Below are 57008 nucleotides of genomic sequence, written 5' to 3' on the forward strand. Positions count from 1 at the left end.
CGTTATATTCATCGCCAGCAATTCGGAACGCTTAACTCAGCGCCCTATATTGGTGTTAACTGCGCCGCTATTCCTGACAGCCTGCTGGAGGCGACCTTATTCGGCTATGAAAAAGGGGCATTCACCGGGGCAGTACAATCGATGCCCGGTAAATTTGAGCAGGCAAACGGCGGCACATTATTACTGGATGAAATTGGTGATATGCCTCTCTCATTACAGGCCAAATTATTACGGGTATTGCAGGAACAGGAAGTTGAACGTCTGGGAAGTACCCGCCGTATTAAATTGTCGGTCAGGATTATTGCGGCCACTCATCAGCATTTACCCACCGCCGTGGCTGAAGGACGTTTCAGACAGGACCTGTTCTACCGGCTGGCGGTATTACCTCTGACCATTGCTCCGTTACGTGAGCGACGGGAAGATATCCTGCCCCTCGTCACCTGCTTTTTAAAGAAATATCGCGCTTTTTCAGCCGCTGAAGCCGAGTTGTCACCTCAGGTACGTCAGGCGTTACTGGACTACGACTGGCCCGGAAATGTCCGTGAGCTGGAAAATAAAATTCAATGCGGGTTAATTCTGTGTCAGCAGGGAAAATTAACGCTGGCTGATCTCGGCCTGCCGGCTTCCGCGACCTCCCCGGTGAGGGGATTGCAGCCACAGAATACTCCCTCAATCCGCCAGATGGGTAAACAGGTAGAGCAGCAATATATCCTCGATCTGCTGGAGCAGTGTGAAGGAAATAAAACACTGACCGCCAAAAAACTGGGGATCACCCCGCGGGCATTACGTTATCGTCTGACGTCAATGCGTCAGGCCGGATTAAGTATATAAGTATCAGGAATGACGAGATCATGGTTTTAGATCCTTTCGTATCGTTGTCGACAGCGGTACCGGCCTCAGGCCTTAGTGATGTTGCGCCGGTGATTGCTGCAGACGAGGGGGCGTTCCTTCCGGCAATGTCTCAGGAAAACAGTTTTCAGTCGGTATTGTCGCAATCAGTTTCACAGGTGAACCAACTGCAACTGGATGCCGCGTCCCGACAGCAGGCCTTAAATGCCGGGCAAAGTGATGATCTGGCCGGTGCGATGGTCGCCAGCCAGAAAGCGAATATCAGTTTTTCCGCCCTCCTGCAGGTACGGAACAAGCTGACGAGTGCGCTGGATGATCTGCTAAATACCCCTCTTTAATTCGGAGCCATCGTGCTTAATTCGTTACAAAGCTGGTTTTCCCGGCGTCAGTTTCCCATCGATACCATTAAAAAGCCCTGGGTACTCGCGACCCTGGGCGCAGTGCTCAGTCTACTGATTGTTGCTGTTCTCTGGCGTGGTCAGTCCCACTATGTTCCCTTATATGGCGTTCATCAGAAAGTCCCTGCGGATGCCGTCGCCAGCGCGCTGGCCAGCGAACATATTGATTTCCGTATTAACCCGGATAACGGACAGATTCTGGTGGCCGATGATCTGCTGGCCCGCGCCCGGATGGTACTGGCCGGTAAAAATATTCAGCCTGTGGTCGCCCCGGGGTTCGAACTGATGGATAAGGATGAAATCCTTGGCGCAAGCCAGTATATCCAGAATATCCGTTATCAGCGGGGACTGGAGGGGGAGCTGGCCCGCAGTATCATGTCCATTGAGGGGGTCGAAGAGGCCCGTGTGCATCTGGGGATCCAGGCGGAAAGCGGCTTTGTACTCTCCAGCCAACCTCCTAGCAGCGCCTCGGTGGTGCTCACGCTGTCCGCAGGTGTCCGCTTAACCGCGGCCCAGGTGCGTGCGATCACCCAGCTCGTGGCGGGCAGTGTGCCCGGGTTACTCGCAGCCAATGTCCACGTGGTCGATCAAACCGGTGCCTTGCTGAATGAGGCCGGTGATGATCCGTCGGTGTCGGATGACTTGCTGCAGGCGGTCGCCCGGCCCGTCACCCGAAACCTGACGCAACTGCTCGACTCTGCGGTGGGTCATGATAATTATCGTGTCACCGTGATGCCGGCCCTGGATTTACGTAAATCGGAAGAGACGGATGAGGTATTGCAAGGGGAACCCAGAGTCCTGGAAGAACAGCTCAACAGTGATAACACTGTCCTGCCCACGGCCTCCGGGGTGCCCGGGACGTTAAGCAACCGTCCGCCTGCCGAAAGTAAGCCTGACAGTAATGCGAAAACGGCTCAAAATCACAGCCAGACACAACGTAAATATACGTATGACCGGCAAATCAGACACATTAAATACCCTGACCAGCAACTGGCGCGCTTACAGGTGGCGGTTGCACTGAATGCCGCCGCCGGGAATATTGCGGGCATGTCTGAGGCGCAGCTGGGTCAGTTAAAGAGCCTGTTAGAGAATGCTGCGGGTATTGATAGCGCACGTGGCGATACGTTATCACTGGATAAGCTCAGTTTTGTTGCACCGCCTGCGGTTTCCGTCCCTGTGATTGCCTGGTGGCAGCAACCGGATATTCAGTTCTGGGTCACCCGGGGAGGCATAGGCCTGTTAGCCCTGTTGATGATAGTGCTGGTGATCCGCCCGCGGATGATGGCACGGAAGCAGCAATTACAGACAAATGCTGACAGAACCGGGCCTGCGATGGGCGAGGGCGATGGCAATGCGTCGGCCAGCGGACATCAGTTTGAGAATGAAGCTGAGCTGCCGCCACGCGCCTCGGGCATTGAAGATAAAGTGGCTTATTTACAGCAGCTTGCTGAGAATGAGACCGATCGGATCGCTGAAGTGATTAAACAATGGATAAATAGTAATGACCGATCCCGCGACAACGTCTAACGTCTCTTTGCTGACCCGGCAACGAAACAGTCTCGAGCAGGCGGCCATCCTTTTGCTGAGCATTGGTGAAAATGCGGCGTCAAAAGTGATGCAGAAGCTCTCCCGCGAAGAGGTGATCCTGCTGAGCGAAACCATGGCACGCTTACAGGGTGTTAAAGTTTCGCAGGCACATCAGGCATTTAATCACTTCTTTGATGATTATCGCCAGCAAAGCGGTATCCATGGCGGGTCCCGGATTTACCTGCAAAACATTCTGCAGAAGTCACTGGGGCCGGAAATTGCCATGAGCGTGATGAACCATATTTATGGTGATGCTATCCGTTACCGGATGGCGCGCCTGCAATGGGTGGATACGTCGCAGCTCTCTGCGCTGATCTGCCAGGAACACATTCAGCTGCAGGCCATCTTCCTGGCCTTTCTGCCGCCCGATGTGGCGGCCGGTGTGCTGGCGATGCAACCCGCGCCCCGTCAGGATGAAATCCTGCTAAGGATAGCCCGTCTGGATGACATTAACCGCGATGTGATTGATGAACTGGATAAGCTCATTGAGCGGGGCATTGCCATTATTTCTGAACATGGCTCCCGTATTACCGGGGCAAAACATGCTGCCAATATTATCAACCGCCTGCCTGAGCAGCAGAATCAGTTACTGGAGCAGCTGAAACAGCAGGATGCTTCACTGGTGAAAGCGCTGGAAGATCAGATGTATGAATTCTTCATCCTGAGCCGGCAGAGTGAAGAAACATTACAGCGTCTGTTTGATGAAATTCCGCTGGAAGAGTGGGCCATTGCCCTGAAAGGTGCCGAGCCGGTATTACGTGATGCCATCTTCAGCATTATGCCAAAACGGCAAATCGGCCAGCTGGAACAGACCTCTGCGCGGCTGGGGCCGGTGCCGGTGAGCCGTATCGAGCAGGTTCGTCGTGACATTATGGGGACTCTCCGTCAGCTGGCCGAAGAGGGTGAAATCAGGATCCAGATGTACGCTGAACGTACCGTCGAATAACAGGAGCACCGGATGGATCACTCTTTCCGCCGTTATCGTTTTCCGGCGCTGTGCCCAGAAGAGGTCACTGCCGTCACCCCTGTGACCGAAACAGCCTCTCTGGCCGCCCGGGAAACCGCTTTTGAACAGGCGAAAGCCGACGGCTACCGTCAGGGGCTGGAGGAAGGCAAGGTACAGGGGATTTCTCTGGGGATGGCCGAAGGGAAAGCGCAGGGCCTTGCCGAAGGCAGGGCACAGGGACTGGCAGAAAGTCAGGCCCTTTTTCAGCAGGCCAGTGCTCCGCTGGATGCGGCCGCAGAGCAGCTGACGGCCTGGTATGCCCGCGCCGAAAAGCAACAAAATGAAGCCACGCTCGCGCTGGTCACCCGGATTGCGGGTCTGGTGATCCGCCATGAAATTACCAGTCGTCCGGAACTGTTACTCTCACTGATCGAAGACAAACTGGCTTCTGAGCAACTCAGTGAACAATCCTTCGCGGTACGGGTGGCTGAAGCCGATTTTGACGCCATCGTAAAACTGGCCCCTGAAAAACAAGCGACCTGGAATTTACAGGCGGTTGCGGATCTGGCCCGTGGCGAATGTCTTATCGATACGGCGGAACAGCAGATTGACCTCGGTTGCCAGCAACGTCTGAACACCTGCCTGGCGACGCTGGAAAAAAGCCTGCAAGAGCCGAACTCGTGAAGGGGCTGGAACACGCGTTAGCCTCACTGGCGGCCGTTCCTCTGAGCCTGGATGCCGGCAAACTCTGCCGGGTCACGGGGCCGCTGATGGAAGTCAGTGGCTGCCCGTTAGCCATTGGTCAGCGCTGTGAAGTCGAAACCGCTCATCAGCAGAGAGTGATTGCGGAAGTGGTGGGTTTCAACCGTGAGCTGACCTATCTGATGCCGTTACAGAATCCTTCGGGGTTACGCAGTGGTGCCCGCGTCTTTCCTGCCGGAAATTCCGCCGGTCTGCCGATCGGTGAGGAGTGGTTAGGTCGGGTCTTCAACGGACTGGGCGAACCGGTCGATGAGTCCGGCCCTGCCGGCGGTGGCTTTATATTACCCCGTCAGCTTCCCGCCGTGCCGGCACTGAAGCGTGCCCCGGTCAGCGCCCCGCTGGATGTCGGGGTCCGGGCGATCAATGGTTTCCTGACCCTGGGGCGTGGTCAGCGCGTCGGCCTGATGGCCGGGAGCGGGGTCGGGAAAAGTGTTTTGCTGGGCATGATGGCCCGGGCAACAGAAGCAGAAATCGTGGTGGTCGGCCTGATCGGTGAACGGGGTCGTGAAGTGAATGAATTCCTGACCCATACCCTGGGTGAACAGGGGCGGAAGAAAGCCATTGTCATTGTTGCGCCTGCCGACGAAAGCCCGTTAATGCGTTTGAAAGCGACAGAACTTTGTCACTCAGTGGCGGCTTTTTTCCGTGATCAGGGCCTTCATGTATTGCTGATGATTGACTCTTTAACACGTTACGCCATGGCACAGCGTGAAATCGCCTTATCGCTGGGGGAAGCCCCGGCAACCAAAGGGTATCCGGCATCGGTCTTTTCGTTGATCCCGCGGCTGGTGGAGGCCGCCGGTAACGGTGAAGGGACCGGGAGCCTGACGGCCATTTATACCGTCCTTGCCGAAGGCGATGATCAGCAGGATCCGATCGTCGATGCGGCGCGCGCCGTACTCGACGGACATATTGTGTTATCACGTACGCTGGCAGAAGCCGGACATTTCCCTGCCATTGATATCAGTCAGTCCGTCAGTCGCTGTATGAGCCTGGTGACATCTGGAGAGCACCGCCGTGCCGCCAGGCAACTTAAGCAGCAATATGCCCGCTTCAGAGAGATTAAGCCGATGATGGCTCTGGGGGGCTATGTGGCAGGGGCCGATCCTGAGGTGGATCTGGCGGTAGAGCTATCACCGGCTCTCCATCGGTTTTTACAACAGGAAGAGCAGCAACTGAGTTCATTTTCTGACAGCCGGCAGCAATTACTGACGCTGGCCCACAGGACGGCAGGGGAATGAGCCTGACGGATCCGCTGAAGACGCTGGAACGCCTCCGCCGCCAGCAGTTACAACAGTGCCAGCAGCGGGTCAATGAACAGCAGGCCATGCTCCGGGGCATGCAGTCCAAAATCCATACCCTGCAGTCGTTTCTGCAGTCGCCTATGACACCGGTGACGCAGGGCTTAGCCCTGCGGAATCAGGATAATTATGCCCGGGAACTGCGTCACCTGCTCCGCTGGCAGCAGCAGCAGCACCTTGCGGCAGAGCAGGAGTTAGCCCGGCGTCAAACGGCGTTACTGGAGAGTCATTTGCAGTATAAGCGGCTGGAAAGCTATGGCCATGAACTGGCCCGCAGCGAATTGCAGCAGCAACGCCGGCAGGAGCAAAAGAGTACGGATGCCTTAGCCGCCCTCCGCTTTGCCCGAAAATCCTAAGCGTGCTGGCCCGGCTGATAAAGCCAGGACGGTCCCTCACCGGAAACCGGGAGACTGTTTTGCAGAATATCATGCTGCATTTCAATGAGTTGCTGATTGTGGTGGTTAGTCTGCTGACACTGCTGCAGTTGTTCTGTTATTTCCTGCCAGGCGGATTGCAACGGGTGCCGGGCGGCTTCCGGCAGTTGTGCCAGTAATTGCGTCATGCCCTGCGGGGCTGCCGGTAAACCCAGTTGCTGCAGACCGGCCATGCGCTGCCGGGCATGCTGGTGTAACTGCCGGTAGTGTTGCATCAACTGCTGATTCAGTTGGTCAAGATCCGCTTGTGCATAGGTCAGGATCGCCTGACGCTGGGCCGATAATATCGCGTTGATCGCGTGCAGATGTTGCCTGTCTGCCAGCAGCTCAGTGCACAGCGTGCGCACCAAATCAGCCTTACTCATTCAGACCTCTGGTAAAAACTCAGCATAGACCGGGCCAGTCCTTCGCTGTCTGCAGTGAGTTCACCACGGCTTAAGGCGGCTTTCACTTCAGCGACCTTCGCGCTATCCACCTCCGGCATGGCTGCTAATGCCTGCCGTGCTTCCATCATTGTCTGCCCGGTCGAGGCGGACATGACTTTCGGGGCTGAGGTTTTAATCGCCTTTTCATTGTCTTGTGAAGCAACAACGGGGGTATTAATCCTGTCGTTATGCGTCACAGATGTCAGCTTTATCATAAATAATCTCCGTTTCCTGCTTATAACGACGCGGACCGGCCGTAAATTAAGGGTAAATACGACATTTATTCGGCCGCTCTGACGCTGACCTGTTGTTCATTGATCACCTTGCCGACAATCACTCTGCCGCTGCTGCTGTTTTTCACCTTAATAAGCGCCCCCCTGACACCATTTTGCAGGGCAATCCCCGGGGCGGAAAGTTCCAGATCGGGCTGGCGGATCAGTAATGTGATCGGCTGTTCGCGGCGGATCAGTAAAGGGGCTTTAAGCAGATTGAGCGTCACCGGTTGTCCCGCGGCTAGCGGACGTTTCAGCGCCATCTGCATAATATCTTCCGGGCGTGTCAGGATATCGGGCCGTTGCCCGGGCTGCAGCTGTATCTGCGTGGTTTGTGTATTGTCCGGGCTCAGCACCGTTCCGGCTGGCAGGTTGTCTGAGGGGGTAATGGCCTGCAGGGTAATACTGGCGGTGGCTTCGGCCCTGACCTTCCAGTTGCCTGCCGGGTCGGAACAGCTAATCAGCAGCGGGAAACGGGTGACCGGAGCACTTTCCACCGGCGCACTAAAGCTGAGTCCGGAAAGACAGGGGCGTAACCGGTTCTCTGCGGTAAAAAAAGTGACCTTTGGCCGGACGGTGACCTGCTGCCAGCCTTGCTGCCGGGCATACGCCCGGACGTGCTGTCCGACCCACTGCGTCGCCTGTGTTTCCGGCAGGGTGGCGCTGTAAGCCGTTTGCTGTAACAGCACCGTCAGTGTCGCCATCAACAGACAGGAAAATCCCCGGATGCCCGGGCGGAAGTTTCCTTTCCTCTGCAGCCTCTGCATTCTTTTAACCTTATGAATTTTATGTTGAAAATATTTTTTTACTGACTGGCACGTAAATTGCATTAAGACTGCCAACGTTTCTGAATAACACAGGCGGGATTCTGATGAGTATCTCTTTCGAACGGGCGTTAGGTAATAGCCCCCGGGCTATCGATCTACGGTTACAACGCGCCGAAATCTTAAGTGCAAACTTAGCGAATGCTGATACGCCCGATTTCCAGGCTAAAGATATTGATTTTGCCGCAGAGATGCAACGTCAGCAAAGCAGTGCCTTTCCACAGGTTGCTGAGGCCCTGTACCGGATCCCGCAGCAAGCGAGTGCAGACGGGAATACGGTCGAATTACATAACGAGCAAACGGCCTTTGCCAGCAATAGCCAAAGCTTCCAGATGAGTCTCACCTTTTTAAACATGCAATTCGGCAACCTGAAGAGTGCAATTGAAGGTAAGTAACGGCCAGGAGAGCAGGTCATGGGATTTAATGCCATCTATCAGATAGCGGGCTCTGCAATGAATGCGCAGATGATCCGTCTGAACACGGTAGCCAGCAATCTGGCCAATGCCGATACTGCGGCGGGATCCGCAGAGAGTGTTTATAAAGCACGCCAGCCGGTCTTCAGCGCGGTGCTTGACCAGTCAATGACGTCAGACGGGGCATCTGCCAGTGTTGCCGTGACGGCCGTCACCGAACGGCCGGGGGCCATTGCCCGCTATGAACCTCATCATCCGCTGGCGGATGCGAAGGGCTATGTCTATTACCCCGACGTCAATACGGTGGATGAGATGGCCGATATGATGTCGGCAAGCCGGAGTTTTGAAACCAACGTGGATGTGCTGAGTAACATTAAAAGTATGCAGCAAAGCCTGCTCAGACTGGGAGAAGGTAACTCATGAATATTAATACCAGCACGACGACGGCCAGCACCACCGGCAGCACAACGGCTTCGACGTCCGGGGCCGGGAGTCAGATCAGCGATATGTTTTTACAGCTGCTGGTGGCTCAGATTCAGAACCAGGATCCGACCAATCCTACGGATGGTAAAGAATATGTCAGTCAGCTGGCGCAACTGAGCCAGGTGCAATCGATGGACAGCATGACCAGCCTGATGACCGGTACGTCCCGGCAGGTCAGTTCTCTGCAAAAACAAAGCATTGGTGCGCTGACCGGGCAGTCTGTCATGGTGCAGGCCGACTCGCTGACAACGGACGGAACCACCGCCATCAGCGGACGGACCACCCTCAGCCATGCCGCTTCGCAGGTCACGCTGACCCTGACAGACAGCAGCGGTCACGCGTATCCGGTGTCTCTGGGATCTGCGGCGGCCGGTGATGTCAGCTTTACTCTGGATCCTGCGGCCGCGGGCTTACCTGCAGGCACCTATAGTCTGAGTGTCACTACGGATAACGACCAGAGCGGATTAACCACTGAACTGGCAGGAACGGTCAAATCCGTCCGTTTCCCGTTATCCGGCAGTGATCCCATCCTGAATATTCAGGGGCTGGGGGATGTCAGTTACAGCGCAATCACACAATTCAGCATGGCTTAACGCGGTTTATCGACGACCAGAGGAAAACAGATCATGAGTTTTAATATCGCTATTCGTGGATTAAATGCGGTCAGCGCCCAGCTAAACACGATTTCCAATAATATTGCCAATGCCGATACTGTCGGCTTCAAATCAGGACGGGAGAACTTTTCTGCACTCTATGTGAATGGCACCGGTAACGGTGTACTGGACCAGGGCGCCCAGCAAAGTGTTGATGCGAACGGGTCATTAGTGAGCAGTTCCAGCAGCCTGGATATGGCGATCAGCGGTAAGGGCTTCTTTGTATTGCATGATTCCAATGGCAGCCAGAAATTCAGCCGCGCGGGTTACGTCCAGGTCGATAAAGACGGTTATCTGGTCAATAACACCGGCTTACAGTATGAGGGGTACCAGGGCGGAGCGACAACGGGCAACGTCACCCCCCTACAGGTGGCACAGACGAATAATGGCAGTGAACTGAGTGGCGTCAGTCTGGATGAGCAGGGAAATGTTCAGGCGACCTATACGGATGGTTCAAAACTCACCGCAGGTCAGGTGGCACTGGCGAGTTTTCCGAATGAAGATCAACTGCAGGCGGAAGACGGCACCACCTGGAGCGCCACCGGGGGGTCCGGCGCAGCACGGTTTGGTATCGCACAAAGCGGTGTGCTGGGCAGCCTGCATAACGGTTCATTAGAATCCTCCAACGTGGATCTGACCGGCGAACTGGTCAACCTGATGAGTGCTCAGCGTAACTATCAGGCCAATACCAAAGTGATCAGCACCGATAGCAGCATGTTCACCGCTTTATTCCAGGCCATCTGATGGACCGGTTATTGTACACCGCGCTCAGCGGGGCCAGTGTGGCTCAGCAACAGCAGCAGATCCATGCCAATAACCTGGCGAATGCTAACACCGAAGGTTTTCGCGCTGATCTGGCGTTAGCACAGCAGCAAGCCTTATCGGCCAGTCCCGGCGAAACACGGGTGATGAACAGCGAAAGGCCATCCGGGGTCGATCTGTCTGCCGGTGCCATTCAGACCACCGGCCGGAACCTGGATGTGGCTATTCAGGGACAGGGCTATCTGACGGTGCTGACGGAAAAAGGCGAAGCCTATACCCGTGACGGACAACTGACGATTGATGCTCAGGGGCAAATGTATGCTCACGGGTATCCGGTCGCCGGGGATAACGGGCCGGTGATCCTGCCGCCGTTTTCGTCGGTCAGTATCGGTCAGGACGGTATTATTTCTATTGTTCCGCAGGAAAGCGGTAACACCACCCCCGTCGATGTCGATCGTCTCAAACTGGTGGATCCCCCGGCCCCGTCGTTATCTAAAAATGAACAAGGGCTGCTGGTCAGCACTCAGCGTAATAATCCTGCAGATGAAGGTGTCCGTGTCGTCTCCGGACACCTCGAAGGTTCTAACGTTTCGGCCATCGGTGAAATGCTCGCCAGTATGTCGGTGAACCGGCAGTTTGAGGCGCAAATTAAAATGATGAAAACCGCCGATGACTTAGCGTCGGCGGGCAATCAGCTGTTGCGAAACAGCTAATCTGCAGCGTTAACATGAGAAGCGATAATGAATCCTGCATTGTGGATCAGTAAAACCGGATTAAGTGCACAGGATGCACGTCTGACGACCATTTCCAATAACCTGGCAAACGTCAATACCACGGCGTTTAAAAAGGATCGCACCCTGTTTGCCGATCTTTTCTATCAGAACCAGCGTTCTGCCGGCAGTCCGCTGGATCAGCAGAACACGACACCGACCGGCACACAGTACGGTACCGGGGTAAAGATAGTCGGCACGCAGAAAGAGTTCAGTGTGGGCAATATCCAGAACACGGGACAGAAATTAGATGTGGCGATCACCGGGGACGGGTTCTTCCAGGTGCAGTTAGCCAATGGCGACATCGGGTATACCCGCGCGGGGAACTTCCAGCGTAATCAGGATGGTGTCCTGACCACGGCGGAAGGCTTACCGTTACAGCCACAAATTGAGATCCCCGCGAATACAACAGATATTCAGATCGGTAAAGACGGCACCGTCAGGGCAACCGTCGCCGGTGAAACGGATCCGCAGGAGCTGGGGCAACTGACACTGGTGAATTTTATGAACCCGGCCGGGCTGGAAGCCGAGGGCGATAACCTGTATCAGGCAACGGCGGCCAGTGGTGAAGCGACGGAAGGCACCCCCGGAGAAGATGGCCTGGGTCAGCTTGAGCAGGGGGCGCTGGAAGGCTCGAACGTACAGGTCGTTGAGGAGATGGTGGACATGATCACTGTGCAACGGGCGTATGAGATGAATGCCAAGATGGTCTCTGCGGCGGATGACATGCTGAAGTTTGTGACCCAGACGCTATAGGAACGACGGATGCGCTATTCATTACTTATTTTCTGGGGGCTCTGTTGCTTACTGACGGGTTGTGAAAGCTCACCCTATTTAGTGAAAAAAGATGATGCAGCCTATGCTCCGCCGGATGAAATTATGGCCCCGGAGCCGGCGGTTCATGGGGGTGGGTTATATAGTTCAGGGTTTAACTGGTCGCTGACCCAGGATCGCCGGGCCTATCGTGTCGGGGATATTCTGACGGTTAAGCTGGATGAGGCGACACAGGCGAGCAAACAGGCGAAAACCGGATTTGATAAGAAGAATGATACGACATTCGGGATCCCGAATGTGTTCGGACATTCGGTAAACAGCCTGTCGGCCTCTGTCGACGGAGACCGGACGTTTAACGGTAACGGCAGTTCTCAACAGCAGAACAGCCTGAAAGGCTATATTACGGTCGCGGTCTATCGTGTGCTGCCGAATGGCGTATTAGTGATCCGTGGCGAGAAATGGCTGACCCTGAACCAGGGGGATGAATATATCCGCGTCACCGGCCTGGTCCGGGCGGATGATATCGATCGCGATAATTCGGTGAATTCACAACGTATTGCCAATGCCCGTATTTCTTATGCGGGACGGGGTGCGCTGAGTGATGCGAACAGCGCCGGCTGGTTAACCCGTTTCTTTAACCATCCCCTCTTCCCGATGTAAGGAGTCAGCGATGCGTATCCTGCTGAGTATGATGCTGTTTTTTACCGGACTGAATGCCGCCTGTGCGGCACGGTTAGGCGATTTAGTGGATGTTGAAGGTATCCGCGGAAATCAGCTGATCGGCTATAGCTTAGTCGTCGGTCTGGACGGCACCGGCGATAAAAACCAGGTGCGATTTACCAGCCAGTCAGTAACGAATATGTTGCGCCAGTTCGGTGTGCAGCTGCCGGCGAAGGTCGATCCTAAAGTCAAAAATGTGGCAGCGGTAGCGGTGAGCGCTGTATTACCTCCCGGATATAGCCGGGGGCAGGCGATTGATGTCACCGTCTCTTCCATCGGGGATGCTAAAAGCCTGCGGGGCGGCACCCTGCTTCTGGCGCAGTTACGGGGGGCTGATGGCGAAATTTATGCGCTGGCTCAGGGAAATGTCGTTGTTGGCGGCACCCAGGCACAGGGGAATAGCGGTTCGAGTATTACGGTGAATACTCCGACGGCGGGCCTGATCCCTAACGGAGCCACGGTCGAACGAGAGATACCGACTGACTTCCAGAGTAATGACAAGGTGTATCTGAGCCTTCATCTTCCGGAATTTAAGACGGCTAATAATATTGTGAATGCGCTGAACGGGACCTTTGGTGAGGGAACCGCCACAGCGGAAAGTGCGACCCGCATCGCGGTGAATGCCCCCCGCAGTCCCGGTGCCCGCGTGGCGTTTATGTCTGCGCTTGAAGATGTTTCGGTCACCCCAGGGCGGATGTCACCGCGGGTGGTCTTTAATTCACGTACCGGCACGGTAGTGATCGGCGAAAATGTGGTGGTACACGCCGCGGCGGTCTCTCACGGTAACCTGACGGTGACTATCCGTGAGTCGGCGAATGTCAGCCAGCCGTCGGCCCTCAGTGGCGGCCGGACGGCGGTGACCCCGCAAAGCGAATTACGGGTCAGCCAGGGCAGCGGCCACAGTGTGGTGATCCCGACCGCGACCACACTGAGAAGTATTGTGAATGCCTTAAATGGACTAGGTGCCTCCCCGGACGATATTATGTCAATACTGCAGGCGCTTCACGAAGCAGGGGCACTCGATGCCGAGCTGGTGGTGATATGAAGTTAATGCCGGCTTCCGGTCCGGGGCTGACTGAGGCGCTGTTACCCGGCGATATCGGGACACAGCGTAAGCCTCAGAACCTGTCTCAGGCCGCAGAGCAATTTGAGAATCAGTTTCTGCGGCAGATGATTAAAGAGATGCGGCAAGCGACGCAGGCACTGGTCCCTGACTCCCCGCTGGACAGTAAGCAGCAAGGGATGTGGCGGGATTTTTATGATGATCAGCTCAGTGCTGAATTAGCGGCAACGCATTCGACCGGGCTGGCTGAAATGATCGTAAAACAGCTATCACCTGCCGTCGCCCCTTCAGATAAGGTAGCGCCGGGTCGTTCTGTCATTACAGAGACGACTACGGCGGATAAAGACGCATGATGAACCTATTCACTATTGCTTCCCAGGGAGCACAGGCAGCACAGAATCAACTGTCGGTCGCGGCAGGGAATATTGCCAACCAGCAGACGGCAGGGTATTCACGTCAGCAGGTAAGCCAGAGTGCAACGGTGGTTTCTCAGACCGGCAGCGGGGTGAAAACCAGTGATGCCGCGCGGGTCACGGATCAGCACATCAATCAGGCACTGTGGCAGAGCCAGACGGCGGCAGGATATTATCAGTCGATGAATAGCTGGGGGACCTCCCTGGAGCAGGTGATATCGACGGACAGTACACAACCCGGCACGCTGCTGACGACCTTTTTTAACTCATTGAGTGCGCTGACCAGTCAGCCCGACTCCACGGCGTATCGCCAGCAGTTACTGAGCAGTGCCGCCGGTGTAGCCTCCGGGTTGTCACAGACGGCAGAAACCCTGGCCGGGCAGCAATCCAGCCTCACTGACCAGCAGAGTGCGGCAACGCAACAAATTACACAGATTTCTGCAGAGATAGCCGCGCTTAATAAGCAAATTCAGCGGGCTGGCTCCGGTGCGGAGAGTAATACTCTGCAGGACCAGCGGGATCAGCAAGTCAAATCACTCAGTAGCCTGATGTCAGTTTCTGTTGAGAAGACAGCGGAAGGAAGTTATCGCCTGACGGCGGCCAATGGTGCCACGCTGGTGGACGGGGACCAGGCGGCGACCGCGACTTCTGTGCAGAATGACCAGGGCGTCCGGCAACTCCGGCTCACTATCGGCCAGCAGACCTCCACCGTGACGGAGAATGTCGGCGGGCAACTGGGCGCGCTCTATGACTATCAACAGCAGGTCCTTTCACCGTTGCAAACCCGGGTCTCGGGATTAATGCAGTCAGTCAGCGACCAGGTGAACAGTACCCTGGCCAAAGGGTATGACCTGAACGGCCAATCCGGGGGCGCACTGTTCTCGGTGGAAACCAGTGACAGCGGTGTGATGAGTTTAAAAACAACGGCGTTACAGGCCAGCGAACTCGGGCTGTCGGCAAGTAAAGACAGCCCGGCAAATGGCGATAATCTGCAGGCGTTACTGGCTCTGCAGACAGCGACCGGGCAGGCACAGAGCAGCAGCTTAGCGGATCAGGCCAGCGGCATCACCAGTAGCCTGGCACTGGCCAACAGTCAGAGCAGCAGTCAGCTGACCGCCGCCACGGCCGTGAACGACCAGTGGCAGCAGCAACGGGACAATCTGAGCGGGGTGAATAAGGACGAAGAGGCGGTTAATCTGCAAACGTACTTACAATCTTACCAGGCCAATATGAAAGTGATGACGGTGGGTAATCAATTGTTTGCTGATTTACTGAACGCCTTCAGTTAACGGAGACCTATCGTATGAGAATCAGTAGCCTCAGTCAGCCACAGTGGATGTTATCTGCCCTGGAGAACGGGAACAGCCAGATCCAGAAACTCTCAGATCAGTTATCGACCCAGCAGAAGCAGTCACTCCCTTCAGAGGATCCGCTGAATGCATCGCGTACCGCGGCATTAACACAGCAGCAAGCGGTGACCGCCCAGTATCAGCAGAATATTACCACCGTCACGGGCTCACTGAGCAGTCAGGAAACCTTGCTGACCAGCATCAATAACCAGGTTCTGGCACTGCAGGATCAGTTCCGCAGCATGAATAATGCCTCGCATACCGGTGCCGAAAACCCTGGATATGCGGCACAGATTAGCAGTCTGACGGACGGCATTGTCAGCCTGTTAAACAGCCAGGATGCCAACGGGCATTATCTGTTCGCCGGGACCAATAATACGCAGCCGCCGGTGGTGAAGGTGGATGGTCAGTATCAGTGGCAGGGCAATGATCAGGCTCAGTCTGTTCAGGTAGGTCAGCAACAATGGATCGCCGGTAATACCACGGTCGGCACACTGTTTTCTTCCGGGGAGGATGGGATGGGTTTCCTTAATCAGCTTTCCGCCTTACAAACCTCGCTGACGCAGACCGGCAGTGACGCGTCGCCGGACAGCGAAACACTCGGCGATTTGATCCAGCAAAGCAGTGATATCTCGGACAGGGTCAGCAGTGCGGTGGCCTCAATTGGTTCCCGGCAGAATCAGCTCACCCGGCTGACGAATGTCTATACCGATCTGACTACGGCCAATAGCGGAGTATTAAGTAGCTTACAGAGTACCGATACGGCACAGACGACTTTACAGCTGCAATCCTGGTTACAGACTGTGGAATACAGCAGTAAAGCGTACAGTCTGATGAATCAGTTCTCTTTATTTGACGAAATGTAATCATGTTATCCCCCATTATCTCTGGCGCCCCGGGGCGCCTTCGTAGCGGTGATATCGGTACCCGTCCGGGCAGCGTCCCGGCGACAACGACGACAAATGTTATCGACGGACTCCCGCCGTCACACCGGGGGCGCCGTTTCCCGGATGAACTGCTGATCAGCCGGGATCCGCAACGCTTCAATACCTTACTGAACCAGCAAATTACGGCAGTACAGCGCGCCAGTGATTATCTCGGGGAAACGGAGGTGGCGCTGCGCCAGCTGGCCAGACCGCTGGACAGTGAAAAACGATACCGGCAATTACAGCGGGCAAGGCAGTGGGTGGCCCGACGTACTCTGCTGACGGGAGGCACGATTGACCGGAATTTCCAGCCGTGCCTCGACAGGCCGGCGCGGGTGATTTTCCAGTGCCCGCCATTACAGGCGTTACTGTTTACGGAGCAACGGGAAGTCATTACGTTCGCGCTGGGCGAAGGGACTTTCCGGCACTGGTCCTCGCTGGTGATTGAGCCAGAGATGCCGCTGACACAACGTATTTTCGCACTCAACAGAGTGCTGGGTCAGTCGCACATCTGGTGCCACTATGAGCTTGCTGAGCAACGCCTGCTGTTTACGGTCCCGGAAGACCGCTGGGCATTGTTAAGCCATTGGGCGGTCAGGGGAGGTGGTGTCTGTTTTCCGGCGGACAGTTTAACCCTGCTGCAACCGCAACCGCTGCTCAGTTTTGAACAGCAGCTACAGGCATTACTGACCGGCGAACCCGGTGCGATCACGCTGACGGCAGAACAGGCCGTGCGGCACCTGCAGCATGAACGACAGAAACTGTATGCTTCACGCCAGCAGGTGGACAATCAGCTGGAACAGCGCCCGGCGCGACTGGATGCGGCAAAAGCACAATCACTGGCCGAACATTTACGTGTGCAGCTTGCAGGTTACCGTGGAGAGTATCGTGGCTTAAATCAGGCACTGGCCTGTCAGGCAAATCTGCCGCTGGCACTGGTCTGTCAGCTGGTGGACAGCCGGTAAAATAATTTTTTTTCATTCCCCCTTTATTTCCGGGATCACGCGGTCGTTTTTACTCAGTGTTATCAGGTTACTACTACTTTTAAAGGAGCCATCAGATGGCCATTACACTGTTTACAAACTCATCCGCGATGTCAGCCAGTAATGCATTGCAAAAAGCCAACTCCACGCTGTCCAGTGCCATGGAGCGTTTAGGCACCGGTAAGCGTATCAACTCGGCATCTGATGATGCGGCAGGCCTGCAGGTAGCGACCCGTTTACAGGGTCAGACCAACGGAATGGCGGTGGCTCAGCGTAATATCTCTGATGCGTCCACCATGCTGCAAACCGGTGAAGGTGCGATGGATGAAGTCAGCAACATCATGTATCGCATGAAAGACCTGGCGACTCAGGGCGCGAGTGATACCAACACCGCAGAAAGCCGTAAAGCCATCGATGCCGAGATGACCAGTCTGAATACCGAGTTGGGCAGCATTATGGGCAACACCTCGTATGCGGGTGACAATCTGTTTACCGCTAAAGCCGATGGTACCAAGGCGAAAATGACTCAGGCGATGACCTTCCAGACCGGTTCTGAGCAAGGGGAAACCACCAGTGTCGATGTCAGCAGCCAGCTGAGTGCGGTCCAGACCAGCATCACCGGCTTATCGACCGCGTCGGTTTCCGGCGACGATGGTACCAAGAATGCAAATGCCCTGATCGATACCCTGAACACCGCGCTGGATAACGTTTCCAGCTTACGCTCTGCGTTCGGTGCTTCTATTAACGGGTTAAGCCATGCCTCGGCGAACCTGACCAACATGAAAGATAATACCGACCAGGCGTTAGGTAACATCCAGGATGCGGACTTTGCTTCTGAAGCTTCAACCATGACCCGCAGCCAGATGCTGGCACAGACCAGTACTTCCATGCTGAAACAATCCAACAGCATGTCCAGCCTGGTGATGAGTATCCTGGGCTAAGTGATCGCCGGTGGATCCCCGCGGGATTGACCGGAATCCTTCCTCCTGACAGGTAAAGCGGAAAGTTTCTTTCCGCTTTGTTGTTCTCTCATCGACCGGTAGCGCGGTGTTAATTGTTGGCATGTTTATTGCTTAGCTGGTTGCCCTGCGTTGATGAGTCTCTTAGCGGATGTAGCCACAATGACCGATATCAGTTCCCTTGACCCGACAACACTGGCTACTCAGATGGCTGGTTACGATATCCAGGCGGCGAAGAATGCGGCGACAGCCCAACAGACGACGCTGACGACGCAGACCACGAATCTGAGTAAATTAAAGACAGCCTTAACGACGTTTCGCAGCAGCCTTGCCAGTCTGAACACTTCGACGCAGGGGATGCTGAACAATAGCGCGACGCTCAGCCAGTCGTCGGTGGCTACCGTGACCACCACCTCACAGGCCAACCGGGGAACCTATAACCTGACCGTGAGCCAGCTGGCCTCGGCTCAGCAAACGGCTTATACCGGGCTGACCGATGACATGATGAAGCAGGCCACAGGGACACTGTCTCTGTCCGTTCAGGGGAAAAGTATGTCAGTCGATATGAGCAGTGTCTCATCGCTGGCCGACTTTGCCGATGCGGTGAATCAGTCTTCCGATAATCCGGGCGTGACGGCATCCCTGATAAAAACTGACGGCAAAGTGCAGCTGATGTTAAGCAGCGATGAAAGCGGTACCGCCAACGAAATCCAGATGGATACTCAGCAACTGGATAGCCAGAGTGCCGGGGCATTCGGTCAGGGGACGCAAATCTCGGCGGCGCAGGATGCCAAAGTGAGCATCGGGTCGCTGGCGCTGACCAGCAGTTCAAATAAGCTGGACTCCCTTATTCAGGGCGTCACCATTAATCTGCAGTCGGTTACAACAGCGGGTACGCCGCTGACCCTGACTGTTGGCTCAGATACCAGCGGCACTCAGAGCAATTTGCAGAGTTTTGTGGATGCCTATAACACGCTGCGCAGCGTCTTAGATACTCAGGGATCCGCCAGTGGCGGTAATGACGGCTTAGTGTCGTCACTGACCACCACGCTGAACAGCCAGATCCGTACTCAGGTCAACGGACTCGATATGACCAGCTTCGGGATCACGTCGGACAAAGATGGCAAGCTGACCTTAAACAGTGACACCCTGAAAACACAACTGGCGAAGAACCCGCAATCGATCAACACCTTTTTTAATAGCCAGGGGTTACTGACTTCCCTCGATAAAACGATGAACAGCTACCTGAGCACCAGCCAGGGCGTATTACAGAGCCGACAGGCGGTACTGGACCGTCAGCAATCGGAGTTAACCGATCGGCAGGACAAAATCACCACACGTTATAACGATGCTTACAATCGCTATTTATCACAGTTCACCCGGCTGAAAAGTTCGATGCAGGAGATGAACAGTACGTTAAGCAGCCTTTTAAGCTGATGAGAATTCACTATGTATGCTAACGACACCCACGGCAGTTACGATTACCAGTCTGCGGATTTAGAAAGGCAGGTTGCCACCGCGACGCCGCATCAGCTGGTACTCATTATGTTTAACGGGCTGATGGATGAGTTAATCAGGGCTAAGAGCCATATCCAGGCAAAACGTTATGCGCAAAAGGCGCAGAGTATCAATCGTTGCATCGATATTCTTAATGCGTTAAGCAGTGCGCTGAATTATGAACAGGGCGGAGAGCTGGCCAAAACACTCGCCGGGTTATATGACTACTGCGTGCGTTGCTTATACGAAGCCAGCCACCAGTTGTCCGTGGATAAGATCACTGAAGCTGAACGTTTATTAGCTGAGATTGAAGCCGGATGGCGGGAAATGGCGCAGTAAGATGGATAATCAGTCCCCGTCAGACACCGCGCTGGACACACTGTTAAAAACATTGTCTGCGGCTATCCGCCGCCAGGATTGGCAGGCGTTGTCGCGCATTAATCGCCAGATTGCGGACAGCTTCCCGCGGGGCAGCCTTTCTGTCACTCAGCAGCAGCAGTTGCAGACGGCCTATCAGGCCGGGCTGGCCCAATGTCAGCGTGACGCCGACGACCTGTGGCACAAAATACAACAAACGCTGGCAGAGCGTGAAGCGATGGCAGCCTATGCCTGCTTTGCGGATCAGGACAGTTTTGCAGGATGAACCCATGATGCCATTTCCTGTCAGCCGTCAGAGTGTTACTGCAACACAGAGCACAGGATCGGATATTTCCGTTCCTGCCGATCCCCGTACCGGAAACATGGCATTTTCGGCGGTGATGACACCGTCGTCCGGGCAGACAAAGCGCGGGGAGAAGGCCGCCGCCGTCAGTGATACCCCGGCCGGATCGGCACCGGTAACGCCGTCAGTCAGCCCGTCCGATCAGCAGTCCTTATTTAACAGTTTACAGGCGCAGGCTGACTATCCGGCAAGCGGGCTACCTGTGACAACCGCGGCCTGCGGCAAGACCGTGGAAACCGCGGCTGAAGAAGGGCAAGCGCAGAATGTATCGCCGGCGACCGCTCTGCCGGTGTGGCTGCCGGTCAATGGCGGGAGTCGCGGGGAGAAAACCGGAAAGGCTCTCCCCGCAGAAAAACAATCGCAGGACACGTCACAGGATCCTTCCGGTGTGGTGCCGATCTTCCTGCAACCTGTCCTGCCCTCCGGGATCCCGCGCTCCCGCGAGCCATCACCGGCAGCGTCTTCATCGTTATTAACCGGCGGCGCAGTCCCGTTGCCTGCTTCAGGCGTAACAATGGAGCGCCCGCATCACACTGATCCGGCGGTCACGGCTTCTGTTGCCAGCCCCTTAGCGGCGCTGATGCCTTCCACCGTTTCAGATACCACAGATCCTGCGCCGGTAAAAGACGCAGAAGCGGCTATCGCATCACCGACGGACAGCAGTCTGTTACCGGTGTTTCACAGACTTGATGAACATGCCGCCGGGCCGGAGCCTGCGGTCCCGGTCGCGGCGGAAAAGCCGGCACAGGCGACGGCATCGCCGGCCACTCAACTGTTCAGTCTGTCGGTCGGTCATGAAGACCCGCGTCAGCAACAACTGACCCGCGCATTAGGTGAGCATTTACAGTGGCAGGTCAGTCAGCAGATACAGAGCGCGGAAGTGCGTCTGCACCCGGCTGAACTGGGTTCCATTGCGATCACTTTACATCTGGAGCCTGGAAAAACCGCCGTGCATCTCAGTGCCGAAATACCGGAAACTCAGCAACTTTTGCAGCAAACCGCCAGTGATCTGAAAGAAAAACTGGTCGTGACGCAGGGTGGGCAGGTACAGGTTGATGTCTCCGCGCAGGGAGATCAACAACGTCGTCAGGCTCGACGGGAACAGCAGGAAAAACGGGGTATCAGTGTGGCAGGAAATTATTCGTTTTCTGCGGCGGCGGAAGCCCCGACCGATCAGTCCATTTTAATGACGTTATAAGAGCACCTTAATGAAAAAGTCCGTGGTTATTGTATCCCTTGTGTTGCTACTGGCCCTGGCAGGGCTCGGTGGCGGGTGGTGGTTAACCGCCAGGCAGAGTCCGGAGGGCGCAGGCGGGTTAAGCAAGTTATTTGAGAGTGCCCCACCGGAGGCCAGCTTTATTGATGTCAAAGATCTGATCATTACCCTGCAGGGAGAAAACGGCCGCGAACGTTATCTGTTACTCGATCTGGTGCTGGTGGTGAGAGGGGAGACACAATCTGCGCGGGCCATGGCCTTCGAACCTGCTGTCCGCAGTGCCACGGTCGGTCTGCTCAACAATCAGCCGTATGCTGCGCTTCGCGCACGCCAGATCCCCGAATTACATGACCAACTGCTTAAAAAATACCGGGAAGATGCGGCGCGGCTGGGGGTGACCCCGCTGCCGTTTGAGGATGTGATGATCAGTAAGATGGTTTTTCAGTGAAGTGCTGCGATGTCAGTTACTGAATATTCTCTCGACGAGACCTTCAGTGCGGAACAGGAAGCGGCCTGTATTCGTCAGTATTTACCGTTGGTCCATAAAATCCTGCGCCAAATCGCTCATCACGCCAGTGTGGTGATGGATTATCAGGATTTACAACAGATTGCGCTGATGGGGTTGCTGACCGCACTGAGACGCTATGGCGTTCCGGATGAGGCTTTTCCGGGCTATGCAAAGTACCGGATCCGTGGGGCGATTCTGGATGAATTACGCCAGGCGGACTGGCGGCCGCGTACGGTCAGACAACAAACCCATGATATTGCCAGACAAATCCGCCAGCTGGCAAAACAGATTGGTCGTGAGCCGGAGTGGCCGGAGATCCGGCAGGCACTGCAGATAGATGCTCAGACCTATCATGATTATCTGCAAAGTGAGTATCTGGCCAGCATCGAAAGCCTGGATGCGGTGATGGAAAGTGAGGGCGAAGGCCGTTTCGGGTCCGAACGGGATAATCCGGAACGTTACTACGCGCGTCAGCAACAGCTTTCACAGGCCATCGCCGTACTGGATAAGCGGGAACAGCTGATCCTGACCCTCTATTATCAGCATGATATGAACCTGAAAGAGATAGCGCTGGTACTGGAAATCAGTGAAGCCCGGGTCTGTCAGCTGAATAAACGGTTGAACGATAAATTAGTCGCGTATTTAAAGCAAAGTGAGTCAGTATGTTGAAGATTGGTGGGATCCTGATTGTATTTATCTGTCTGATTTGGGGATATATGCATTCAGGCGGACGTTTAGCGGCTTTCTGGCAGCCCGGAGAGATTGTCATTATTCTTGGGTGTGGCCTGGGGACATTGATCCTGGCTAACTCCGCCACGGTACTGAAGCAGATCCTTGCCCAGTTAAAAGGCGTCATGCGTAAAAACAGTTACTCCGCTGATTACTCACAGCAGCTATTACTGCTGATGTATGAATTGCTGGACAGTGTACAGAATGGCGGACTCCGCAGCCTGGATAATCATATTGAGAACCCTACCGACAGTGAGGTGTTTCAGCGCTATCCGTTGATCGCCAGCGATTCAGAGCTGTGTACCTTTATTGCCGATAATTTTCGTATGATGGCGATGGGCAAGATCAATGAACATGAACTGGAAGGGCTGCTGGAACAGGAGCTTCATTCGGTTGAAGAGAATCTGTTGCAGGCTTCCCGTTCGTTACAGCGTACCGGGGAGGCGATGCCTGGCTTCGGGATCTGTGCCGCCGTGCTGGGTATTGTGATCACCATGCAGTCTATCGATGGCTCTATTGCCGTGATCGGTGTCAAAGTGGCAGCCGCACTGATCGGCACTTTTCTGGGGGTGTTCATCTGTTATTGCCTGATTGACCCGCTGGCGAATGCGATGGAACAGCTGGTGAAGAAAAAAATGACCGCTTTTGAATGCCTGCGGACCATCATGGTCAATCAGGTCGCAGGCAAACCGCCTCTGCTGGCAGTGGATGCCGGCAGGAAAATGTTACCCGTGGAAATTAAGCCCTCGTTTTCTCAGTTAGAGGCCTGGGTAGATAACCGCCAGGAGCCTGATTCGCGATGAGCGTGCGCCAGAAGAATTCGACGACAATTATTAAACGTAATATTCGCCGGGCCCATGCCGGCGGGCATGGCGGTGCCTGGAAGGTGGCCTTTGCCGATTTTATGCTGGCGCTGATGTCACTTTTTATGGTGATGTGGATCATGGGGCAGGTCTCTGAAAAAGACCGGAAAGCGATTATGTATACCTTAAATAATCAGTCGGTGTTTGAGAGCCACTCCTTCAGCCCTATCTCTTTTTCAGGACAGGATCCGGCACCTTCGGTTTCACCCGATATTTCACCTCAGGCAGCGTCACATGACGCCAGGCCGCAGAGCGCTCAGCCCTCACAGGCCACGCAGACCGCACAGGAAGCAACAGCAGAAACCGCCCCTGTTGCTGCTCAGGATAAAAATGCCGCGTCGCAGGATAGCCTGCAAACCGCCCTGCAGACCTTTGTGGCAGGTCAGAAGGCGCAGAACAATATGCGGATTGAGAAGCTGGCAACGGGGCTGCGGGTGGTGGTAAATGATGATCCCCACCGGGCCATGTTTGAACGCGGCAGCGCCCGGGTCACGCCTTATTTTCAGCAATTACTTACCGGGCTGGTACCGGTGCTGGATAAAAGCCGCGATCATATGATCATTATTGGTCATACGGATGCGACCCCTTATCCGCAGAATCCTTACTACGATAACTGGAGTTTGTCGGTGGATCGGGCACAGTCTGCCCGCCAGGTGATGATCCATGCCGGTTTCTCCGCAGATAAAATCGTTCAGCTCTCCGGCGTTGCAGATCAGAAGCCCCTGGATCGTCATCAGCCGACCAATCCGATTAACCGGCGGATTGAGTTTATTATCTTATCTGAGCAGGGACTGGCGCAGTGGGAAGAAACATTTTCGTCTCAGGCCCGTTTGCTGTCGCCGCATGATCAAATGACCGATGTCCGTTGATGAGCAGGCTGTGTACCCGGACATGCCTGTGGGGAGTGTTGCTCAGCGCTCTGTTACTGCCCCTGCACGGAGAGGCAGCGAAGCCTGCTGACCACCAGGCGCGGATGGCGAAAATTGAACGGGAGCGTAACCGTCAACGCCTGTGGCATCAGTCCGTACTATCGGCAGGTATCGCGGCGACAGCGGCGTCCGCGCATTCGCGGGCATTGCGTCAGAAAAAACAGCGACAAGCCACGCTGGCCTTACTGCGGCGGGGCATTATTCCGGGCGATAGCGGCCTTGGGTGGGTACCGTTAACCACCGATGAATTACTGAGAGAAACCGGGTCTCCGCAATTACTTTCTGCGCTGGCAAAGGTACTGGATACGCTGGACGCTCAGATTGGCCGCCCCTATCGCTGGGGCGGTCAGACACCGGGGCAGGGGTTCGATTGCAGCGGACTCGTCTGGTTTGCGTTCCGTGACGCAATTAACTGGCCCATTCCGCGGACGGCGCAGGCGCTGTTCACGGATCCCCGCATGGCGGCGGTCTTTACGACTGAACTCCGGCGGGGTGACCTCGTCTTCTTCTACATTCACCGGCGGGATGTGCCTGACCATGTGGGGATTTACCTGGGAAATCATCAGTTTATCGAAGCTCCCCGCACAGGACTGTCCATCCGTATCAGCCAGCTGGACCAGCCCTTCTGGCAACAGCATTATGCCGGCGCGCGTCGTGTACTCACAGAACATAACCTGCGCCACTGATCAGTAAGGTACAGAGGTCACGGACAGCAGTAGATTCAGACGTGTTGATGAGTATTCGCAATCAGCGTTTATTATGCAATAACAATGAACAGAGGACACTTACTGACGGGCATACGTAGTGAGAGACATAAATAATTTAAAAGAAGTCTGTCAGAAAACCCGAAATCACCGTTTTCTGACAGAAAGTCATACCGGCCTGAATATTTTACTTCATACTGCCCTTCAGAAGCCGGTGTCGTTCAACCATTGAAGTAATTGTTCCAAAGAAGGGGTTGCAGGAGCTCTGGCTATCGACTTCCCTTGTTGTACAGCGAGTAGCGTGGGCAGGCCCCGAACACCCAGATGTGTGGCGAGATCCTGATGATGATCTGCATCCAGATAACGTTTTTCAGTTAATGATAAGCGTTCAGCCACATTAGCATCATTGAGAAGATGCCATAATTTCCGGCAATGAACACATCGCTCAGCCCCGACGAATAATAAAACTGGAAGTTCGCTTTGCAGCTCTTTTGAATGATGTACCGGAACGAAAGTTTCTTCTGCCACCTTAAATAATTTAGGGCTTCTTCTCAGAGTATCGCTATCTGTTGCAACACAAAGTGCATCGGCACTTTTATTATAGGGCTGGACGCCTGCGACTCTGACTGAACTTTGGGCGGGTCCTGCTGCTCCTGCACCTGGTTGCCGGAGGGTACAGACATCGCTGGTGTGAATAGCTATTTCCTGAGGGGTATCCAACTGAGGTATCCAGTCATAGGGAATGCGATAAGCACGATATACCATATTATTGTTCAGGCTCTTCCCCCGGAAGGGAGAAATATATTCCCAGACAATTTCATGGTCGCGCGTTACTTCAAAAATCCGCCCGTTAGACCCTTCATTTATCAGTGTATTGCCATTTTCCAGCCGTTGCATATTACTGATGTATGGGCTGTAAAACCGATATGAATCTGTAGGATGGGGGAGGTTTGCCTCATATGGAGAATAACGCCATTCGATGTCTAATGTCTGAGGGTTGATCTCAAGGATCCTGGAGTAATCGCGCCAGGCATTTTTTACGCCATCTTGCGACATCGGATTAGGTGAACCATAGCCAGCCCAGCCACCATTATCAAAAATAAGGATATTTCCTGCACCGGGTAACCCCTGCGGGATCATATGTGCATGGTGCTGGCCAATAATCCAGCCGAGGTGTTTATATTCAGGTTTGTTATAATCCGGACCAAGTTGCCAGACAATCTTGCCACTTTTCTTATCGATAATAGCGATTATATTAGATTCACGCGCATCCCAAATAATATTGTCAGGATGGAATCGGGTATCACCTGCATCGTACCATTTGTTAGGGCCTAGCGTAGACATTGAATTGATATGCATCCAGTCACCCATTCCTCCGTTACTGGCACGCATATTGGGATTGTTACGTATTGCTGTTCGGGCTGCTTCATCAAAACCGAGCTCATGAAAATGGTCACTGCAACGCCATTCCCATATAATTTCGCCAGCCCAGTTGACCTCAATGATAGTGTCATCTAATAAACACTTATCGGAAATATCCCTGTTAATCAGGTTAGTATGCGCCAGAATTAACGTATTTCCGCTTTCCGTCCGGGGTTCCAGGCCGGGAGCATAATAACCGACCGGATTACCGGTACGTTGGTAGTCATGATGTGCTCTGGCCATCCAGCGGACAGGATTCTGAGGGTCATTAATTTCTTCGTAATGATCAAATTTCCACGTAATGTTCCCTTCCCAGTCGACCTGAATAAGATCCACCATATCCTGCATTCCATAACGAGGGTCACGTTGCCCGCTATGACCCAGGATGAAACCTCCCGGAAGCATTTTATTAGGAAAACCATGGAGCTCAGGCCACTCACGGACGACATTTCCGTTCATATCAATCAATACAGCCCCATGTTCTGTTGCCTGGAATAGTGTATATCCACTCCAGGTACGTAGTGGGTCGAAAAGAGTGGCCCCGGTCGGATAAACTGAGGGATATCCCATAGTATGACTCCTCGAATAAAATTATAAGACGTCTGTAATCAGGTGGCGTATATGTCGGCAGAGATCGATAAAGGCAATATCGTCTCTGTGTCGGGTGTGAGGGAGTGTAATTTTTACTTCTTCACGTATACGTCCGGGACGTGGAGAAAGGACGATGACTCGATCGGCTAAAGCGACAGCTTCTTCGACATCATGGGTTACCAGTAAGGTTGTACTGCCGGTACTGAGATGAAGCTCAAGCAACTGTTGTTGAAGAGTGTGGCGAGTGAGTGCATCCAGCGCCCCGAAAGGTTCGTCAAGCATTAATATTTGAGGATGAGCGATAATACCGCGAGCAATAGCGACACGTTGTGCCATCCCCCCCGACAGCTGTGAGGGGAGTACATTCGCAAAATCAGCCAGCTGAACCCGCTCGAGCATATTTAATGCCAGTTGTTTTTTTTCTGAACTGTTCAACGGACTGTTCGCCAGACCCAACAGAACATTTTCTGTGACCGTCAGCCAGGGAAAAAGCCGCGGTTCCTGAAAGATTATTCCCCGCTCTTTACCCACACCAGAAACGGGATTACCGCTAACTAAAATGTCTCCCGAGCTTGCAGGCTCAAGGCCGACAAGCATACGTAGTAACGTTGATTTACCACATCCGCTGCTACCGACTAATACCACCAGTTCACCCGAAGTGACATCAAGGTTGAAATTTTCTAAGACAGTCACCTGATTCCAGGATTTGCAGACATTACGAAAAGAGATAAGAGGTAACGTTTTCATCAGAGTTAATCCTTGTTACGCCAGCGCGTAGCGCGTAATTCAAGTAAACGGCCGGCTTTATCCAGCAGAGCGCCTGTCATTCCTGTGAGTACCATGCCGCAAATGATTGTTGGCATATCAAGAAGTTGTTGTGCATTAAACATAAGGCTCCCGATACCGGTGCCTGATGACATAAAATATTCAGCACCAATATTGCCAAGCCAGGCGTAAATCAGCGCTAAGCGTAGTCCGGAAAAAATACCGGCCGCGGCCCCGGGAATAATAAGCCTGCGTAAACGTAGCTGTCCGGAAATACCCAGAACCCGGGCAACTTCATCCAGTTGTGGATTCCGGTGAGTCACAGATTGATGAGTGTTAAAAAACATGGGGAAAAAGGAAGCAAGAGCAATAAATACTATTTTTCCTTCATCACCATTACCTACCCATGCCGTCAGCAATGGGAGCCATGCAAATAGTGCAATATGTCGCAGTACATTGAGTGTCGGTGTGAATATTTCTCCGGTACGCTTTTTTAGTGCAAAAAGCAGCCCGAAAAAAAGTCCCGCCGTTATGCCGGCGAACCCGCCGATAATGGCCCGTTTCAGGCTGGCGAACATAGCAGCTTCAAATTCACCGTTGGTTATCCCTGAGATAAAACGAAGTACCACTGCGAAGGGGGAAGAGAATAAAGTGTTATCCAGCCATCCCCACTGGCTGCCAAATTGCCAGATGAAAAGTAGTAAGACGGGTAATTGCAAAGCTCTCCAGCCGGAGGTTGTGATCTGTGCTCGATGTCCCACGGAAGGCAGTGGCCAGAAGACCAGCCGTCGATAAGCCCTGGTGGTCGCCCATTCCATCAACATCCCGCTGAGGCCAATCACAAAGATAGTGACAAAAACGATATCCATCTGGAACATCTGGCGTCCCCAGACCATCAGATAGCCGATACCTTTTGAGGAGGCCAGTAGTTCAACGACGATCAGTGATACCCAGGCCTGGGATAAGGCCAGGCGCAGGCCGGTAAACCAGTCGGGTAAAGCCGAGGGGATGACTACCCAACGCAGTTTTTGCCAGCGTGTAAAACGCATCACTTTTGCAACCTCGCTCAGTGTTAATGGGACACTGGAAACGGCTTGGCGGGTGTTAATGGTGACGGGAATAAGGGTGGTTTTGATAATTACGGCCAGCTTCAGCCCATCTCCTATGCCAAAAACCACCATAAACAAAGGGATCCAGGCCAGGGTCGGTATCTGTGCGAGGGTATAAAACAGAGGTTCTCCTCTCTGTGCGGTTGCAGGGACTAATCCGAACAGGGCACCCAGTAGGGTACCCGCCACTGTGCCAGCAAATAACCCCATAGCCAGATATTGAAGACTAAATCCCCATTGTGAGAACAGATTATTTTTTATTAATGAAAATGCCGTATTTGCAACATCAAAAGGTTCCGGCAAAATTTGTATTGGCATCCATTGCTCTCTGGATGCGGTATACCACAATAGTAAGAGTAGTAACGGCAGCAACCATGGCCAGCCATTATAGTGTGACTTTTGCCGGGGAAGTCTACTTTTCCTTAGTGTTATCTGTGACATAGGCGTCTGCATTAATAAAATTATAGGCCTATAAAACCCCTCCTGAAGCAAATTGTCATTGCATTAATCGAATACTACTGATGCATAAAATGCATTTCATTCTGTGAGTATTGTTATTACTGGTTTCGCCTTTTTTTTTCTTTAATAAGCAAATAAAAGCATTTAACACAATGCCTGTCTCCTCTTTAGGGTGAAACACTATTCACAGGAGAAACATCAATGATAATTAATTTTTTCCGGCGTCTGGGTATAGCCCTGCTGGTAATTTTTGTAGTGAGTATGGCGAGTACTCAGGCAGAAGAGTTAAAGACGATACGTATAGGGGTGCCTGACCAGAGTGCAGGTAGTAAACCGTTTATTGGCGGTCCGTTAGGGATGGCTTATATTCGCCATCAGCTGGAGAATGAATTCAAGCCTAAGGGAGTGACTATACAGTGGCAGTTCTTTAAAGGTGCGGGGCCTGCAGTTAATGAGGCTTTGGCTAACCGGCAGCTGGATTTTGCTTATCTCGGTGATTTAGCCGCGATAATTGGTAAAGCTAACGGATTACCTACCCGTTTGTTATTAGGTAGCCGGGGTTCTGATTCTTATTTAGCTGCGACTAAGACCTCCGGAATAAAAACACTTGCTGACCTCAAAGGAAAACGGGTTGCGGTTTACCGTGGAACCGCTGACCAATTAGCCTTTGATCGCGCTTTACAAACAGTCGGGCTCAGCGAGCAAAATATGCAAGTCATAAATCTGGACTGGAATGCAGGAAAAGCAGCTTTAGCGGCTAATCGCATAGATGCTGTATGGGGGGGGATGTCTCTGCTCGCTTTACGCGGCGATAAAATAAATATTGTAGCTAAAAGTAGCGACACAGGGCTGCGTAATACGACTCAGGCCGGTTTTTTTGCGACTCAGGAATTTATCAACCGCTGGCCGCAAGCGACTCAGCAGATAGTGAATATTCTTGTCAGAAATGCAGCGGAAATCAGTGATTCAAAGAATCGTCAGTCATGGTCGGCAGAGATGGCGCAACAAAGTCAGATCCCTCAAGCATTATTCCTCGAACAGTTACCTCCTAATCAACTGAACTTTATGACGTCTCCGCGTCTCGATGCATTTCTGAACGGGAGCTTAGGTAGTAGCATAAGTCAGGCAAAAAATGAGGGTCTTATCCGCTCAGCTTTTGACGCCAGCCAGTGGGGAGATGACCATTTCGTCGAGCAGGCGCTTAAGGCAGATCATCTCACAAAGCATTGGCCACTTTATAATACTGAAGGTCAGGTTATGGCTAAGGACTAAAATTTCCACGGTATCCGGCGAGCTGTTGCTGATGCGCACACCCGGTTTGCAAGATAATATCAATCATCTTTTCAGCCAGTGGTGGCTGTACGGTATTGACCAGAGAAATTATTGCAAATCGGGTTTGCATCAATCTCCATTCATCCGGGAGATCAGTCAACTCCAGTTTAACCAATTGATGGCTGTGTTGGTAAAGTGCAAAGCCATCCTCACTGGCAAAACTGATTGCCTGTGTACGTGAAAGTGTCGAGAGGAGTGCATACATATGGTCACATTGTATGGCAGGAACAAAATCCTGCTGCTCACTTAACGTTGCAAGCACCTTCCTGACACCTGGAGGCAGGTAGGGGGCAGCAAAGGGATAGCGTAGCAGCATTTGTACAGAAACAGGTCCCTGATGGGCCAGTGGATGACTGGTATGGCAGATGAAAAAGCATTGTTGGGGAGGTAAAGGCTGAACCCGTAACATAGGATCTAACTCTGCCTGCCAGCTATCGGCCACGACAAAAGGATATTTCCGTGTTGTTAAAGCCTGATGTAAGTTAACCCAATTATCGATATGAAAGCGGACTCTGGTTTTTAGAAGGCATTGATAAAACTCACTAACCGCCTCCGGAATGAGTCTTGCTCCGGGAGCCGGGCCACAACCAAAATTAATTTCCCCTGTCAGTGTTGAGTCTGTTTCGAAAAGCTGGTGGCTGATTTCAGCGTTCAGCTCTTTCAATTGACGCGCATACGGTAAGAGCTTTTTTCCGTGGGCTGTTAGTGTTAGTGCTTTAGTTTGCCGGTTGAATAGCGGAAAGCCCACGCTTTCTTCCAGAGAGCGAATACTTCGGCTAAAGGCTGATTGAGAAAGACAAACAGCATCAGCTGCACGATTGAAACTGCCATATTCGACTAATGCTATAAAATTACGAAGTTGGCGGAAATCCAGATGCATAGCCCTTGTCTCATATTGTCCCATCACAGTAAAATTACTGTAAAAATGGCGTGTTTTAAACGGCAGTTAAAGCTTAAACTTTCAATGGATTATATCATTTTTTATGCTATTTAATTTTCATTTTTCATCGATTTCTCCCTGTATCAGCCATTCTCCCCTTACTGGTCATCATTAACACCTGCATTACAGGTTATGGCAGATTTTTATCAGTCAGCCGAATCTGACATTCGGTAGTGGAATGCCATTGACCTTAAATCGTTATCACGTCATGTAGTAACAGGATGCCTGCATTTTATGTACGGGGCCGGAGCGGAGCAATCCGTATCGTAACGGCGCCGATCTGTTGGCGGACGAATAGCCTGGTCTGATGATGTAACCGATACCATTCATTTAAGTATATTTTTTAAACAATTTCGGTCGGTTTTTTTTATTCCTATTTTTCATCTAAGCTTTGTTTTATTTAACTTTTTGCTATATATGGCAGATAAGTAAAATTCCTAATATTGCAGCTAACATATAGTTTTTTTTCAGGAAATTGTTCAGATAAATGAGAAAAATTGTTGGTGCATTGTCATGAGAAATATTAACAAATGTTATTGTCAATGTGCTCCGGTCACAAAAAACGATACTAATAGACAGAAAAAAGGAATACCCTATTGCAACTTTTACTTATGTATACAGTTGTTAACTTAAAGGTTAATTAAATGTCACGGCAATCCCGAGGTTTACGCCTCATCACTCTACTTATATCGGTATTCTGTACCCTTTGGTTGATCATCGGCGGTGGCTGGTTGCTCTCCCTGGGCGGCAGTGCTTACTATCTGATCAGCGGCATCGCGATGGCGGTGTTTACTGTCATGCTGTTAAAGAAAAGAAGCTGTGCTTTTTATCTTTATGCACTCATCCTGTTAGCTACCGCTATCTGGTCCTACTACGAAGCCGGTCTTGACTTCTGGGCATTGGCACCACGTCTGGATATCTGGGTACTGTTCGGTATCTGGATGATTCTGCCGTTTGTCTACCGCCAGCTGGCAGCGCCTAACAAGAAATCAACCGCTCTGATGGTGATCGCGATTGTGATTAACCTGGCGATGGTGGTGACGGCGTTCTTCGGTAAGGATCCTCAGTCAGTCTACGGGACGCTGAACCTTCAGAACTCCGGTGTTGAGCAGCCAGGCGCGAATATGCCGGCAGCAAACTGGGAAGCTTACGGGCGTACTCAGGCCGGTGACCGTTATTCTCCGCTGAGCCAGATCAACGACACTAACGTTAAAAACCTGCAGGTTGCCTGGGAGTATCAGTCGGGCGACCTGAAGCGTGCGGATGATCCGGGTGAAATCACCAACGAAGCGACGCCACTGAAAGTCGGTAACCTGCTGTATACCTGTACTGCGCACCAGATCCTGGTGGCTATTGATGCAGCGACCGGTAAAGAAAAATGGCGTTTTGATCCGAAGATCAAATATAACCCGACCTTCCAGCACATGACCTGTCGTGGTGTTGCTTACCATGAAATTCAGCCAGCCGTTGCTCCGGGTAATGCCCCTGCAACTCCGGCAATGTGTTCGCGTCGTATCTATCTGCCAGTCAACGATGGTCGTCTGATTGCTGTTGATGCAGAAAGCGGACAGCTGTGTAAGGATTTCGGTGATAACGGTACGCTGGACCTGCAGCATCAGCAGCCGAACGCTTATCCGGGTGGCTATGAGCCGACTTCACCGCCGGTTATCACGAATAACGTGATTGTTATTGCCGGTGCAGTGACAGATAACTACTCAACCCGTGAGCCTTCCGGTGTTATCCGTGGTTTCGATGTGAATACCGGTAAACTGGTATGGGCATTTGACCCGGGTGCGAAAGATCCTAATGCTATTCCGGCAGACGGTCAGCACTATACGCCTAACTCACCTAACTCCTGGGCACCTGCAGCTTATGATGCCAAACTGGATTTAGTCTACCTGCCTATGGGTGTGACCACACCGGATATCTGGGGTGGCGATCGTACTCCTGAGCAGGAACGTTATGCGAGTGGTATCCTGGCGTTACACGCCTCGACCGGTAAAGAAGCCTGGTTCTACCAGACTGTCCACCACGACCTGTGGGATATGGATATTCCGGCACAGCCTTCGCTGGCGAATATCACCGATAAAGACGGTAAAACCATTCCGGTCATCTATGTACCGACCAAAGTGGGTAACATCTTTGTCCTGAACCGTGAAACGGGTCAGCTGGTGGTTCCTGCTACCGAACGTCCGGTACCTCAGGGTGCGGCAAAAGGTGATCACGTCTCTCCGACTCAGCCATTCTCGGACCTGACTTTCCGTCCTGAGGCCAAGCTGACCGGTAAGCAGATGTGGGGCGGCACCATGTTCGACCAGATGATATGTCGTATCATGTTCCATCGCCTGCGTTACGAAGGTACCTTTACTCCGCCTTCAGAGCAGGGAACCCTGGTATTCCCGGGTAACCTGGGCATGTTCGAGTGGGGCGGTATTTCAGTGAACGGTAACGACCAGTTCGCGATTGCTAACCCGATGCAGCTGCCATTCGTTTCTAAACTGATCCCTCGTGGTCCGAACAACCCGGAAGAACCTGGTGAAGGTGCCGCAGGTGGTTCAGGTTCAGAAGCCGGTCTGCAGCATATGTACGGTGTTCCTTATGGTGTTGAGCTGAGTGCATTCCTGTCACCATTAGGTCTGCCTTGTATGGAACCATCATGGGGCTTCGTTTCAGCGATTGACCTGAAAACCAACAAAATTGTGTGGAAAAAACGTATCGGTACTATCCGTGACAGCGGCGGTCCGATCCCATTACCACCAATGACTGTCGGTACCCCGATGCTGGGTGCACCAATCACGACGGCCGGTAACGTGTTCTTCATCGGTGCAACGCTTGATAACTACATCCGTGCTTACAGCGTACGTGACGGTAAACTGCTGTGGCAGGCTCGTCTGCCAGCAGGTGGTCAGGCAACACCGATGACCTATGAAGTAGACGGTAAGCAGTATCTGGTGATTGTTGCTGGCGGCCACGGCTCGTTCGGTACCAAGCTGGGTGACTACATCGTTGCTTATAAATTACCTTAAGTGTTAATGAGGCGGACCCCACAGGGTGTCCGCTGTCAGAGACCAGGTAAGCCATCCCCGCCGGCATGCAAATGTCAGCGGGGATTTTTTTTACCCTTTTCAGCGCGGCAGGCCCGGCGGTTCGTTCAGTCACTGTACGGCAGTGCCCTCTGGTATGTGCGGGTTGAGATTTCAGGATACGGGGGAGATGTTTAGCATGTCTGTGCTTTCCAGCGCGGCAGGCCCGTCGGCCCGGTCAGTCACTGTACGGCAGCGCATTCTGGCAGGAACGGGTACATATTTCAGGATACGGGGAGATGTTTAGCATGTCTGTGCTTTCCAGCGCGGCAGGCCCGGCGGCCCGGTCAGTTACTATACGGCAGCGCATTCTGGCAGGAACGGGTGCATATTTCAGGATACGGGCGGAGGTTTTTAGCATGTCTGTGCTTTCCCCGCGGGTGATCGCCCGTGGTTATAAGGCCGGGACGTTATTCTGTTGTCATTATTACTCAGATAAAACGAGGCGTCTCTTCTGCGTCCTTAATGCCCCCTAATCCTTCACTTTTCAGGTTGTGGCTTCCACGTTCTCCATTCGGGATATCCCGGCCGTTTGCTGTTTGGCTCAACCTCTGCATCATTCGTATTGCCGCTTCGCTTGCTGATCTGCGGGGCTGCGGTATTGTGTCTCCGGATTGCGGGTGGAAACACTACCCGAAGGACGCCCACGACTGATCCACGCCATTTCCGGCGCCTTTTACGTCATTCCGCTGTCTGCTTGTTGTGGTTTAACAGATTCTGACCGGCGGCAGGTGGTCTTAATGCGGTCCGTCTTTCCTGACCCTGCATATATTTTTAGCGTCATCGCAGGTCGGTATCGGGAAAATGCAGTGGCAGTGGCCGTAACAGGAGTGTGGCGTGTGACGGAGGGCCGCATAAACCGTCAGGGCACCAGAGTACCGGTAGCCCATCTTTCGCAGTAGTGCGCGGTGGATCAGCGAAACAACCCGCCGACCACTGACCTGCCGGATGTGCCTGAGCAGGCCGGGGAAGAGAAGTTAAGAGGATAACCCGCAGATACCCCGGGGGAGAGAGTATCCCGGCGTCTGCATTGCCGCAGTACGGCTAAGACAGGGGGCAGCGCAGGGATCACATGATCCCGGAGGCTGACGGGGAATGCCGCTCGCTACGTGAGGTGTCATGGCGGGCAGAAGAGGCTCCTCTCAGGGCCTGACAGCGCATGGCCTGACGGTAGGCGGTCGGAGTCTGATCGAACTGCCGGCGAAACACGCGTGAAAAGGTTTGCTGCGAATCGTAGCCAAACTGTAAGGCGATATCGAACACCGGCCGCCGTGTTTTACACAGGGCGTCTGCCGCCATTTCCAGACGCCTTTCACGGATATAGTCCCCGAGTGTCTGCTGTGTCACTGCACGGAACATACGTTGCAGGTGCCATTTCGAATACCCTGATTTGGCGGCGACTTCATCGATCGATAACTGTTTACCCAGATTCTGGTTAATCCACTGGGTGAGCGAATGAATGATCTCTTCTTGCATCATAGTCCTGTCCTTACGGCGATATCTGTACCCGGGTCGGGGGTTCGAAATATTCAACGGTCTAAAGTATAATTCCTCAAGTTAACTTGAGGTAAAGCATCAAATGAAAAAAGAGAGAAATTATCCTAAGCCGGTACTGACCCCCGGCGATGTGGCCAGGCGAAGCGGGGTGGCCGTCTCTGCGCTGCATTTCTATGAAAGCAAAGGGCTGATTTCCAGTACCCGAAACAGCGGAAATCAGCGCCGTTACAGCCGCGATGTACTGCGCCGGGTGGCGATTATTAAGGTGGCACAGCGCATCGGTCTGCCGTTATCCGAGGTCAGCGATAACCTGGCACTGCTGCCGGCAGATAAACGTATGTCGGCCAGTGAGTGGGAAACGCTGACAGGTTACTGGCGCGAGGAACTGGACAAACGGATAGAGTCACTGACGCGCCTGCGCGATGATTTGAATGGCTGTATCGGTTGTGGCTGTTTATCGATGCGGGATTGTCCGTTACGTAACCCGGGGGATCATTTAGCTGACAGTGGGCAGGGGGCGGTCCTGCTGGAACGCGGGCAGGAAGCGCACGCCGGGGGCCATTCCGCACCGCTGCCAGGCCGGCAAAAGAAGCAATTCCAAAACAAAGGTTGAAAGTCGCTCTTATAACCGGATAATCACCGACCTTTCAGGGCCGGTGACGAGTATTTCTCCTGCTCCGGCGACATCCGTCGCCATCCCAATAACACGCTGCTCTGACGACAGACGCATCACTAATAAATAATAATATATATACCAGAGGACTTTTTATGTCTTACGACCCGCGGCTATCTTCAGGACGGCTGGACAGGTGGTTTAAAATTTCTCAGCGAGGCAGCAGCCTGCGTCAGGAAGTGATTGCCGGGCTCACCACGTTTCTGGCCATGGTCTATTCAGTGATTGTTGTTCCGGAGATGCTGGGGGCCGCCGGATTCCCGCCATCGGCGACCTTTGTGGCGACCTGCCTGGTGGCCTGTTTTGGCTCTTTACTGATGGGATTGTGGGCAAACCTGCCACTGGCGATAGGTTGTGCTATCTCGCTGACGGCGTTTACGGCATTCAGTCTGGTGATTGGTAAGCATATCTCTGTCCCTGTGGCGACCGGGGCGGTGTTTCTGATGGGGGTACTGTTTACCCTGGTCTCTGTCACCGGCATTCGTGGGTGGATCTTACGTAATCTCCCCGCAGGCATCGCTCACGGGACCGGCGTCGGGATCGGGTTATTTCTGCTATTGATCGCCGCCAATGGGGTCGGGCTGGTGGTGAAAAATCCGGAAGCGGGTTTACCGGTCGCGCTGGGCCACTTTACCTCGCTCCAGGCCCTGATGGCACTTGGCGGACTCGCCGCCATTATCGGTCTCGAAAAGCGTCGTGTCCCGGGCAGCATTGTCTGGGTGATCATTGCCATTTCGCTGGCGGGATTGTGGCTCGATCCCTCCCTCCACTATCAGGGCATTTTTGCGTTCCCTCACCTGCAGGATGCTCAGGGGCATTCGCAGTGGTTTAGCCTGGACATTGCCGGGGCATTACACCCGGCCGTTTTACCGGTGGTACTGGCACTGGTGATGACCGCGGTCTTTGATGCCAGCGGAACCATCCGTGCCGTGGCGGGTCAGGCCGATCTGCTGGATGACGATGGACAAATCATCAATGGCGGAAAAGCACTGACCAGTGATTCGGTAACCAGCCTGTTTGCTGCGGTGGTCGGGGCTTCTCCGGCCGCGGTCTATATCGAGTCAGCGGCCGGGACGGCGGCGGGCGGAAAAACCGGGCTGACGGCGGTGGTGGTCGGGTTACTATTTTTAATGGTGCTGTTTATGTCGCCGCTGGCCGGGCTGGTTCCGGCGTATGCCACGGCTCCGGCGCTGATGTATGTCGGCCTGCTGATGTTAAAAAATGTCGCCAGGGTCGTTTCCGGTGACACTGTGGATACGATGTCGGGGCTGGTTACCGCGGTCTTTATTGTACTGACCTGTAACATCGTGACCGGCATTATGCTGGGCTTTGTCACCCTGGTCATCGGACGATTGTTTGCAGGAGAGTGGCGGAAGCTGAACTCTGCCATCGTCATTATCGCTGCCGCGCTGGCGATATTTTATGCCGGGGGCTGGGCGCTATAGCGCCCGTACTGACCGGGGATTAATCTGTAAACCGCTGGCAACGATGAGATTTCGCACATCAGGATGCGGGGTTTGTGGCTATTTTGTTTTACACTACCGGCATCCCGGAGATGTGATTTCAACATTTATCGCCGCAGAAGAGGCTAGAAAGCAAGCATGGAAATCTTCTTTACTATACTGATTATGACCCTGGTGGTCTCCCTGTCCGGGGTAGCCAGCCGGTTACTCCCTTTCCATATTCCTCTGCCACTGATGCAGATTATTGCCGGGGCCTTCCTTGCATGGCCTTCTATCGGCTTGCATGTAAATTTTGACCCGGATCTCTTCCTGGTGCTGTTTATCCCGCCATTGTTATTTGCCGATGGCTGGAAAACCCCGACCAGCGAATTCCTGCATCATGGCCGCGAAATTATCGGGCTGGCGCTGGTGCTGGTATTGATCACGGTGGTGGGGATCGGTTATCTGATTTACTGGACCGTCCCGGGGATCCCGCTGATCCCGGCTTTTGCACTGGCCGCCGTGCTTTCCCCGACGGATGCGGTTGCACTGTCCGGTATTGTCGGTGAGGGCAGGATCCCTAAGAAAATTATGTCGATAGTCCAGGGGGAGGCATTAATGAACGATGCTTCCGGTCTGGTGTCACTGAAATTTGCGGTGGCGGTTGCGATGGGAACGATGGTGTTTACCTGGTCCGGCGCCACCCTCGAATTTCTGAAGGTGGCGGCGGGCGGACTGCTGGCCGGTGTCGCGATTTGCTGGCTGTACGGTAAGTCCTTACGCTTACTAAGCCGCTGGAGCGGGGATGACCCGGCGACCCAGACCGTCCTGTTACTGTTACTGCCTTTCGCCTCTTATCTGATTGCCGAACACTTTGGCTTTTCGGGGATCCTGGCGGCTGTTGCGGCGGGGATGACCATTACCCGTTCCGGTATTATCCGTCAGGCACCGCTGGCGATGCGCTTACGTGCCAACAGTGTCTGGCAGATGCTTGAGTTTGTCTTCAACGGTATGGTCTTCCTGATGCTCGGGCTGCAATTGCCGAGTATTCTTGAGGCCTCTATCGTACAGGCCAATGCTGACCAGAATGTCAGTATCTGGATCCTGTTTATGGATGTCGGCATGATTTACATCGCGTTACTGGCCGTGCGGTTTGGCTGGCTGTATATCATGCAACGTTTCAGCCTGCGTCTGCTGAAGAAGAGCCCGCTGGAATTCAGCAACTATTCCCTCCGTGAATTATTAATTGCCACCTTTGCCGGTGTCCGCGGGGCGGTGACCCTGGCCGGTGTGCTATCTATTCCGCTGTATATGGTGAATGGCGATGCTTTCCCTGCCCGTTATGAACTGGTGTTCCTGGCCACCGGAGTGATTATGTTCTCACTGCTGGCCGGGGTGGTTATTTTGCCCATGTTGCTGCGGGGGATCCCGGGCATGGATAAAAGTGAGAATGCCCGCGAACTCAGGACGGCCAGAGCGGTGATGGCAAAAGTGGCTATCGACAGTTTGTATAAAATGGAAGAACGGCTGGCAAAAGACAGTGAAGAAAATATCGATCCGGATCTTCTGAAGGAAGTCAGTTCACGGGTGACCGGTAACCTGCGACGCAGGATCGACGGAAAGGAAGATCCTGAACGGGTACTGTTTGCGGAGAATCTGGAACGGCGTTTTCGCCTTACCGCATTACGTTCTGAAAGGGCGGAGGTGTATCATATGCGCGCCACCCAGCAGATCAGCAATGAGTCGATGCAAAAACTGCTGCGTGATCTGGACCTGCTCGAAGCCTTGCTGATAGAGAAAGAAGAGTAAGACAGACGGCCGGGGAACGGTGTTCCCCGGTCGGAGATCAGAGCCTTAACAGCGCAGAGCTGTCCGGCCAGTAGTCACGACAGCACTGGATCCATGCCCGGGTGCTGCTTGAAATGTAGTTACCTTCCCGCCAGACCAGGCCCAGTGTCCAGGTCAGTTCCGACTCCAGAGGCAGCCAGAGCAACGATGCCGGGTCGAGTCGCTCACAAATAGGTTCCGGCAGGATGGCTACGCCCATCCCGGCCTGCACCATCGTCGCCAGAAAATCCCATTGCCCGCTTTGGATGGCAATATCCGGCGTCAGCCCCTGACGCTGGAACGATTTACTGATTTGACGATTAAGCGAAAACTCTTCGTTGAATACCAGCAGCGGGTAGCGGGCCACCTCTTCCAGCGTCAGTCGCTCGCGCGCCAGCCACTCTTCGGTGCGTGGAACCAGTACACATAACCGGTGCTCTAACAGAGGCAGAACCTGCAGAGGGAATTCATTTTCTGCCGGCAGCGCGGTCATGGCAATATCCAGCCGTCCCTGCAGTACGGCCTGTTGTGCCGCCAGCCCGCCGAATTCGGAAATTTTAAGTTCCACCCCCGGGTAACGCTTATGGAAGGCAGAAATAGAGCCGACAATCTGCATACCGACCATCGGCGGAATACCCAGCCTGAGCTCACCGGTTTTTAACTGATTGATATCGCCAATTTCTGCTTCCAGCTGGCGGAACTCCTGCAGTATGGTTAGCCCGCGCTGGTAAACCGCTTTACCGCTATCGGTCAGGTAGAGTTTACGTCCCTCCCTTAAAAGCAGGGTGCATCCCAGTTCTTCTTCCAGCTGACGCAGCATCTTACTGATGGTCGGCTGAGTGACATATAACTTCTCTGCCGCACGGGTAAAACTCTGCTGACGGACCACTTCAGTAAAGTAGCGAATCGCCTTTACATCCATAAGTATTCCTAAATGGCATGGTTAAGATAATTTTAGTTCATTTTATTCACCCGGTGACCAGGTTGTATACTTCCTGTATCAATTATTCATGAGGAGTTCACCATGCTTGCAGCCCTTCGTTCACAGCGGCTGACAAAATTACCCCATTTGTTGCAGTTGCCTGTGCAGGTACTGATTTATATTGGTCTGTTCTTATTTTCTGAACAATTGGTGGTCTGGCTACATATTCCCCTGCCGGCGAATATCGTAGGCATGGTACTTCTGCTGTTTCTTATTGTGAGCCGCATCCTGCCGCTGAAATGGGTAAAAGCAGGGTCGAACTGGCTACTGGCCGAAATGTTACTGTTTTTTATCCCTGCCGTGGTGGCCGTGATTAACTACGGTCCGTTGTTACGTCAGGACGGTGTGCGTATCTGCCTGGTGATCGCTATCAGTACCATGCTGGTACTGGCGGCGACTTCGCTGGTGGTACAACGTATCTACCAGTATGAAATCGCCCGTGCAGAGCGTAAGCTGGCTCGCCATGAGTGATTTTATCGTAAGCGTTCTCTGTTTTGTGCTGACGTTACTGGTCTATTACGTGAACAAGCGGCTCTATACCCGCTGGCGTACCCTGCTCCTGATGCCGCTGGTGATGACTCCGATGGTACTGGTGGTGATGTTGCTCATTACACATATTACCTGGAAAGATTATATCGCCGACAGCCATTGGCTGATCTGGTTACTGGGTCCCGCCACACTGGCGTTTGCGGTGCCGGTGTATGAGAACATGGCGATTATCAAACGTCACTGGATGTCACTGACCGCGGGGGTGATCACGGCAACCCTGGTCGCCGTCTGTACTTCTGTCTGGCTGGCACGGTTATTTACCCTGCCGGTGGAAATCCAGCGGAGTCTGGCGGTACGCTCAATTACCACGCCTTTCGCGTTGGCGGCCGCCAAGCCGGTGGGAGGACAGCCGGATCTGGTCGCACTGTTTGTGGTGCTGACCGGGGTGTTTGGTATGGCAATGGGGGATTTTCTGTTTCTGCGTATTGCGATCAAACAGGGGATGGCGAAGGGTGCCGGCCTGGGGGCCGCATCACACGGTGCCGGTACGGCCAGAGCTTATCAGATAGGCCCTCAGGAAGGCGTGGTCTCCAGTCTGGTGATGATGCTGGCGGGGGTGGTTACGGTACTGGCTGCACCGATCATTGGTCATGTGATGTGGACGTTAAAAAGCTAAGGCATTTCAGAATATGACGAAAGTTACTTCCGTTAACTTATAAACCTGTTGCCGGTAGTTTTCCTTGCTGTTCAAATACTCGCGTAGCACGTCTTTTAATTTTTCGGGAGTAATATAATGAAAAAAACAATCCTGGCCCTCGGGCTGGCCGGTCTGGTGACCAGTGGTATGGCACAAGCCGTCGAAGGAAGTGTGGATGTCGGAGAACACAGTACTAACCTGAGTGTGGGGCTTGGCAGCCAGTCTCCGGGACTGTTCCTGAAAGGAAACTGGTTACGCAGTAATGATGATGGCAGCGTCAGTGGTGCCACATTAGGTTATAACCTGTCTGTGGGTCCGTTTAACGTCTCTCCGGCCGCGAAAGCACTGTATACCCATCCGTCAGATGGCAAAGATGGCTTCACCGTTGCTGTCGGTTCCGGTGTCAGCTATCAGCTGAACAGCATGTGGGGCGTGTACGGTGAATATTACTACGCACCAAAATCATTCTCTGACCACCTGGAACGTTACCAGCAAGCCGGTGGCGGAATCAGCTTCAGCCCGATTTCTCTGGTGAGCTTACGTGCCGGGTATCAGTATGTGGGTCTGAAGAACACCAACAATAATAAGGATAACGTACTGGTCGACGGTCCTTATATCAGCGCTTCCGTCAGCTTCTGATGAATGTCCCGCGGAAAGCTATTCCGCGGGATGTGCGCAGGGACGCCACTGGCGTCCCTGCAGTCAGCCCTTTCAGGGCATGTTAATCGTCTGTTGTTCTTCCAGTAATCTCTCAACGACCCCCGGGTCTGCCAGTGTCGAGGTATCGCCCAGTCCTGAGGTTTCTCCGGCCGCAATCTTACGCAGGATCCTGCGCATAATTTTCCCTGACCGGGTTTTCGGTAACATCTCTGCCCAATGTAAAACGTCCGGAGTCGCTATCGGGCCGATTTCTTTACGCACCCAATGGCGGACTTCGGTATAGAGTTCCGGTGTCGGTTCCTCGCCGGCATTGAGCGTTACATACGCATAGATGGCCTGGCCCTTGATAGCATGAGGAATGCCGACGACCGCGGCTTCGGCAATTTTAGGATGTGACACCAGGGCGGACTCGATCTCAGCAGTGCCCAGACGGTGCCCGGAAACATTTAAGACATCATCCACCCGACCGGTGATCCAGTAGTCTCCGTCGGCATCACGGCGTGCACCGTCGCCACTGAAGTAACAGTTTCTGAACGTCGAGAAATAGGTTTGTTCAAAGCGTGCGTGGTCCCCGAACAGAGTCCGGGCCTGACCCGGCCAGGAATCGGTGATCACCAGGTTCCCTTCACAGGCCCCTTCCAGCGTTATACCGTCGTTGTCCAGTAAGGCGGGCTGCACCCCAAAAAAAGGACGTGTCGCCGACCCGGCTTTCAGTTCGGTAGCCCCCGGCAGCGGGGTAATCATTAAGCCGCCGGTTTCTGTCTGCCACCAGGTGTCGACAATCGGGCAATGGCTGTTGCCGATGGTGCGGTAATACCATTCCCAGGCTTCCGGGTTAATCGGCTCACCGACGGAGCCCAGAATGCGCAGACTGTCACGCCGGGTGCCGGCAATGGCACTGTCCCCTTCAGCCATCAGCGCACGGATTGCCGTGGGGGCCGTGTAGAGGATGGACACCTGGTGTTTGTCGACCACCTGTGCCATCCGGGCCGGTGTCGGCCAGTTAGGGACACCTTCAAAAATAAGGGTGGTCGCGCCACAGGCCAGCGGGCCATAGACCAGATAGCTGTGTCCGGTGATCCAGCCGACATCTGCGGTACACCAGTAGATATCTTCAGGATGATAATCAAAGACATATTTGAAGGTGGTTGCGGCGTAGACCAGGTATCCGCCGGTCGTATGCAGTACGCCTTTGGGCTTACCTGTGGACCCCGAGGTGTAGAGGATGAAGAGCGGGTCTTCCGCATTGACCGGCACCGGTGTGTGTTCTGTACCTGCAGAGGCCATCAGTTCATGCCACCAGAGGTCACGGCCGTCCTGCCATTCGCCAGGTGTTCCGGTGCGTCTGAAGACAACGACCTTTTCGGCGCTGGTGACCGTCGGGTTCTTCAGGGCTTCGTCGACATTTTTCTTCAGCGGAATAGGGCGTCCGGCCCGGAGACCTTCGTCGGCAGTGATGACGATTTTGGCGGCGCAGTCTGTAATACGACCGGCCACGGCATCCGGCGAAAAACCGCCAAAAATAACGGTATGAACGGCGCCGATACGGGCGCAGGCCAGCATCGCGATGGCGGCTTCCGGGACCATCGGCATATAAATGGCGACCACATCGCCTTTTTTCACGTTCAGCGCCGTCAGCATATTTGCTGCGCGGCAGACCTGCTCATGCAGCTGATGGTAAGTCAGTTGCTGGCTCTGGCTGGCATCGTCGCCTTCCCAGAGGATAGCGATTTTGTCGGGATGAGTGGCCAGATGACGGTCAATGCAGTTAGCCGCAAGATTGAGTGTCCCGTCTTCGTACCAACGGATGCGTATATCACCGGGGACAAACGAAGTATTTTTTACTGTCTGATAAGGCGTGATCCAGTCGAGGATTTTTCCCTGCTGGCCCCAAAAAATATCCGGTTGTTCCACGGACTGCTGATACATCTCAGTATATTGCCCGGCGTTAATCAGCGCATTTTCAGCAATTCCCGGCGGGATGGGGTGTTTATAATTGTGGCTCATAGCAGGTTTCCACGTTTATTTGTTGGTTTTATGTTTATACAATGTTACTCAAAAGATGTTAAAAGAATGTATTGCATTTGAGTGACTGATCACGCAGAGGAGAAAAGTCATATTATCAGGCGGTAAATCCCTAAACTGTAAATTAACGATTGAAAGTAACAGTTATTAGCCGTTCCCGGGAATCACTCTGTAAATCTATAAGATTTATGAATTTTATTGTTAAGATGTCTGGCCGCTGAGACGGGAATACGCAGTCTGTTATCCCTTTTTATAACAGATACTTATATCAATCCGCGGGATCCTGAATGGCCTGTCCGTGTTAAGTTATCTTTTTACAGACTTCGGAATAAGGTTGCCAGAACCGGGGTGAAAATGGTACTTATCTCAATCTTATGCAGGGTGTTATGAGTTTTTTTCCTCGGAGAAGATCTGTTTTACCCGGTGTTTGTTCACTTCCCTGAGTAGTTTTTTGCTGAAAAGCGAAAAGGAAGTCTGACTAAGGAATTAAAAATGAAAAAAGGCAAAAAGGTTAGTCTTGCCTGGCAAATACTGATTGCGCTGATTTTAGGTATTGTAGCGGGTACCGTTTTGCATAATCAGCCTGAACACCGTGACTGGTTAATCCTCAATATCCTGAAACCGGCCGGTGATATATTTATTCATCTGATTAAGATGATTGTTGTGCCGATCGTGATCTCTTCGCTGATTATTGGTATTGCCGGGGTCGGTGATGCTAAAAAGCTGGGCCGGATCGGCGTCAAAACTATCCTCTATTTTGAGATAATCACCACGATCGCCATTATCCTGGGGATTACGCTGGCGAATGTGTTCCATCCGGGAGCGGGCATTGATATGTCCACGCTGACCACTACGGACATCTCTAAATACGAGGCGACCACGCAACAGGTAGAGAGTGGCCCACACAGTCTGGTCAGTACTATCTTATCCATTATCCCGCAGAACATTTTTGTATCGCTGGTGAATGGCGATATGCTGGCCATTATTTTCTTCTCTGTACTGTTTGGTATGGGGCTGTCTGCGCTGCCTGCGGAACAACGTGATCCGCTGGTCTCCGTGTTCCGTGGTGTCTCAGAAACCATGTTCAAAGTGACGCATATGATCATGCGTTATGCACCGATCGGTGTGTTTGCCCTGATCACCGTCACGCTGGCGAACTTTGGTTTTGCCTCACTGCTTCCGCTGGCGAAACTGGTCGGTCTGGTGTATGCGGCGATTTTACTGTTCGCCTTCGTGGTACTGGGGATTGTCGCCAGAATTTGCGGGCTGCGTATTATCACCATTATGCGCATCCTGAAAGATGAACTGATCCTCGCCTACTCAACCTCCAGTTCAGAGACCGTCTTGCCACGGATCATGGAAAAGATGGAGGCCTATGGTGCCCCGAAGTCAATTACCAGCTTTGTGGTACCGACAGGGTATTCCTTTAACCTCGATGGTTCGACGCTGTATCAGAGTATTGCCGCCATCTTTATCGCGCAGTTGTACGGTATCGACTTATCGCTGACCAGCGAAATTGTCCTGGTCCTGACATTGATGGTGACCTCGAAAGGGATTGCCGGTGTGCCAGGCGTCTCCTTTGTGGTGCTGCTGGCGACTCTGGGCAGTGTCGGTATCCCGCTCGAGGGGCTGGCCTTTATTGCCGGGGTTGACCGTATTATGGATATGGCTCGTACCGCACTCAATGTCGTGGGGAATGCGCTGGCCGTCTTAGTCATTTCCCGCTGGGAAGGGCAGTTCGATACGGCGAAAGCCTTAGCCTATGAGCAAAAAATGAAGACGCATCAACTGGCTAACGACTAAGTACGATGTGTTGACCCTGCTCTCTGCCCGGCGCTGCCGGTGCAGAGAGCCGCTTTTCTGAATTTCCCCCGCGTTGATCTCCCTGCTGAACGGCACTTTTCCCTCTGCGATGCATGTTTTATGATGCGGGCTGTCCTGATCTCATTCCGGAGTCATTATGACCCTCAACCTGAACGCCCTGATTACGGAAGGTCGTAATCCTGCCAGTGAAAATATTGACCAGCTATCGACCGAAGAGATGCTGGCCGTGATCAACCGGGAAGATAAAAAAGTCGCACTGGCCGTGGAGGCCATATTGCCGCAGATTGCCCGGGCCGTTGATGCCATTACACAGGCATTCTCCCGTGGGGGACGGTTAATTTATTGCGGTGCCGGGACGTCAGGCCGGTTAGGTATTCTTGATGCAAGTGAGTGCCCGCCAACTTTCGGGACCCCGCACGAACAGGTGGTGGGACTGATTGCGGGCGGGAAAACCGCTATCCTGAAAGCGGTAGAGAATGCGGAAGATAACGACGGGCAGGGTCGCGCAGATTTAGAAGCTATCCGTTTTACTGCCAGTGATATTCTGGTGGGTATCGCCGCCAGCGGCAGAACACCTTATGTTCTCGGGGCCATGGCGTATGCGACCGGCTGTGGCGCGACAACCGTGGCATTGAGCTGTAATCCTGACAGCGAGATGGCAGCGCGGGCAGATATCGCTCTGACGCCGGTGGTGGGGCCGGAAGTCGTGACCGGCTCGTCACGAATGAAAGCCGGCACGGCACAGAAGCTGGTCCTGAATATGCTGACCACCGGCGCGATGATCCGCAGGGGAAAGGTATTCGGTAACCTGATGGTGGATGTCGAGGCGACAAATGCCAAACTGGTCAGACGGCAGGTCAACATTGTCATGCAGGCCACTGATTGCAGCGAATCAGAAGCGAAGCAGGCACTCACTGACTGTCATGGTCATTGCAAAACCGCCATCCTGATGATCCTCGCCGGTCTGACAGCAGCGCAGGCGGCAGAGCTGCTGGTAACCCATCAGGGATTTATACGCCCCGCACTGATGGCGGCGGCCGGAAAATAGTGAGATTCCCCGCCGCACTGATGGCGGCGACAGTAAAACACTGAGATTCCCCGCCGCACTGATGGCGGCGGCCGGAAAACAGTGAGATTCCCCGCCATATTGATGGCGGCGACAGTAAACACTGAGATTTACCACCACACTAACCGGCAAAAGGAACTGGCGGTAAGTGACTATTCACTTTCACCTCTTATTACTTGTCATATCCTGAGGGTCTCCGGCTGCCGGATAAAAAGCTGTTCATTTTAAATGTAAATGATTATTCTTATCATAAAGAAAATCATTTATTCTATCGGCCGCGCAAAGGGCAGTATCCGCATAAGCCGGGAATACGCCGTTCATTACTCTGGAGATACTTACAACATGATGACTCATCAGACGTTTTTCCGTCCTCTGGTGCTGGTGGCAGCACTGTTTTCAGCGGGCAGCTTTGCTTCTCAACCGGCATCAACCCTGCATCAGCCGGTCGGAAAAGGACTCTATGAACTGGTCTATAACCAGACAGGTAATTCGCTCTACGTTTCAGGTGCTCAGGGACGTGACGAACCGGGCGGCGTAGTTTACCGGCTTGACCCGCAGGATTTAAAAACGACCCAAACCCTGAAAAGCCCGTATAAACCTTTTGGTATGGCACTGGATGCACGCACCGGCATCCTCTACCTCGGTAACAGCCGCGAAAGCTCTCTGACCTCCATCGATACCCGCAGTGGCGAGCAACTGAAACACCTGGTGCTGGATAGCCGTCAGCGCAGCGACACGGTCAGACCGCTGCAGATCCGTGAAATCGCGATTGATCCGGAGAATGACCGTCTTTATATCCCGGGCGTGGGGGCGGACAGTGTGGTCTGGGTGGTTGATGCGAAGAACCTGACACTGCTGAATACCATTGAACATACCGGAAAACTGGGGGCAGGTGTTGCTCTGGACAGTGCCCATCATACGCTCTACATCTCTAATGGTGACGGGGAACTGGTCGTGATTAACACGACGACTCAGCGTATTGAAAAGAAAGTGAAGCTCGTGGAAAAAGGCGACAGTGCGCTGCTGAACATTGCGTCAGATCCGGTGGGACATCGTCTGTTTATTTCTGATTATAAGCAACCCGGGGTGCTGGTGGTGGATACCCGTACCGATAAAGTGATCAATAAAATCAATGTCCCGGAATCACTGTCTGTTCTGTATAACCCGCAGCGTCATCAGCTGTATGTGACTCACCGTCAGGCCGGGACGGTCAGTATTATCAATACCCAAAATTACCAGTTGGAACAGACCGTGAAAGCCCCGGGACTGCCTAACAGTCTGGCGCTGTCCGCCGACGGTAAGAGCGTTTTTGTCACCGTGAAACAGCCGGCTTCCCGTGAGAAACCGGCAACGGCCCCGGATGAAGTGATGCGCATTACGCTGTAATCGCCTGAACAGGGGGCGGGTCCCCCTGTTTTTCCTCTCAGGATGCCGCCCCCTCCCCGAACAACACCGACAGTTTCCCGCCTTTCTCACTCAGCTTATCGAGTTTTTTCACATTAACTTTATCCAGCTTACCCAACTGACCGAGCGTCGGTGAGTCCGGGGAGGCTGTCGTGTGTTCCGATCCGCTGGCATTCACCAATGCATTGGCGGCCCGGGCAAGGTAGGCGGCATAACCGGCTTTGGTTTTCAGCGCACCTAAGGTCACCGGCTGATGATGGCGTAGCCAGTCACCTAAGTAAAATTCCAGGAACGGCGGGGCATTCTCCGGTTTCTTATACGCGACAGCGCGGAGAAAATAGACCACGGAGCGGTAAGTATCGTCCGCCATAAATTTCATGCCAACCTGTGCCGGTAAATCCGCGGGCTTAACAGGCTTTCCTGCCGGATCGTTCAGCCAGGCCTGGTTATGCTGTTCCATCCATTGCCAGAAGGCCGCCATATCCGGTAGCTGACTGAGATCGTTGGTGATTCGGACACTGAAGGTAAAGTTCTTATCCCCTGCAATATCACGGAAAATACTGATCGTATGATGCCCGTCGGTGAGATAGATCTGATGATCCGGGGCAATAACCGCACTCTTCACCGCATCCGGGTGAGTGCCATACGGCGACTGGCAGGTGAAACTGTCGGGGCGGGTGATCGCCGAGTGAGCGTTGTATTGACTGACGCGGCCTGCTCCATTGTTCTCACAAAACTCAGTAAATAATCTGCCAGGGTCGGCTTTATCAACGGCAATTTTATAATGTATTTCATCATAACCGACGGCGGGCTGGGTAGGATGGATCTCATTAACCGGAAGTTGTTTTATCGTGTTCCCGGCCGCCATGCTTTGTACGGACAGGACGCTGGTCAGCAGTCCTGACAGACAGACGAAGATGACTCGATTCATTCGGAGGTCCTCAGTAAAAACGCAGGATGATAAACGGGTAACCGCCGGGGAATATCAGCGGTATGAAAGCATTACTCTTTTCACTCTCTCCTGGCCTGGCCGGCCGCCGGGATTATGACACTTTACTGAGCAGGTTTTTATGATGATATGGCGAAATGTGCGCGATACGACGTTAACCGCGTCTCCGTCCCCCGGGGGAACGGAGACGCGGCCTGCCGTTATTCTGCGGCGTCCTGCATCATTTCATCATGCGGTTTGTTCTGCAGGATCTGTTCAAAACTCCGCAGACGTTTATAGATAGACATCAGCTCTACCAGTGTTGACCAGGAATTGATCAGATACTGGAATGAAGATCGCACCTGGTCAAAGACATTAGAAACCTGGTTCATGATCCCGAGCGTTATGGTCCCGGCAACAATGGACGGGAACAGCACAAACAGCCCGAACACATTATCGACCTGCAGATACAGAATACGGGTGATATTAAAATACAGGTAATGGAAGTAGAGCCGGAAGTAATTGTAGCGGACCTGGCTGAACAGCTCATGGACGGTTGGCGGCGTCGCCCGGTCGGCATGGTCTTCCCCGTAGACCAGTTCTTTACGATAGGCCGCTTCCACCCGTTGGTTACGGAATTCCAGCCCCGGTAATTTAATCCCCACCAGAGCCAGTAAACCGGTGCCGAACAGCGACCACAGCAGGGCAATGATGACCAGTGCATACGGGATATTGCCAAGGAACGGGATATCTTTGACGTAGTGTGACAGACCCACCAGCACCGGCAGGAAAGCGATAAGCGTCATAATGGCCTGGATAAAGCTGACGCCCCAGCTTTCAAGTGTGCTGGCAAAACGCATGGTATCTTCCTGCACACGCTGAGCGGCACCTTCGACCTGGCGCAGATGCTGCCAGTTAGCAATGTAATAGTTGTTCATTGCGGTACGCCAGCGAAACACCCAGTGACTGATAAAGAAGGAGTTCATCACGCCGATCACCACCGCCACGAGGGCGATCCCCAGGAAGGCAATCACCTGATCATAAAACACGGTAATCGGCACCGAGCCTGCCTTGGTCAGTGCTTTCTGGATCAAATCACCGAAAGGGCCATACCAGGCATTGATAGCCACACCGACCTGAACGCCAAACCAGGTTGAAAAGATGATCAGTGCCGAGCCCCAGACTGACCAGAGCTGCCAGGGGTGGTTATCAATAGCGCGCCAGACCAGGGCAAAGAGTGCAGTGGCTATCCAGAAATAGAGATAGAACCAGACCTGGCTGAGATGCACGAAGCGAAAAACGGTATTCGGGAGCGGGCTGGCCGCCGCCTTCGCCAGCGCGGGGAAATGCATTAGCGCAGTTTCACCGAACAGGAACCAGCAGACGATGGTGATCAGACTCCAGATAGCTGCACTGGTGAAAAAGGGACCCGGTCGGGGAAAGAAACATTTAAACATAACCACTCCATTATTAGTCTCATCCTGTTATAGCGCGAAACCCTGTTAACTGTCTGTTGGGGGATGTTTCTGACAGTGACAAACAGGATGGCCTGTCACCGCTGATGTAAAACATACCCACCCGTTATGTTAAAAAAATACAAAATTAATGTTTTGATCTACTGGAGCTTATGAATAACGAGTGTAGAATGTCTAAACTTGTTACCGGTAACACTAATTAGTAACCGTTATTGATAATTTCAAAACATCACTAAAATTTTAACATTTCATGCTGCATTATATGCGGTACTGAGGCAATGTCATGTCAGAACATAAGAATGGTCAATCACGCAGGGATTTTTTGTTAAGAACAATTACTCTTGCGCCGGCGATGGCAGTGGGAAGCACAGCCATTGGTTCACTTGCATTAAGTCCTGCCGCGCAGGCGGCTGAGAGTGCCGCAAACGGGCAGCACTCTCCCCGCGACTATCAACCCGGCTGGTTTACCGCGGAAGAATATGCATTTATCAAAGCGGCGGTCGCTCACCTGATTCCGGCGGATGATCGTGGCCCGGGCGCCCTGGAAGCCGGCGTCCCGGAATACATCGACCGTCAGATGAATACCCCGTATGCCACCGGGGCTAACTGGTATATGCAGGGCCCGTTTGCGCCGGACGCGCCGAAAGAACTGGGGTATCAGTTACCGCTGGTGCCGCGCCAGATCTATCGTCTGGGTCTGGCGGATGCGGACGCCTACAGTCAGCAACAGCACCAGAAAGTCTTTGCCGAATTAACCGCAGACCAGCAGATCAGCCTGCTGAAAGCCTTTGAAAGCGGGCAGGCAGAATTCAGCCACCTGCCAAGTAAGCTCTTTTTCTCCTACCTGTTACAAAACACCCGTGAAGGATTCTTCAGTGACCCTATCCATGGCGGTAATCAGGGAATGACGGGCTGGAAACTGATTGGTTTCCCGGGCGCCCGTGCTGATTTTATGGACTGGGTAGAACGCGGAGAACATTATCCCTTCCCGCCGGTATCAATTCGTGGAGAAAGAGCGTAATCATGGCGAACGAAATGAAAAAAACAGATGTCGTTATTGTCGGTTTCGGCTGGGCCGGGGCGATTATGGCGAAAGAACTGACCGAAGCCGGACTGAATGTGGTCGCGCTGGAACGTGGCCCGCAGCGGGATACCTATCCGGACGGTGCGTATCCGCAGTCCATCGATGAACTGACGTATAATGTGCGTAAGAAACTGTTCCAGGATCTGTCGAAGAGCACCGTCACCGTCCGGCATAACGCCTCGCAGACCGCCTTGCCTTACCGTCAGTTAAATGCGTTCCTGCCTGGAACCGGTACCGGAGGCGCGGGGCTGCACTGGTCGGGGGTTCATTTCCGTGTCGATCCGGCGGAATTACGTCTGCGCAGCCATTATGAAGAGCGTTACGGTAAAAACTTTATTCCGGACGGGATGACGATTCAGGATTTCGGTGTCAGCTACGATGAACTGGAACCGTTTTTCGATAAAGCCGAGAAAGTGTTCGGTACTTCGGGTAACGCCTGGACCATCAAAGGTCAGGTGGTGGGGAAAGGAAAAGGGGGAAACCCATTTGCCCCGGATCGTTCAGATGACTTCCCGCTGAAAGCACAGAAACGGACCTATTCCGCCCAGCTGTTTGCGGCCGCCGCCGAGTCGGTGGGGTATCATCCTTATGATATGCCGTCGGCCAATACCTCAGGCCCGTATACCAACACCTATGGCGCGCAGATGGGCCCATGCAACTTCTGTGGTTATTGCAGTGGCTACGCCTGTTATATGTATTCAAAAGCCTCGCCTAACGTCAACATTTTACCGGCCCTGCGTCAGGAACCTAAGTTTGAGTTACGTAATGACTCTTATGTCTTACGCGTCAATCTGACCGACGATAAGAAAAAAGCGACCGGGGTGACTTACCTGGATGCCAGCGGCCGTGAACAAATCCAGCCGGCGGATCTGGTGATCCTGTCAGCGTTCCAGTTCCATAACGTTCACCTGATGCTCCTGTCAGGGATCGGCAAGCCGTATAACCCGATCACTAATGAAGGGGTCGTGGGTCGTAATTTTGCCTATCAGAATATTTCTACGCTGAAAGCGCTGTTTGATAAAAACACCACCACTAACCCGTTTATCGGCGCGGGCGGTGCGGGTGTGGCGGTAGATGATTTTAATGCAGATAACTTTGACCATGCGCCTTATGGTTTTGTCGGCGGTTCCCCGCTATGGGTAAACCAGGCGGGCACTAAGCCGATTTCCGGGTTACCGACCCCGACGGGAACGCCGGCCTGGGGCAGTGAATGGAAAGCGGCGGTTGCGGATACTTACACGCATCACGTCTCGATGGATGCTCATGGCGCGCACCAGTCGTACCGGGTGAACTATCTGGATCTTGATCCGAATTATAAAGATGCCTACGGACAACCTTTGCTGCGCATGACGTTCGACTGGCAGGAGAATGACATCAAAATGTCACAGTTTATGGTCGCTAAAATGCACAACATCGCCAGCGCCATGAATCCTAAACTGATTATGGGTGGCCCGAAAACGCCGGGTACGCATTTTGATACCACGGTGTATCAGACGACCCATATGAATGGCGGAGCGATTATGGGTGAAGACCCGAAAACCAGCGCCATTAACCGTTATCTGCAGAGCTGGGATGTGCCGAATGTCTTTGTCCCGGGCGCGTCAGCCTTTCCTCAGGGGTTGGGTTATAACCCGACAGGAATGGTTGCTGCACTGACTTACTGGTCGGCGAAAGCGATCCGCGAAGTCTATCTGAAAAATCCGGGTCCGTTGGTACAGGCATAAGAGGCACAGACGATGAAAAAAAGACTATTAGCGCTGGTGCTGAGTTCGCTGGCCTTTTCTGCCATGGCTGCCGGGGAAAGCGGACAGGACCTGGTGAAACGCGGTGAGTATCTGGCACGGGCCGGGGACTGTACGGCATGCCATACGAGCGAAGGCGGTCAGCCTTTTGCCGGTGGTCTGCCGATGAAGACACCGATCGGCACGATTTATTCCAGCAATATTACGCCGGATAAGACGTACGGTATCGGTAACTACACCTATGATGATTTCCAGAAAGCTGTGCGTCAGGGGATTGCGAAAAACGGTGAGACGCTCTATCCCGCGATGCCTTACCCGTCCTATGCGGTGGTGAGCGATGATGATATGCATGCTCTGTACGCCTATTTTATGCAGGGTGTCCAGCCGGTGAGTGAACCGGACAAGGCGAGTGATATCCCCTGGCCACTCTCTATGCGCTGGCCACTGGCCATCTGGCGGCATATGTTTGCACCTGACGTCAAACCTGCCGTCGCAGCAGCGGGTGAAGACCCGGAGCTAGCCCGCGGGCGTTATCTGGTGGAAGGACTGGGGCACTGTGGTGCCTGCCATACCCCACGGGCCATCACCATGCAGGAAAAAGCGCTGAATAACAGTGACGGTAATCTCTTCCTGTCGGGCAGCAGTTCCCCGATTGATGGCTGGGATGCCAGTGATTTACGCGGAGATAACCGTGAAGGCCTGGGCCGCTGGAGTACCGACGATATTGCTCAGTTCCTGCGTTATGGCCGCAATGATCATACCGCGGCCTTCGGCGGGATGACCGACGTGGTACAGCACAGTCTGCAATATATGAGTAATGGCGATATTCAGGCGATAGCCCGTTATCTGAAGTCTCTCAGCCCGCAGGATCCTAAGCAGCCGGCATTCACTGCGGATGATTCGGTCTCCCGGGCGCTCCTGAAGGGCGATGACTCTATGACCGGGGCCGCTTCCTATGTGGACAGCTGTGCCGCCTGCCATAAAACAGATGGGACCGGCTATCAGCGTTTCTACCCGGCCCTGAAAGGGAACCCGGTGGTATTAGCGAAGGATCCGACATCGCTTATTCATATCATTCTTACCGGAGATACGCTGCCGGGTGTACAGGGTGCCCCTTCGGCCATCACTATGCCAGCGTTCGGCTGGCGTCTGAATGATCAGAAAGTCGCGGATGTGGTTAACTTTATCCGTAGCAGCTGGGGGAATAATGCCTCTTCCGGCGTGACGGCAAGCCAGGTGGCAGATATCAGGAACTCGGAATTTGTCCGCGGCCATCAGGGCGGGGCGACGATCAAAGACCTGGAAAAACAACAGTAACTTCGCGGTAAGAGAGTGAAGAAAAAACGGGTGGCAGCGATGCCGCCCGTTTTTTATGGGGAATGTTATGCCATCCCTGTCAGATATTTTCCAGGTCCAGCCCGCGGGTTTTCGGTCCGAACAGACCCACAGAGAGCATTACCATCAGCATGCTGAGGATAATAAAGAGGATGACGCCCTGGCTGCCGGCGTAGGCCAGAATAGAACCTATCATGACACTACTGAAAACGGTTGATAAGCGGCTGAAGGAGTAGCAGAATCCGACCGCACGTGCGCGGATATGGGTAGGGAAAATCTCGGTCTGGTAAGAGTGGTAGCTGAAAGTCAGCCAGGCATTGGAATAGGTGATCATAAATCCGCAAAGGATCAGCAGTACCGGCTGAGTTACCAGCGCAAACAGTGTGCCGAAGACAACCGTCATCAGTGAAGAGATAACGATCTGCCACTTATTTTCTATTTTGTCGGCATAGCGACTGCACAGTAACGACCCCAGCGGGTAAGCCAGAGTAATAAAGAAAGAGTAAAGCAGGCTATGGGTCAGCGTAGTGCCTTTGCCGGAAAGCAGGGCCGGTAGCCAGTTGCCGAAACCGAAGAAGCCAATCGACTGGAAGAAGTTCATCACCACCAGCATCAGGGTCCTTTTACGCCATTGCGGGGCCCAGATCTCGCGGAATTTCCCCTGAACCGGGGCTTTTACGCCGGAAGTGTCCACCCGGAAGTCGGTGACCGGAGTCATTCCGCAACGTTTTTCCATGTCACTGAGTACCTGATGAGCCTCCTGATAGCGTCCCTGCTGTGCCAGCCAGCGGGCCGATTCCGGCAGGTTACGCCGGATGCTCCAGATAATCAGCGAACAGACGGCCCCGGCAATGATGACCCACCGCCAGCCTTCCAGTGTCAGAAGAGTTTGCGGAATAAGCCACCAGGACATGATGGCCACGA

At 53.4% G+C, this 57008-nt stretch carries 56 protein-coding genes (2 of these 56 running past the window's edge); 43 read left to right on the plus strand and 13 right to left on the minus strand.

Annotated elements, in window-relative coordinates; all coding sequences use genetic code 11:
- The 7 genes in view from ABD035_RS00295 to ABD035_RS00325 are tightly spaced (at most 20 nt apart) and all read left to right on the plus strand, a layout consistent with a single transcriptional unit that may run on beyond the window.
- On the plus strand, nt 1-831 hold the 3' portion of the coding sequence (locus ABD035_RS00295) for a sigma-54 interaction domain-containing protein (protein WP_343866748.1). 159 nt of this gene lie to the left of the window's left edge; only the last 831 of its 990 coding nucleotides appear in the window; its start codon lies off the left edge, out of view; its stop codon occupies nt 829-831.
- Nucleotides 832-851: 20 nt separating this feature from the next.
- Entirely contained in the window at nt 852-1187 is a 336-nt protein-coding gene (fliE, locus tag ABD035_RS00300) for a flagellar hook-basal body complex protein FliE (protein WP_212714064.1), read from the plus strand.
- Nucleotides 1188-1199: 12 nt separating this feature from the next.
- Nucleotides 1200-2774 carry a flagellar basal-body MS-ring/collar protein FliF gene (fliF, locus tag ABD035_RS00305; protein WP_343866752.1) on the plus strand — a complete coding sequence of 525 codons (1575 nt, stop codon included), beginning with the start codon at nt 1200-1202 and terminating at the stop codon, nt 2772-2774.
- Nucleotides 2749-3780 carry a FliG C-terminal domain-containing protein gene (locus ABD035_RS00310; protein ID WP_343866754.1) on the plus strand — a complete coding sequence of 344 codons (1032 nt, stop codon included), beginning with the start codon at nt 2749-2751 and terminating at the stop codon, nt 3778-3780. Before fliF ends, ABD035_RS00310 begins: the two co-directional genes overlap by 26 nt.
- 12 nt (nt 3781-3792) lie before the next feature.
- On the plus strand, nt 3793-4464 hold the full coding sequence (locus ABD035_RS00315; protein WP_343866756.1) for a FliH/SctL family protein: 672 nt from the start codon (nt 3793-3795) through the stop codon (nt 4462-4464).
- Nucleotides 4461-5783 carry a FliI/YscN family ATPase gene (locus ABD035_RS00320; protein WP_343866758.1) on the plus strand — a complete coding sequence of 441 codons (1323 nt, stop codon included), beginning with the start codon at nt 4461-4463 and terminating at the stop codon, nt 5781-5783. Before ABD035_RS00315 ends, ABD035_RS00320 begins: the two co-directional genes overlap by 4 nt.
- Entirely contained in the window at nt 5780-6199 is a 420-nt protein-coding gene (locus ABD035_RS00325; RefSeq protein WP_212714069.1) for a flagellar FliJ family protein, read from the plus strand. Before ABD035_RS00320 ends, ABD035_RS00325 begins: the two co-directional genes overlap by 4 nt.
- Here the strand turns inward: ABD035_RS00325 and ABD035_RS00330 are convergent.
- The 3 genes from ABD035_RS00330 to flgA form a co-directional block, all read right to left on the minus strand.
- The gene (locus tag ABD035_RS00330; protein ID WP_343866761.1) at nt 6196-6642 is read right to left on the minus strand and encodes a flagellar protein FlgN; all 447 of its coding nucleotides are present in this window, start codon (nt 6640-6642) and stop codon (nt 6196-6198) included. The genes ABD035_RS00325 and ABD035_RS00330 overlap by 4 nt on opposite strands.
- Nucleotides 6639-6917 carry a flagellar biosynthesis anti-sigma factor FlgM gene (flgM, locus tag ABD035_RS00335; RefSeq protein ID WP_212714071.1) on the minus strand — a complete coding sequence of 93 codons (279 nt, stop codon included), beginning with the start codon at nt 6915-6917 and terminating at the stop codon, nt 6639-6641. The genes ABD035_RS00330 and flgM overlap by 4 nt, the downstream gene beginning before the upstream one ends.
- A gap of 65 nt (nt 6918-6982) precedes the next feature.
- Nucleotides 6983-7741 carry a flagellar basal body P-ring formation chaperone FlgA gene (gene flgA / locus ABD035_RS00340; RefSeq protein ID WP_343866763.1) on the minus strand — a complete coding sequence of 253 codons (759 nt, stop codon included), beginning with the start codon at nt 7739-7741 and terminating at the stop codon, nt 6983-6985.
- 104 nt (nt 7742-7845) lie between these two features.
- Here flgA and flgB point away from each other — a divergent pair, with 104 nt between their 5' ends.
- The 22 genes from flgB (at nt 7846) to ABD035_RS00450 (ending at nt 25215) form a co-directional block, all read left to right on the plus strand.
- Nucleotides 7846-8193 (plus strand): flagellar basal body rod protein FlgB, encoded by a 348-nt coding sequence (gene flgB / locus ABD035_RS00345; protein WP_343866765.1) that lies wholly within the window; start codon nt 7846-7848, stop codon nt 8191-8193.
- 18 nt (nt 8194-8211) lie between these two features.
- Nucleotides 8212-8634, plus strand: coding sequence for a flagellar basal body rod protein FlgC (gene flgC / locus ABD035_RS00350; protein WP_343866767.1), 423 nt, complete (start codon nt 8212-8214; stop codon nt 8632-8634).
- Nucleotides 8631-9287, plus strand: a complete 657-nt coding sequence (locus ABD035_RS00355; protein WP_343866769.1) for a flagellar hook capping FlgD N-terminal domain-containing protein — start codon at nt 8631-8633, stop codon at nt 9285-9287. The genes flgC and ABD035_RS00355 overlap by 4 nt, the downstream gene beginning before the upstream one ends.
- A 33-nt stretch (nt 9288-9320) precedes the next feature.
- Nucleotides 9321-10091 carry a flagellar hook-basal body complex protein gene (locus ABD035_RS00360; protein ID WP_212714076.1) on the plus strand — a complete coding sequence of 257 codons (771 nt, stop codon included), beginning with the start codon at nt 9321-9323 and terminating at the stop codon, nt 10089-10091.
- Complete coding sequence (flgF, locus tag ABD035_RS00365; protein WP_343866772.1) at nt 10091-10822, plus strand: flagellar basal-body rod protein FlgF; 732 nt, start codon at nt 10091-10093, stop codon at nt 10820-10822. The genes ABD035_RS00360 and flgF overlap by 1 nt, the downstream gene beginning before the upstream one ends.
- A gap of 27 nt (nt 10823-10849) precedes the next feature.
- Entirely contained in the window at nt 10850-11635 is a 786-nt protein-coding gene (gene flgG, locus ABD035_RS00370) for a flagellar basal-body rod protein FlgG (RefSeq protein ID WP_212714078.1), read from the plus strand.
- A gap of 9 nt (nt 11636-11644) precedes the next feature.
- Nucleotides 11645-12313, plus strand: a complete 669-nt coding sequence (gene flgH, locus ABD035_RS00375) for a flagellar basal body L-ring protein FlgH (protein ID WP_212714079.1) — start codon at nt 11645-11647, stop codon at nt 12311-12313.
- A 28-nt stretch (nt 12314-12341) separates the two neighbouring features.
- Complete coding sequence (locus tag ABD035_RS00380; protein WP_249213578.1) at nt 12342-13418, plus strand: flagellar basal body P-ring protein FlgI; 1077 nt, start codon at nt 12342-12344, stop codon at nt 13416-13418.
- Nucleotides 13415-13789, plus strand: coding sequence for a rod-binding protein (locus ABD035_RS00385; RefSeq protein ID WP_249213569.1), 375 nt, complete (start codon nt 13415-13417; stop codon nt 13787-13789). Before ABD035_RS00380 ends, ABD035_RS00385 begins: the two co-directional genes overlap by 4 nt.
- Nucleotides 13786-15138 (plus strand): flagellar hook-associated protein FlgK, encoded by a 1353-nt coding sequence (gene flgK, locus ABD035_RS00390; RefSeq protein WP_343866778.1) that lies wholly within the window; start codon nt 13786-13788, stop codon nt 15136-15138. The genes ABD035_RS00385 and flgK overlap by 4 nt, the downstream gene beginning before the upstream one ends.
- A 14-nt stretch (nt 15139-15152) precedes the next feature.
- The gene (locus tag ABD035_RS00395) at nt 15153-16064 is read left to right on the plus strand and encodes a flagellin N-terminal helical domain-containing protein (protein ID WP_343866780.1); all 912 of its coding nucleotides are present in this window, start codon (nt 15153-15155) and stop codon (nt 16062-16064) included.
- A 2-nt stretch (nt 16065-16066) separates the two neighbouring features.
- Nucleotides 16067-17089, plus strand: coding sequence for a hypothetical protein (locus tag ABD035_RS00400; RefSeq protein WP_343866782.1), 1023 nt, complete (start codon nt 16067-16069; stop codon nt 17087-17089).
- Between the two features lie 95 nt (nt 17090-17184).
- A complete protein-coding gene (locus ABD035_RS00405; RefSeq protein WP_212714084.1) occupies nt 17185-18048 on the plus strand; it encodes a flagellin N-terminal helical domain-containing protein in 864 nt (287 codons plus the stop codon).
- Between the two features lie 153 nt (nt 18049-18201).
- On the plus strand, nt 18202-19503 hold the full coding sequence (fliD, locus tag ABD035_RS00410; protein ID WP_343866785.1) for a flagellar filament capping protein FliD: 1302 nt from the start codon (nt 18202-18204) through the stop codon (nt 19501-19503).
- Nucleotides 19504-19515: 12 nt separating this feature from the next.
- Nucleotides 19516-19902: a flagellar export chaperone FliS gene (fliS, locus tag ABD035_RS00415; RefSeq protein WP_343866787.1), complete on the plus strand. Its 387-nt coding sequence runs from the start codon at nt 19516-19518 to the stop codon at nt 19900-19902.
- Between the two features lies 1 nt (nt 19903).
- A complete protein-coding gene (locus ABD035_RS00420) occupies nt 19904-20206 on the plus strand; it encodes a hypothetical protein (protein WP_212714087.1) in 303 nt (100 codons plus the stop codon).
- Nucleotides 20207-20210: 4 nt separating this feature from the next.
- The gene (locus ABD035_RS00425; protein ID WP_343866790.1) at nt 20211-21482 is read left to right on the plus strand and encodes a flagellar hook-length control protein FliK; all 1272 of its coding nucleotides are present in this window, start codon (nt 20211-20213) and stop codon (nt 21480-21482) included.
- Between the two features lie 22 nt (nt 21483-21504).
- Entirely contained in the window at nt 21505-21948 is a 444-nt protein-coding gene (locus ABD035_RS00430) for a flagellar basal body-associated FliL family protein (RefSeq protein WP_343866792.1), read from the plus strand.
- 9 nt (nt 21949-21957) lie between these two features.
- Nucleotides 21958-22677 carry a FliA/WhiG family RNA polymerase sigma factor gene (locus ABD035_RS00435; RefSeq protein WP_212714090.1) on the plus strand — a complete coding sequence of 240 codons (720 nt, stop codon included), beginning with the start codon at nt 21958-21960 and terminating at the stop codon, nt 22675-22677.
- Nucleotides 22671-23540 (plus strand): flagellar motor stator protein MotA, encoded by an 870-nt coding sequence (gene motA, locus ABD035_RS00440; RefSeq protein ID WP_212714091.1) that lies wholly within the window; start codon nt 22671-22673, stop codon nt 23538-23540. The genes ABD035_RS00435 and motA overlap by 7 nt, the downstream gene beginning before the upstream one ends.
- On the plus strand, nt 23537-24469 hold the full coding sequence (locus ABD035_RS00445) for a flagellar motor protein MotB (protein ID WP_343866797.1): 933 nt from the start codon (nt 23537-23539) through the stop codon (nt 24467-24469). Before motA ends, ABD035_RS00445 begins: the two co-directional genes overlap by 4 nt.
- Entirely contained in the window at nt 24469-25215 is a 747-nt protein-coding gene (locus ABD035_RS00450; RefSeq protein WP_343866799.1) for a C40 family peptidase, read from the plus strand. Before ABD035_RS00445 ends, ABD035_RS00450 begins: the two co-directional genes overlap by 1 nt.
- 222 nt (nt 25216-25437) lie before the next feature.
- On the opposite strand, the gene ABD035_RS00455 is transcribed toward ABD035_RS00450, so the two are convergent.
- The 3 genes from ABD035_RS00455 to ABD035_RS00465 are packed head-to-tail and all read right to left on the minus strand — an operon-like array spanning nt 25438 to nt 29561.
- On the minus strand, nt 25438-27225 hold the full coding sequence (locus ABD035_RS00455; RefSeq protein ID WP_343866801.1) for an aryl-sulfate sulfotransferase: 1788 nt from the start codon (nt 27223-27225) through the stop codon (nt 25438-25440).
- 21 nt (nt 27226-27246) lie between these two features.
- A complete protein-coding gene (locus ABD035_RS00460) occupies nt 27247-27993 on the minus strand; it encodes an ABC transporter ATP-binding protein (protein WP_343866803.1) in 747 nt (248 codons plus the stop codon).
- 5 nt (nt 27994-27998) lie between these two features.
- Nucleotides 27999-29561: an ABC transporter permease gene (locus tag ABD035_RS00465; protein ID WP_343866805.1), complete on the minus strand. Its 1563-nt coding sequence runs from the start codon at nt 29559-29561 to the stop codon at nt 27999-28001.
- A 219-nt stretch (nt 29562-29780) separates the two neighbouring features.
- On the opposite strand from ABD035_RS00465, the gene ABD035_RS00470 reads away from it, so the two are divergent.
- The gene (locus ABD035_RS00470) at nt 29781-30851 is read left to right on the plus strand and encodes an ABC transporter substrate-binding protein (protein ID WP_343866807.1); all 1071 of its coding nucleotides are present in this window, start codon (nt 29781-29783) and stop codon (nt 30849-30851) included.
- Here ABD035_RS00470 and ABD035_RS00475 read toward each other — a convergent pair.
- A complete protein-coding gene (locus ABD035_RS00475; protein ID WP_343866809.1) occupies nt 30841-31791 on the minus strand; it encodes a LysR family transcriptional regulator in 951 nt (316 codons plus the stop codon). The two genes, ABD035_RS00470 and ABD035_RS00475, sit on opposite strands and share 11 nt — an antisense overlap.
- Before the next feature lie 704 nt (nt 31792-32495).
- Between ABD035_RS00475 and ABD035_RS00480 the strand changes: the two genes are divergently transcribed.
- Nucleotides 32496-34877 (plus strand): glucose/quinate/shikimate family membrane-bound PQQ-dependent dehydrogenase, encoded by a 2382-nt coding sequence (locus ABD035_RS00480; RefSeq protein WP_343866811.1) that lies wholly within the window; start codon nt 32496-32498, stop codon nt 34875-34877.
- A 1125-nt stretch (nt 34878-36002) separates the two neighbouring features.
- Here ABD035_RS00480 and soxS read toward each other — a convergent pair.
- On the minus strand, nt 36003-36413 hold the full coding sequence (gene soxS, locus ABD035_RS00485; RefSeq protein ID WP_212714095.1) for a superoxide response transcriptional regulator SoxS: 411 nt from the start codon (nt 36411-36413) through the stop codon (nt 36003-36005).
- A gap of 100 nt (nt 36414-36513) precedes the next feature.
- On the opposite strand from soxS, the gene soxR reads away from it, so the two are divergent.
- From soxR to ABD035_RS00500, 3 genes are all read left to right on the plus strand, one after another.
- Nucleotides 36514-37044 carry a redox-sensitive transcriptional activator SoxR gene (gene soxR / locus ABD035_RS00490; RefSeq protein WP_212714096.1) on the plus strand — a complete coding sequence of 177 codons (531 nt, stop codon included), beginning with the start codon at nt 36514-36516 and terminating at the stop codon, nt 37042-37044.
- Between the two features lie 155 nt (nt 37045-37199).
- Nucleotides 37200-38549, plus strand: coding sequence for an NCS2 family permease (locus ABD035_RS00495; RefSeq protein WP_212714097.1), 1350 nt, complete (start codon nt 37200-37202; stop codon nt 38547-38549).
- Between the two features lie 156 nt (nt 38550-38705).
- Nucleotides 38706-40355, plus strand: coding sequence for a Na+/H+ antiporter (locus ABD035_RS00500; protein WP_343866815.1), 1650 nt, complete (start codon nt 38706-38708; stop codon nt 40353-40355).
- A 37-nt stretch (nt 40356-40392) separates the two neighbouring features.
- Here ABD035_RS00500 and ABD035_RS00505 read toward each other — a convergent pair whose 3' ends face one another.
- Nucleotides 40393-41295, minus strand: coding sequence for a LysR family transcriptional regulator (locus ABD035_RS00505; protein WP_343866817.1), 903 nt, complete (start codon nt 41293-41295; stop codon nt 40393-40395).
- Nucleotides 41296-41397: 102 nt separating this feature from the next.
- On the opposite strand from ABD035_RS00505, the gene ABD035_RS00510 reads away from it, so the two are divergent.
- The 3 genes from ABD035_RS00510 (at nt 41398) to ABD035_RS00520 (ending at nt 43180) form a co-directional block, all read left to right on the plus strand.
- Nucleotides 41398-41826 carry a CidA/LrgA family protein gene (locus ABD035_RS00510; protein WP_212714100.1) on the plus strand — a complete coding sequence of 143 codons (429 nt, stop codon included), beginning with the start codon at nt 41398-41400 and terminating at the stop codon, nt 41824-41826.
- On the plus strand, nt 41819-42520 hold the full coding sequence (locus ABD035_RS00515) for an LrgB family protein (RefSeq protein WP_343866820.1): 702 nt from the start codon (nt 41819-41821) through the stop codon (nt 42518-42520). Before ABD035_RS00510 ends, ABD035_RS00515 begins: the two co-directional genes overlap by 8 nt.
- A gap of 117 nt (nt 42521-42637) precedes the next feature.
- Nucleotides 42638-43180 carry a YfaZ family outer membrane protein gene (locus ABD035_RS00520; RefSeq protein WP_212714102.1) on the plus strand — a complete coding sequence of 181 codons (543 nt, stop codon included), beginning with the start codon at nt 42638-42640 and terminating at the stop codon, nt 43178-43180.
- 72 nt (nt 43181-43252) lie between these two features.
- Here ABD035_RS00520 and acs read toward each other — a convergent pair whose 3' ends face one another.
- Nucleotides 43253-45208 (minus strand): acetate--CoA ligase, encoded by a 1956-nt coding sequence (acs, locus tag ABD035_RS00525; RefSeq protein ID WP_343866823.1) that lies wholly within the window; start codon nt 45206-45208, stop codon nt 43253-43255.
- A 510-nt stretch (nt 45209-45718) separates the two neighbouring features.
- On the opposite strand from acs, the gene gltP reads away from it, so the two are divergent.
- From gltP to yncE, 3 genes are all read left to right on the plus strand, one after another.
- Nucleotides 45719-47029, plus strand: a complete 1311-nt coding sequence (gene gltP / locus ABD035_RS00530; protein ID WP_212714104.1) for a glutamate/aspartate:proton symporter GltP — start codon at nt 45719-45721, stop codon at nt 47027-47029.
- Nucleotides 47030-47186: 157 nt separating this feature from the next.
- Nucleotides 47187-48098, plus strand: coding sequence for an N-acetylmuramic acid 6-phosphate etherase (gene murQ, locus ABD035_RS00535; protein ID WP_343866825.1), 912 nt, complete (start codon nt 47187-47189; stop codon nt 48096-48098).
- A gap of 360 nt (nt 48099-48458) precedes the next feature.
- Nucleotides 48459-49502, plus strand: a complete 1044-nt coding sequence (gene yncE / locus ABD035_RS00540) for a 7-bladed beta-propeller protein YncE (protein ID WP_343866828.1) — start codon at nt 48459-48461, stop codon at nt 49500-49502.
- 37 nt (nt 49503-49539) lie between these two features.
- Here yncE and ABD035_RS00545 read toward each other — a convergent pair whose 3' ends face one another.
- Together ABD035_RS00545 and sbmA are read right to left on the minus strand one after the other, a co-directional pair.
- On the minus strand, nt 49540-50451 hold the full coding sequence (locus tag ABD035_RS00545; protein ID WP_343866830.1) for a ParB/Srx family N-terminal domain-containing protein: 912 nt from the start codon (nt 50449-50451) through the stop codon (nt 49540-49542).
- 218 nt (nt 50452-50669) lie between these two features.
- Nucleotides 50670-51905 carry a peptide antibiotic transporter SbmA gene (sbmA, locus tag ABD035_RS00550; RefSeq protein WP_343866832.1) on the minus strand — a complete coding sequence of 412 codons (1236 nt, stop codon included), beginning with the start codon at nt 51903-51905 and terminating at the stop codon, nt 50670-50672.
- Nucleotides 51906-52206: 301 nt separating this feature from the next.
- Here sbmA and ABD035_RS00555 point away from each other — a divergent pair, with 301 nt between their 5' ends.
- From ABD035_RS00555 to ABD035_RS00565, 3 genes are read left to right on the plus strand one after another with little or no spacing between them, the layout of a single operon-like run.
- A complete protein-coding gene (locus tag ABD035_RS00555) occupies nt 52207-52944 on the plus strand; it encodes a gluconate 2-dehydrogenase subunit 3 family protein (RefSeq protein WP_343866834.1) in 738 nt (245 codons plus the stop codon).
- 2 nt (nt 52945-52946) lie between these two features.
- Complete coding sequence (locus ABD035_RS00560) at nt 52947-54731, plus strand: GMC family oxidoreductase (protein ID WP_212714110.1); 1785 nt, start codon at nt 52947-52949, stop codon at nt 54729-54731.
- A 12-nt stretch (nt 54732-54743) separates the two neighbouring features.
- Nucleotides 54744-56066 (plus strand): c-type cytochrome, encoded by a 1323-nt coding sequence (locus tag ABD035_RS00565; protein ID WP_343866838.1) that lies wholly within the window; start codon nt 54744-54746, stop codon nt 56064-56066.
- Nucleotides 56067-56145: 79 nt separating this feature from the next.
- Here ABD035_RS00565 and ABD035_RS00570 read toward each other — a convergent pair whose 3' ends face one another.
- On the minus strand, nt 56146-57008 hold the 3' portion of the coding sequence (locus tag ABD035_RS00570; RefSeq protein ID WP_343866840.1) for an MFS transporter. It continues 547 nt past the right edge of the window; the window shows 863 of its 1410 coding nt (coding positions 548-1410); the start codon falls outside the window, past its right edge; its stop codon occupies nt 56146-56148.

The organism is Tatumella terrea (genome assembly GCF_039523755.1).
Lineage (GTDB): Bacteria > Pseudomonadota > Gammaproteobacteria > Enterobacterales > Enterobacteriaceae > Tatumella > Tatumella terrea.

Excerpts from the sequence above, each read along its gene's own strand:
- ABD035_RS00555 (WP_343866834.1), top strand. The coding sequence starts at position 52,207 with ATGTCAGAACATAAGAATGGTCAATCACGCAGGGATTTTTTGTTAAGA.
- flgK (WP_343866778.1), top strand. The coding sequence starts at position 13,786 with ATGATGAACCTATTCACTATTGCTTCCCAGGGAGCACAGGCAGCACAG.
- ABD035_RS00435 (WP_212714090.1), top strand. The coding sequence starts at position 21,958 with ATGTCAGTTACTGAATATTCTCTCGACGAGACCTTCAGTGCGGAACAG.
- ABD035_RS00385 (WP_249213569.1), top strand. The coding sequence starts at position 13,415 with ATGAAGTTAATGCCGGCTTCCGGTCCGGGGCTGACTGAGGCGCTGTTA.
- flgF (WP_343866772.1), top strand. The coding sequence starts at position 10,091 with ATGGACCGGTTATTGTACACCGCGCTCAGCGGGGCCAGTGTGGCTCAG.
- ABD035_RS00460 (WP_343866803.1), bottom strand. The coding sequence starts at position 27,993 with ATGAAAACGTTACCTCTTATCTCTTTTCGTAATGTCTGCAAATCCTGG.
- ABD035_RS00465 (WP_343866805.1), bottom strand. The coding sequence starts at position 29,561 with ATGTCACAGATAACACTAAGGAAAAGTAGACTTCCCCGGCAAAAGTCA.
- ABD035_RS00450 (WP_343866799.1), top strand. The coding sequence starts at position 24,469 with ATGAGCAGGCTGTGTACCCGGACATGCCTGTGGGGAGTGTTGCTCAGC.
- ABD035_RS00470 (WP_343866807.1), top strand. The coding sequence starts at position 29,781 with ATGATAATTAATTTTTTCCGGCGTCTGGGTATAGCCCTGCTGGTAATT.
- flgM (WP_212714071.1), bottom strand. The coding sequence starts at position 6,917 with ATGATAAAGCTGACATCTGTGACGCATAACGACAGGATTAATACCCCC.
- ABD035_RS00420 (WP_212714087.1), top strand. The coding sequence starts at position 19,904 with ATGGATAATCAGTCCCCGTCAGACACCGCGCTGGACACACTGTTAAAA.
- ABD035_RS00425 (WP_343866790.1), top strand. The coding sequence starts at position 20,211 with ATGATGCCATTTCCTGTCAGCCGTCAGAGTGTTACTGCAACACAGAGC.
- ABD035_RS00355 (WP_343866769.1), top strand. The coding sequence starts at position 8,631 with ATGAATATTAATACCAGCACGACGACGGCCAGCACCACCGGCAGCACA.
- soxS (WP_212714095.1), bottom strand. The coding sequence starts at position 36,413 with ATGATGCAAGAAGAGATCATTCATTCGCTCACCCAGTGGATTAACCAG.
- ABD035_RS00510 (WP_212714100.1), top strand. The coding sequence starts at position 41,398 with ATGCTTGCAGCCCTTCGTTCACAGCGGCTGACAAAATTACCCCATTTG.
- flgB (WP_343866765.1), top strand. The coding sequence starts at position 7,846 with ATGAGTATCTCTTTCGAACGGGCGTTAGGTAATAGCCCCCGGGCTATC.
- ABD035_RS00325 (WP_212714069.1), top strand. The coding sequence starts at position 5,780 with ATGAGCCTGACGGATCCGCTGAAGACGCTGGAACGCCTCCGCCGCCAG.
- flgH (WP_212714079.1), top strand. The coding sequence starts at position 11,645 with ATGCGCTATTCATTACTTATTTTCTGGGGGCTCTGTTGCTTACTGACG.
- ABD035_RS00505 (WP_343866817.1), bottom strand. The coding sequence starts at position 41,295 with ATGGATGTAAAGGCGATTCGCTACTTTACTGAAGTGGTCCGTCAGCAG.
- ABD035_RS00380 (WP_249213578.1), top strand. The coding sequence starts at position 12,342 with ATGATGCTGTTTTTTACCGGACTGAATGCCGCCTGTGCGGCACGGTTA.
- ABD035_RS00315 (WP_343866756.1), top strand. The coding sequence starts at position 3,793 with ATGGATCACTCTTTCCGCCGTTATCGTTTTCCGGCGCTGTGCCCAGAA.
- flgG (WP_212714078.1), top strand. The coding sequence starts at position 10,850 with ATGAATCCTGCATTGTGGATCAGTAAAACCGGATTAAGTGCACAGGAT.
- gltP (WP_212714104.1), top strand. The coding sequence starts at position 45,719 with ATGAAAAAAGGCAAAAAGGTTAGTCTTGCCTGGCAAATACTGATTGCG.
- fliD (WP_343866785.1), top strand. The coding sequence starts at position 18,202 with ATGAGTCTCTTAGCGGATGTAGCCACAATGACCGATATCAGTTCCCTT.
- ABD035_RS00395 (WP_343866780.1), top strand. The coding sequence starts at position 15,153 with ATGAGAATCAGTAGCCTCAGTCAGCCACAGTGGATGTTATCTGCCCTG.
- ABD035_RS00405 (WP_212714084.1), top strand. The coding sequence starts at position 17,185 with ATGGCCATTACACTGTTTACAAACTCATCCGCGATGTCAGCCAGTAAT.
- ABD035_RS00360 (WP_212714076.1), top strand. The coding sequence starts at position 9,321 with ATGAGTTTTAATATCGCTATTCGTGGATTAAATGCGGTCAGCGCCCAG.
- sbmA (WP_343866832.1), bottom strand. The coding sequence starts at position 51,905 with ATGTTTAAATGTTTCTTTCCCCGACCGGGTCCCTTTTTCACCAGTGCA.
- flgC (WP_343866767.1), top strand. The coding sequence starts at position 8,212 with ATGGGATTTAATGCCATCTATCAGATAGCGGGCTCTGCAATGAATGCG.
- ABD035_RS00445 (WP_343866797.1), top strand. The coding sequence starts at position 23,537 with ATGAGCGTGCGCCAGAAGAATTCGACGACAATTATTAAACGTAATATT.
- ABD035_RS00330 (WP_343866761.1), bottom strand. The coding sequence starts at position 6,642 with ATGAGTAAGGCTGATTTGGTGCGCACGCTGTGCACTGAGCTGCTGGCA.
- ABD035_RS00515 (WP_343866820.1), top strand. The coding sequence starts at position 41,819 with ATGAGTGATTTTATCGTAAGCGTTCTCTGTTTTGTGCTGACGTTACTG.
- motA (WP_212714091.1), top strand. The coding sequence starts at position 22,671 with ATGTTGAAGATTGGTGGGATCCTGATTGTATTTATCTGTCTGATTTGG.
- yncE (WP_343866828.1), top strand. The coding sequence starts at position 48,459 with ATGATGACTCATCAGACGTTTTTCCGTCCTCTGGTGCTGGTGGCAGCA.
- ABD035_RS00310 (WP_343866754.1), top strand. The coding sequence starts at position 2,749 with ATGACCGATCCCGCGACAACGTCTAACGTCTCTTTGCTGACCCGGCAA.
- ABD035_RS00495 (WP_212714097.1), top strand. The coding sequence starts at position 37,200 with ATGTCTTACGACCCGCGGCTATCTTCAGGACGGCTGGACAGGTGGTTT.
- murQ (WP_343866825.1), top strand. The coding sequence starts at position 47,187 with ATGACCCTCAACCTGAACGCCCTGATTACGGAAGGTCGTAATCCTGCC.
- ABD035_RS00455 (WP_343866801.1), bottom strand. The coding sequence starts at position 27,225 with ATGGGATATCCCTCAGTTTATCCGACCGGGGCCACTCTTTTCGACCCA.
- ABD035_RS00565 (WP_343866838.1), top strand. The coding sequence starts at position 54,744 with ATGAAAAAAAGACTATTAGCGCTGGTGCTGAGTTCGCTGGCCTTTTCT.
- fliS (WP_343866787.1), top strand. The coding sequence starts at position 19,516 with ATGTATGCTAACGACACCCACGGCAGTTACGATTACCAGTCTGCGGAT.
- ABD035_RS00545 (WP_343866830.1), bottom strand. The coding sequence starts at position 50,451 with ATGAATCGAGTCATCTTCGTCTGTCTGTCAGGACTGCTGACCAGCGTC.
- ABD035_RS00400 (WP_343866782.1), top strand. The coding sequence starts at position 16,067 with ATGTTATCCCCCATTATCTCTGGCGCCCCGGGGCGCCTTCGTAGCGGT.
- ABD035_RS00560 (WP_212714110.1), top strand. The coding sequence starts at position 52,947 with ATGGCGAACGAAATGAAAAAAACAGATGTCGTTATTGTCGGTTTCGGC.
- ABD035_RS00475 (WP_343866809.1), bottom strand. The coding sequence starts at position 31,791 with ATGCATCTGGATTTCCGCCAACTTCGTAATTTTATAGCATTAGTCGAA.
- ABD035_RS00520 (WP_212714102.1), top strand. The coding sequence starts at position 42,638 with ATGAAAAAAACAATCCTGGCCCTCGGGCTGGCCGGTCTGGTGACCAGT.
- soxR (WP_212714096.1), top strand. The coding sequence starts at position 36,514 with ATGAAAAAAGAGAGAAATTATCCTAAGCCGGTACTGACCCCCGGCGAT.
- ABD035_RS00480 (WP_343866811.1), top strand. The coding sequence starts at position 32,496 with ATGTCACGGCAATCCCGAGGTTTACGCCTCATCACTCTACTTATATCG.
- ABD035_RS00500 (WP_343866815.1), top strand. The coding sequence starts at position 38,706 with ATGGAAATCTTCTTTACTATACTGATTATGACCCTGGTGGTCTCCCTG.
- flgA (WP_343866763.1), bottom strand. The coding sequence starts at position 7,741 with ATGCAGAGGCTGCAGAGGAAAGGAAACTTCCGCCCGGGCATCCGGGGA.
- acs (WP_343866823.1), bottom strand. The coding sequence starts at position 45,208 with ATGAGCCACAATTATAAACACCCCATCCCGCCGGGAATTGCTGAAAAT.
- fliE (WP_212714064.1), top strand. The coding sequence starts at position 852 with ATGGTTTTAGATCCTTTCGTATCGTTGTCGACAGCGGTACCGGCCTCA.